Source organism: Sphingomonas jaspsi DSM 18422, assembly GCF_000585415.1.
Classification (GTDB): Bacteria; Pseudomonadota; Alphaproteobacteria; order Sphingomonadales; family Sphingomonadaceae; genus Sphingomicrobium; species Sphingomicrobium jaspsi.
Window position 1 is genome coordinate 234,469 of record NZ_KK073876.1, and the last position, 53,862, is coordinate 288,330.

At 65.9% G+C, this 53,862-nt stretch carries 61 protein-coding genes (2 of these 61 cut by a window edge); 34 read left to right on the forward strand and 27 right to left on the reverse strand.

Annotated elements, in window-relative coordinates:
• Positions 1-782, reverse strand: the start of a protein-coding gene (gene ctaD, locus G570_RS01160; protein ID WP_037498267.1) for a cytochrome c oxidase subunit I. 895 nt of this gene lie to the left of the window's left edge; the window shows 782 of its 1,677 coding nt (coding positions 1-782); it begins with the start codon at positions 780-782; its stop codon lies off the left edge, out of view.
• A gap of 20 nt (positions 783-802) precedes the next feature.
• Positions 803-1,873, reverse strand: a complete 1,071-nt coding sequence (coxB, locus tag G570_RS01165; RefSeq protein WP_037498269.1) for a cytochrome c oxidase subunit II — start codon at positions 1,871-1,873, stop codon at positions 803-805.
• Positions 1,874-2,054: 181 nt separating this feature from the next.
• On the opposite strand from coxB, the gene pyrE reads away from it, so the two are divergent.
• The 5 genes from pyrE to G570_RS01190 are packed head-to-tail and all read left to right on the forward strand — an operon-like array spanning position 2,055 to position 5,784.
• Entirely contained in the window at positions 2,055-2,639 is a 585-nt protein-coding gene (gene pyrE / locus G570_RS01170; protein ID WP_037498271.1) for an orotate phosphoribosyltransferase, read from the forward strand.
• A complete protein-coding gene (locus tag G570_RS01175; protein ID WP_037498274.1) occupies positions 2,636-3,364 on the forward strand; it encodes a pyridoxine 5'-phosphate synthase in 729 nt (242 codons plus the stop codon). Before pyrE ends, G570_RS01175 begins: the two co-directional genes overlap by 4 nt.
• A complete protein-coding gene (gene acpS, locus G570_RS01180; protein WP_037498277.1) occupies positions 3,361-3,768 on the forward strand; it encodes a holo-ACP synthase in 408 nt (135 codons plus the stop codon). The genes G570_RS01175 and acpS overlap by 4 nt, the downstream gene beginning before the upstream one ends.
• The gene (lepB, locus tag G570_RS01185; protein ID WP_037498281.1) at positions 3,769-4,689 is read left to right on the forward strand and encodes a signal peptidase I; all 921 of its coding nucleotides are present in this window, start codon (positions 3,769-3,771) and stop codon (positions 4,687-4,689) included.
• A 3-nt stretch (positions 4,690-4,692) separates the two neighbouring features.
• Positions 4,693-5,784 (forward strand): AI-2E family transporter, encoded by a 1,092-nt coding sequence (locus G570_RS01190; RefSeq protein ID WP_037498284.1) that lies wholly within the window; start codon positions 4,693-4,695, stop codon positions 5,782-5,784.
• Between the two features lie 4 nt (positions 5,785-5,788).
• Here the strand turns inward: G570_RS01190 and G570_RS01195 are convergent, their stop codons facing one another.
• Together G570_RS01195 and rpsU are read right to left on the reverse strand one after the other, a co-directional pair.
• Positions 5,789-6,295, reverse strand: a complete 507-nt coding sequence (locus G570_RS01195; protein ID WP_051503910.1) for an FKBP-type peptidyl-prolyl cis-trans isomerase — start codon at positions 6,293-6,295, stop codon at positions 5,789-5,791.
• A 52-nt stretch (positions 6,296-6,347) separates the two neighbouring features.
• Entirely contained in the window at positions 6,348-6,554 is a 207-nt protein-coding gene (gene rpsU / locus G570_RS01200; protein WP_037498287.1) for a 30S ribosomal protein S21, read from the reverse strand.
• A gap of 317 nt (positions 6,555-6,871) precedes the next feature.
• Between rpsU and G570_RS01205 the strand changes: the two genes are divergently transcribed.
• Entirely contained in the window at positions 6,872-7,528 is a 657-nt protein-coding gene (locus G570_RS01205) for a murein L,D-transpeptidase catalytic domain-containing protein (protein ID WP_084607727.1), read from the forward strand.
• Between the two features lie 86 nt (positions 7,529-7,614).
• Here the strand turns inward: G570_RS01205 and G570_RS01210 are convergent, their stop codons facing one another.
• A complete protein-coding gene (locus G570_RS01210) occupies positions 7,615-8,928 on the reverse strand; it encodes a L,D-transpeptidase family protein (RefSeq protein ID WP_156930270.1) in 1,314 nt (437 codons plus the stop codon).
• Positions 8,929-9,111: 183 nt separating this feature from the next.
• Here G570_RS01210 and G570_RS01215 point away from each other — a divergent pair, with 183 nt between their 5' ends.
• The 3 genes from G570_RS01215 to G570_RS01225 all read left to right on the forward strand — a co-directional run bounded on the left by G570_RS01215 (position 9,112) and on the right by G570_RS01225 (position 10,103).
• Positions 9,112-9,417, forward strand: coding sequence for a PilZ domain-containing protein (locus G570_RS01215; RefSeq protein ID WP_156930271.1), 306 nt, complete (start codon positions 9,112-9,114; stop codon positions 9,415-9,417).
• 4 nt (positions 9,418-9,421) lie between these two features.
• Positions 9,422-9,742 carry a PilZ domain-containing protein gene (locus G570_RS01220; protein WP_156930272.1) on the forward strand — a complete coding sequence of 107 codons (321 nt, stop codon included), beginning with the start codon at positions 9,422-9,424 and terminating at the stop codon, positions 9,740-9,742.
• A gap of 100 nt (positions 9,743-9,842) precedes the next feature.
• Positions 9,843-10,103, forward strand: a complete 261-nt coding sequence (locus G570_RS01225) for a hypothetical protein (RefSeq protein ID WP_037498301.1) — start codon at positions 9,843-9,845, stop codon at positions 10,101-10,103.
• A 1-nt stretch (position 10,104) separates the two neighbouring features.
• On the opposite strand, the gene G570_RS01230 is transcribed toward G570_RS01225, so the two are convergent.
• Positions 10,105-10,998, reverse strand: coding sequence for a peptidylprolyl isomerase (locus G570_RS01230; protein ID WP_037498303.1), 894 nt, complete (start codon positions 10,996-10,998; stop codon positions 10,105-10,107).
• Positions 10,999-11,068: 70 nt separating this feature from the next.
• Between G570_RS01230 and purT the strand changes: the two genes are divergently transcribed.
• Genes purT through G570_RS12975 form a run of 7 tightly spaced genes read left to right on the forward strand, consistent with a single transcriptional unit; the run spans position 11,069 to position 16,400 of the window.
• Entirely contained in the window at positions 11,069-12,241 is a 1,173-nt protein-coding gene (gene purT, locus G570_RS01235) for a formate-dependent phosphoribosylglycinamide formyltransferase (protein WP_245600234.1), read from the forward strand.
• Between the two features lie 32 nt (positions 12,242-12,273).
• Positions 12,274-12,420: a hypothetical protein gene (locus tag G570_RS13535; protein ID WP_156930273.1), complete on the forward strand. Its 147-nt coding sequence runs from the start codon at positions 12,274-12,276 to the stop codon at positions 12,418-12,420.
• 30 nt (positions 12,421-12,450) lie between these two features.
• On the forward strand, positions 12,451-13,458 hold the full coding sequence (gene argC, locus G570_RS01240; RefSeq protein WP_037498308.1) for an N-acetyl-gamma-glutamyl-phosphate reductase: 1,008 nt from the start codon (positions 12,451-12,453) through the stop codon (positions 13,456-13,458).
• On the forward strand, positions 13,455-14,621 hold the full coding sequence (argJ, locus tag G570_RS01245; protein ID WP_037498311.1) for a bifunctional glutamate N-acetyltransferase/amino-acid acetyltransferase ArgJ: 1,167 nt from the start codon (positions 13,455-13,457) through the stop codon (positions 14,619-14,621). Before argC ends, argJ begins: the two co-directional genes overlap by 4 nt.
• On the forward strand, positions 14,618-15,478 hold the full coding sequence (gene argB / locus G570_RS01250) for an acetylglutamate kinase (protein ID WP_037498314.1): 861 nt from the start codon (positions 14,618-14,620) through the stop codon (positions 15,476-15,478). The genes argJ and argB overlap by 4 nt, the downstream gene beginning before the upstream one ends.
• 3 nt (positions 15,479-15,481) lie before the next feature.
• A complete protein-coding gene (locus G570_RS01255; protein ID WP_037498317.1) occupies positions 15,482-15,943 on the forward strand; it encodes an arginine repressor in 462 nt (153 codons plus the stop codon).
• 34 nt (positions 15,944-15,977) lie between these two features.
• Positions 15,978-16,400 (forward strand): hypothetical protein, encoded by a 423-nt coding sequence (locus tag G570_RS12975; protein ID WP_051503912.1) that lies wholly within the window; start codon positions 15,978-15,980, stop codon positions 16,398-16,400.
• A 17-nt stretch (positions 16,401-16,417) separates the two neighbouring features.
• On the opposite strand, the gene G570_RS01265 is transcribed toward G570_RS12975, so the two are convergent.
• The 3 genes from G570_RS01265 to G570_RS01275 form a co-directional block, all read right to left on the reverse strand.
• On the reverse strand, positions 16,418-16,687 hold the full coding sequence (locus tag G570_RS01265) for a hypothetical protein (protein WP_156930274.1): 270 nt from the start codon (positions 16,685-16,687) through the stop codon (positions 16,418-16,420).
• Positions 16,688-16,868: 181 nt separating this feature from the next.
• Positions 16,869-16,994 carry a type B 50S ribosomal protein L36 gene (ykgO, locus tag G570_RS01270; RefSeq protein ID WP_006833921.1) on the reverse strand — a complete coding sequence of 42 codons (126 nt, stop codon included), beginning with the start codon at positions 16,992-16,994 and terminating at the stop codon, positions 16,869-16,871.
• A 90-nt stretch (positions 16,995-17,084) separates the two neighbouring features.
• A complete protein-coding gene (locus G570_RS01275) occupies positions 17,085-18,728 on the reverse strand; it encodes a M20/M25/M40 family metallo-hydrolase (protein WP_037498325.1) in 1,644 nt (547 codons plus the stop codon).
• 178 nt (positions 18,729-18,906) lie between these two features.
• Between G570_RS01275 and G570_RS01280 the strand changes: the two genes are divergently transcribed.
• Together G570_RS01280 and gpmA are read left to right on the forward strand one after the other, a co-directional pair.
• Positions 18,907-20,046 (forward strand): M14 family metallopeptidase, encoded by a 1,140-nt coding sequence (locus G570_RS01280; protein ID WP_037498329.1) that lies wholly within the window; start codon positions 18,907-18,909, stop codon positions 20,044-20,046.
• A 4-nt stretch (positions 20,047-20,050) separates the two neighbouring features.
• Positions 20,051-20,737: a 2,3-diphosphoglycerate-dependent phosphoglycerate mutase gene (gene gpmA / locus G570_RS01285; RefSeq protein WP_037498331.1), complete on the forward strand. Its 687-nt coding sequence runs from the start codon at positions 20,051-20,053 to the stop codon at positions 20,735-20,737.
• Between the two features lie 2 nt (positions 20,738-20,739).
• On the opposite strand, the gene G570_RS01290 is transcribed toward gpmA, so the two are convergent.
• Positions 20,740-21,321, reverse strand: coding sequence for a GGDEF domain-containing protein (locus G570_RS01290; protein WP_051503913.1), 582 nt, complete (start codon positions 21,319-21,321; stop codon positions 20,740-20,742).
• A 135-nt stretch (positions 21,322-21,456) separates the two neighbouring features.
• On the opposite strand from G570_RS01290, the gene purE reads away from it, so the two are divergent.
• Positions 21,457-21,939: a 5-(carboxyamino)imidazole ribonucleotide mutase gene (gene purE / locus G570_RS01295; RefSeq protein WP_037498334.1), complete on the forward strand. Its 483-nt coding sequence runs from the start codon at positions 21,457-21,459 to the stop codon at positions 21,937-21,939.
• Complete coding sequence (locus tag G570_RS01300) at positions 21,939-22,994, forward strand: 5-(carboxyamino)imidazole ribonucleotide synthase (RefSeq protein ID WP_037503319.1); 1,056 nt, start codon at positions 21,939-21,941, stop codon at positions 22,992-22,994. The genes purE and G570_RS01300 overlap by 1 nt, the downstream gene beginning before the upstream one ends.
• 36 nt (positions 22,995-23,030) lie before the next feature.
• On the opposite strand, the gene G570_RS01305 is transcribed toward G570_RS01300, so the two are convergent.
• Positions 23,031-25,883 (reverse strand): M16 family metallopeptidase, encoded by a 2,853-nt coding sequence (locus tag G570_RS01305; protein WP_051503914.1) that lies wholly within the window; start codon positions 25,881-25,883, stop codon positions 23,031-23,033.
• A 137-nt stretch (positions 25,884-26,020) separates the two neighbouring features.
• Entirely contained in the window at positions 26,021-26,812 is a 792-nt protein-coding gene (locus G570_RS01310) for a CsgG/HfaB family protein (protein WP_051503915.1), read from the reverse strand.
• Between the two features lie 266 nt (positions 26,813-27,078).
• On the opposite strand from G570_RS01310, the gene lepA reads away from it, so the two are divergent.
• From lepA to G570_RS01320, 4 genes are all read left to right on the forward strand, one after another.
• Entirely contained in the window at positions 27,079-28,902 is a 1,824-nt protein-coding gene (gene lepA / locus G570_RS01315; protein ID WP_037498339.1) for a translation elongation factor 4, read from the forward strand.
• A 419-nt stretch (positions 28,903-29,321) separates the two neighbouring features.
• On the forward strand, positions 29,322-30,167 hold the full coding sequence (locus G570_RS13540) for a hypothetical protein (protein WP_156930275.1): 846 nt from the start codon (positions 29,322-29,324) through the stop codon (positions 30,165-30,167).
• The gene (locus G570_RS13545) at positions 30,164-30,670 is read left to right on the forward strand and encodes a hypothetical protein (protein WP_156930276.1); all 507 of its coding nucleotides are present in this window, start codon (positions 30,164-30,166) and stop codon (positions 30,668-30,670) included. The genes G570_RS13540 and G570_RS13545 overlap by 4 nt, the downstream gene beginning before the upstream one ends.
• Positions 30,670-31,377, forward strand: a complete 708-nt coding sequence (locus G570_RS01320) for a thermonuclease family protein (RefSeq protein ID WP_084607728.1) — start codon at positions 30,670-30,672, stop codon at positions 31,375-31,377. The genes G570_RS13545 and G570_RS01320 overlap by 1 nt, the downstream gene beginning before the upstream one ends.
• 66 nt (positions 31,378-31,443) lie before the next feature.
• Here G570_RS01320 and G570_RS12980 read toward each other — a convergent pair whose 3' ends face one another.
• The 4 genes from G570_RS12980 to G570_RS13550 are packed head-to-tail and all read right to left on the reverse strand — an operon-like array spanning position 31,444 to position 33,236.
• Positions 31,444-31,785 (reverse strand): hypothetical protein, encoded by a 342-nt coding sequence (locus G570_RS12980; protein WP_051503917.1) that lies wholly within the window; start codon positions 31,783-31,785, stop codon positions 31,444-31,446.
• Positions 31,786-31,787: 2 nt separating this feature from the next.
• Positions 31,788-32,063, reverse strand: a complete 276-nt coding sequence (locus G570_RS01330; protein ID WP_037498344.1) for a hypothetical protein — start codon at positions 32,061-32,063, stop codon at positions 31,788-31,790.
• A gap of 56 nt (positions 32,064-32,119) precedes the next feature.
• Entirely contained in the window at positions 32,120-33,079 is a 960-nt protein-coding gene (locus tag G570_RS01335; protein WP_037498346.1) for a hypothetical protein, read from the reverse strand.
• Complete coding sequence (locus tag G570_RS13550; RefSeq protein WP_156930277.1) at positions 33,039-33,236, reverse strand: hypothetical protein; 198 nt, start codon at positions 33,234-33,236, stop codon at positions 33,039-33,041. The genes G570_RS01335 and G570_RS13550 overlap by 41 nt, the downstream gene beginning before the upstream one ends.
• Positions 33,237-33,300: 64 nt before the next feature.
• Here G570_RS13550 and G570_RS01340 point away from each other — a divergent pair, with 64 nt between their 5' ends.
• Positions 33,301-33,792 carry a YidH family protein gene (locus tag G570_RS01340; RefSeq protein WP_084607418.1) on the forward strand — a complete coding sequence of 164 codons (492 nt, stop codon included), beginning with the start codon at positions 33,301-33,303 and terminating at the stop codon, positions 33,790-33,792.
• A gap of 1 nt (position 33,793) precedes the next feature.
• On the opposite strand, the gene yghU is transcribed toward G570_RS01340, so the two are convergent.
• The 5 genes from yghU to G570_RS01365 all read right to left on the reverse strand — a co-directional run bounded on the left by yghU (position 33,794) and on the right by G570_RS01365 (position 40,099).
• Positions 33,794-34,666 carry a glutathione-dependent disulfide-bond oxidoreductase gene (gene yghU / locus G570_RS01345; protein ID WP_037498349.1) on the reverse strand — a complete coding sequence of 291 codons (873 nt, stop codon included), beginning with the start codon at positions 34,664-34,666 and terminating at the stop codon, positions 33,794-33,796.
• 81 nt (positions 34,667-34,747) lie between these two features.
• Positions 34,748-38,299 carry a DUF4132 domain-containing protein gene (locus G570_RS12985; RefSeq protein ID WP_051503918.1) on the reverse strand — a complete coding sequence of 1,184 codons (3,552 nt, stop codon included), beginning with the start codon at positions 38,297-38,299 and terminating at the stop codon, positions 34,748-34,750.
• Positions 38,300-38,302: 3 nt separating this feature from the next.
• Entirely contained in the window at positions 38,303-38,725 is a 423-nt protein-coding gene (locus G570_RS01355; protein WP_037498350.1) for a hypothetical protein, read from the reverse strand.
• A 58-nt stretch (positions 38,726-38,783) separates the two neighbouring features.
• Entirely contained in the window at positions 38,784-39,146 is a 363-nt protein-coding gene (gene crcB / locus G570_RS01360; RefSeq protein ID WP_037498353.1) for a fluoride efflux transporter CrcB, read from the reverse strand.
• A complete protein-coding gene (locus G570_RS01365) occupies positions 39,146-40,099 on the reverse strand; it encodes a DUF808 domain-containing protein (RefSeq protein WP_051503919.1) in 954 nt (317 codons plus the stop codon). Before G570_RS01365 ends, crcB begins: the two co-directional genes overlap by 1 nt.
• Before the next feature lie 97 nt (positions 40,100-40,196).
• Between G570_RS01365 and serS the strand changes: the two genes are divergently transcribed.
• The 3 genes from serS to G570_RS01380 are packed head-to-tail and all read left to right on the forward strand — an operon-like array spanning position 40,197 to position 42,917.
• Positions 40,197-41,459 (forward strand): serine--tRNA ligase, encoded by a 1,263-nt coding sequence (serS, locus tag G570_RS01370; protein WP_037498355.1) that lies wholly within the window; start codon positions 40,197-40,199, stop codon positions 41,457-41,459.
• On the forward strand, positions 41,456-42,151 hold the full coding sequence (locus G570_RS01375) for an esterase/lipase family protein (protein ID WP_051503920.1): 696 nt from the start codon (positions 41,456-41,458) through the stop codon (positions 42,149-42,151). Before serS ends, G570_RS01375 begins: the two co-directional genes overlap by 4 nt.
• Positions 42,152-42,155: 4 nt before the next feature.
• Positions 42,156-42,917: an alpha/beta hydrolase family protein gene (locus G570_RS01380; protein WP_051503921.1), complete on the forward strand. Its 762-nt coding sequence runs from the start codon at positions 42,156-42,158 to the stop codon at positions 42,915-42,917.
• Here G570_RS01380 and G570_RS01385 read toward each other — a convergent pair.
• Positions 42,879-43,667 carry a class I mannose-6-phosphate isomerase gene (locus G570_RS01385; RefSeq protein WP_051503922.1) on the reverse strand — a complete coding sequence of 263 codons (789 nt, stop codon included), beginning with the start codon at positions 43,665-43,667 and terminating at the stop codon, positions 42,879-42,881. The two genes, G570_RS01380 and G570_RS01385, sit on opposite strands and share 39 nt — an antisense overlap.
• Positions 43,668-43,696: 29 nt before the next feature.
• Entirely contained in the window at positions 43,697-44,869 is a 1,173-nt protein-coding gene (locus G570_RS01390) for a BaiN/RdsA family NAD(P)/FAD-dependent oxidoreductase (RefSeq protein ID WP_037498360.1), read from the reverse strand.
• Positions 44,870-44,933: 64 nt separating this feature from the next.
• On the opposite strand from G570_RS01390, the gene G570_RS01395 reads away from it, so the two are divergent.
• Genes G570_RS01395 through G570_RS01415 form a run of 5 tightly spaced genes read left to right on the forward strand, consistent with a single transcriptional unit; the run spans position 44,934 to position 49,648 of the window.
• The gene (locus G570_RS01395) at positions 44,934-45,689 is read left to right on the forward strand and encodes an inositol monophosphatase family protein (protein ID WP_037498362.1); all 756 of its coding nucleotides are present in this window, start codon (positions 44,934-44,936) and stop codon (positions 45,687-45,689) included.
• A 33-nt stretch (positions 45,690-45,722) separates the two neighbouring features.
• Positions 45,723-46,916, forward strand: coding sequence for a 3-deoxy-7-phosphoheptulonate synthase (locus tag G570_RS01400; protein ID WP_051503923.1), 1,194 nt, complete (start codon positions 45,723-45,725; stop codon positions 46,914-46,916).
• The gene (gene aroA, locus G570_RS01405; protein ID WP_037498365.1) at positions 46,913-48,208 is read left to right on the forward strand and encodes a 3-phosphoshikimate 1-carboxyvinyltransferase; all 1,296 of its coding nucleotides are present in this window, start codon (positions 46,913-46,915) and stop codon (positions 48,206-48,208) included. The genes G570_RS01400 and aroA overlap by 4 nt, the downstream gene beginning before the upstream one ends.
• Positions 48,205-49,197, forward strand: coding sequence for a chorismate synthase (locus G570_RS01410; protein WP_037498367.1), 993 nt, complete (start codon positions 48,205-48,207; stop codon positions 49,195-49,197). The genes aroA and G570_RS01410 overlap by 4 nt, the downstream gene beginning before the upstream one ends.
• 1 nt (position 49,198) lies before the next feature.
• On the forward strand, positions 49,199-49,648 hold the full coding sequence (locus tag G570_RS01415) for a DUF2059 domain-containing protein (RefSeq protein ID WP_037498369.1): 450 nt from the start codon (positions 49,199-49,201) through the stop codon (positions 49,646-49,648).
• On the opposite strand, the gene G570_RS01420 is transcribed toward G570_RS01415, so the two are convergent.
• Genes G570_RS01420 through hppD form a run of 4 tightly spaced genes read right to left on the reverse strand, consistent with a single transcriptional unit; the run spans position 49,645 to position 53,599 of the window.
• Positions 49,645-50,832 carry a cation:proton antiporter gene (locus G570_RS01420; RefSeq protein WP_037498372.1) on the reverse strand — a complete coding sequence of 396 codons (1,188 nt, stop codon included), beginning with the start codon at positions 50,830-50,832 and terminating at the stop codon, positions 49,645-49,647. The two genes, G570_RS01415 and G570_RS01420, sit on opposite strands and share 4 nt — an antisense overlap.
• A gap of 27 nt (positions 50,833-50,859) precedes the next feature.
• Positions 50,860-51,300: a 1,2-phenylacetyl-CoA epoxidase subunit PaaD gene (gene paaD / locus G570_RS01425; protein ID WP_037498374.1), complete on the reverse strand. Its 441-nt coding sequence runs from the start codon at positions 51,298-51,300 to the stop codon at positions 50,860-50,862.
• Positions 51,300-52,502: a 3-oxoadipyl-CoA thiolase gene (pcaF, locus tag G570_RS01430; protein WP_037498377.1), complete on the reverse strand. Its 1,203-nt coding sequence runs from the start codon at positions 52,500-52,502 to the stop codon at positions 51,300-51,302. The genes paaD and pcaF overlap by 1 nt, the downstream gene beginning before the upstream one ends.
• On the reverse strand, positions 52,499-53,599 hold the full coding sequence (gene hppD / locus G570_RS01435; protein WP_037503340.1) for a 4-hydroxyphenylpyruvate dioxygenase: 1,101 nt from the start codon (positions 53,597-53,599) through the stop codon (positions 52,499-52,501). Before hppD ends, pcaF begins: the two co-directional genes overlap by 4 nt.
• Positions 53,600-53,680: 81 nt before the next feature.
• Between hppD and G570_RS01440 the strand changes: the two genes are divergently transcribed.
• Positions 53,681-53,862, forward strand: the 5' portion of a protein-coding gene (locus G570_RS01440) for a 4a-hydroxytetrahydrobiopterin dehydratase (RefSeq protein WP_051503924.1). Its footprint extends 73 nt past the window's final position; the window shows 182 of its 255 coding nt (coding positions 1-182); its start codon is at positions 53,681-53,683; its stop codon lies off the right edge, out of view.

Consider the following 53,862-nt stretch of genomic DNA (forward strand, 5'->3'; position numbering starts at 1 on the left):
CCGAAGTTGCGGTCGGTCAGCAGCATGGTGATCGCACCGGCGAGAACCGGCAGCGCGAGCAGCAGCAGGAAGGCGGTGATCAGCACCGACCACACGAACAGCGGCATCTTGTGCAGGGTCATGCCCGGCGCGCGCATGTTGAAGATGGTGGTGATGAAATTGATCGCACCCAGGATCGAGCTGGCACCCGCGAGGTGGAGCGAGAAGATCGCCATGTCGACCGACGGACCGGCCGAACCGGTGGTCGACAGCGGGGCGTAGACCGTCCAGCCGGTACCCGCGCCATGCCCGGTGCCGCCGCTGACGAAGGTCGAGCCCAAAAGCAGCAGGAAGGCCGGGATCAGCAGCCAGAACGAGATGTTGTTCATACGCGGGAAGGCCATGTCCGGCGCGCCGATCATGATTGGCACGAACCAGTTGCCGAAGCCGCCGATCATCGCCGGCATGACCATGAAGAAGACCATGATCAGGCCGTGCGCGGTGATGAGGACGTTCCAGCGATGGAGCGCCTCGTCCATCGATCCGACCGAGCCGAGCAGCGGCCAGGCCTGGTTGAGATACTGGATGCCCGGGTGCATCAGTTCGGCACGCATGATGCCCGAGATGCCGCCACCGATGATGCCCGCGACAATCGCGAAGATCAGGTAAAGGGTGCCGATGTCCTTGTGGTTGGTCGACATGAACCAGCGGGCGAAGAAGCCCGGCTTGTGGTCCGCGTCATGATGCGCGTCATGCGCGTCGTGAGCCTTCAGCGGAAGCGCGTCGGCGGGAATGGTGCTCATATCTCTCTCGTTTCCGCGTCTTAGTTGGTGGCCGGCGCCGCGGCGTTGGTCGCCGGGGCTTCGGTGGTGGCCGCAGCCGGCGTCGCCGCCGGGGTGGCGGCAGGCGCTGCGGCCTCAGCCGCTGGCGCCGGGGCCGCGCCCTTCGGGCTGCCGCCCTTGTTGGCGAGCCAGGCGTTGAACTTGGCTTCCGGAACGACTTCGACCGCGATCGGCATATAGCCGTGGCGCGCGCCGCACAGTTCGCTGCACTGACCGAAATAGACGCCCGGACGGTCGACCTTGACCCAGGTTTCGTTGATGCGGCCCGGGTTGGCGTCCATCTTAGTCCAGAAGGCCGGGACAGCGAACGAGTGGATGACGTCGTTCGAGGTGACGAGGAACTTCACCACCTTGCCGGCCGGGATGACGATGCGTTCGTCGACCGCCAGCAGCGGCGGGCCGTCGGCGTCGGTGCGATAGCGTTCGCCCGGCTTCACGTCGGCCTTTTCCTTCAACAGGTTCGACACGATTTCGAAGCCGCCGTTATCCGGATACTGGTAGGTCCAGTACCACTGGTTGCCGATCACCTTGACGGTGAGGTCGGCGGGCGGCGGGCTATACTGCTTGCTGATCAGGCGGATCGAGGGAACCGCGATCACCACCAGGATCAGCACCGGGACCAGCGTCCAGATGACTTCGATCAGCGTGTTGTGACTGGTCTTCGACGGGGTCGGGTTGGCGCCGCGGCGGAAGCGGATGATGGTGTAAGCCAGCAGCAGCAGGACGAACACGCTGATGACGATGTTCATCGTCAGCAGCATGTGGTTGTGGAAGTCCTTGGCACCCTGGCCGACGTCGGTCACCTGGTCCTGGATGCCCATCCGGCCGTCGGGGACGCCGATGCCGGGGGTCGGCGCGGCGAAGTCGATCGCCGGGGCGGCCGGGGCCTTGGCGGCGTCGGTCGCCGGTGCGGCGGTGGTGGCAGCCGCGGGCGCCGCAGCCTCTGGCGCGCTCGCCGTCGCCGGCGTCGCGGCGGCCGGAGCCTGGGCCAGCGCAGCCGACGGCATCATCGCCGCGGCGGCCAAGGCGATTACCCATCCCTTCAGTTTCATCGTCACCCCGATTGATTCGTTATATGGGATTGGGCCCGCCGCGACGGGCAGGCCACAATTGGGCGGCCTTATAGGCGGGACATTCCAGTCCCTCAAGGCTTGGAACGCCACGAATTTCGGGGGCGGTTGCGAGGGTCGGCCGGCACGCCTATCTGGAGCCCGTCGCACAGGGAGGAAATGCGTGACCGACGACGAGATTCTGGCGGAATTCCGCGCTGCGGACGCACTTCTTGAAGGGCATTTCATCCTGTCGTCGGGGCTTCGCAGCCCGCGCTACCTGCAATGTGCGCGGGTCCTGATGGACGGCGCGCGGGCCGAGCGGCTGGCGCGAGCGCTGGCCGCCAAGCTGCCGACCGAGCTCAGCGAGTCCATCGACGTCGTCGTGTCGCCGGCGATGGGCGGGGTCATCATCGGCCATGAGATGGGCCGCGCGCTGGGCAAGCCGGCGATGTTCCTGGAACGGCCCGACGGCGTGTTCCATTTCCGCCGCGGCTTCGCGCTGGAAAAGGGCCAGAAGGTGCTGATGGTCGAAGATGTCGTCACCACCGGCCTGTCGAGCCGCGAAGCGATTCTGGCGGTCGAGGAAGCGGGCGGCGTGGTGATCGGCGAAGCCTCGCTGGTCGACCGTTCGTCCGGCAAGGCCGACCTTGGCGTGCCGTTCACCCCGCTGATCCGCATCGACGTCCCGACCTACGACGCCAACGACCTGCCCGAAGAATTGGCCGCGATCCCGGCGGTGAAGCCCGGGAGCCGCGCGGCGGCGTGAGCGGGAAGCTGCGCCTGGGGGTCAACATCGACCATGTCGCGACCATCCGCAACGCGCGCGGCGGGCCGCACCCCGACCCGCTGCGCGCGGCCCATATGGCCGAAGCGGGGGGCGCCGACGGCATCACCGCCCACCTGCGTGAGGACCGGCGCCATATTACCGACGAGGACATCGCCCGCCTGAAAGGCGAGATTGCGCTGCCGCTCAACCTTGAAATGGCGGCGACCGAGGAGATGCTGGGCATTGCCCTGCGCCATCGCCCGCACGCCGCCTGCATCGTCCCCGAAAAGCGCGAGGAGCGGACGACCGAGGGCGGGCTCGACGCGGCCGGGCTGTTCGACCATCTGCAGCCGATGGTTGCGCGCCTGACCGACGCGGGCATCCGCGTCAGCCTGTTCATCGAACCGAGCGAACGGCAGGTCGACGCCGCCTTGCGCCTCAAGGCGCCCGTGGTCGAATTCCACACCGGGCGCTACGCCCATGTCGGAGGGGACGAGCGGGCAGTGGAGTATAAGCGGATCGCCGATGCGGCCGCGCTGGCCGTCCAGGGTGGGATCGAACCCCATGCAGGCCACGGCCTGACCTACGACAACGTCCAGCCGATCGCCGCCATCCCGCAGCTGGCCGAGCTCAACATCGGCCATTTCCTGATCGGCGAGGCGATTTACGTCGGCCTAGACGCCAGCATCCGCCGCATGCGGCAGTTGATGGACGACGCACGTTGATCGTCGGCCTCGGCTCCGACCTGTGCAATATCGAGCGGATCCAGCAATCGCTCGACCGCTTCGGCGAGCGCTTCCTGCAGCGCGTCTTCACCGACGTCGAACAGGCCAAGGCGGCGCGGCGGCCCTTCACGCGCGCCGGCACGCTGGCCAAGCGCTTCGCGGCGAAGGAGGCGTTTTCGAAAGCGGTCGGCACCGGCTTCAAGCGCGGCGTGTTCATGAAGGACATTGGCGTGGTCAATGCGCCGTCGGGCGCGCCCACGCTGAGGCTGACCGGCGGTGCCAAGGCGCGGCTTGACGAACTGACCCCCGACGGCCACGCCATCGAGGTGCATCTGACGATGACCGACGACCATCCCTGGGCGCAGGCCTTCGTCATCCTTTACGCTCGCAAGATGGAGCCCTGATTGTCCGATCCCGTCGAGCCGGTCGCGTCCGAGACCGCCGCCCCGCAAGCCGCGACGCCCGCGGAAACGCCAAAGGAAACGAAGGGCCAGATGATCTGGCGCGAAGCCAAGGGCATGTTCTGGGTGCTGGTCGCGGTGCTGCTGTTCCACAGCTTCATCGCCAAGCCCTTCTACATCCCGTCGGAATCGATGATGCCGCGGCTGTTGACCGGCGACCGGCTGGTGGTGACCAAATATCCCTACGGCTGGTCCTATGTATCGCCGACCATCCCCAATCCGGCCGCGATCGTCCGTTCGCTAATCCTGCGGCAGGGACCGGAGCCGTGGGGCATCACCCTGCCCTTCATGAAGGGGCGCGTGCTGGGCAAGCTGCCCGAACGCGGCGACATCGTCGTGGTGACGCCGCCGGGCAAGAATGAGGATTATATCAAGCGCGTCATCGGCCTGCCCGGCGACACGATCGAGCTTCGTAATGGCAGGTTATTCATCAACGGCCAGGCGGTGAAGGCCGAGGTCCGCCCACCGCTGGACATTCCGGTCGACGCCAATGCGCCGTGCGGCGAGAATGATTTCTGGAATCGGCGCGAGGAAACCGCCGCTGGCACGGTCTGCCGCCTGCCGATCGTGCGCGAAACGCTGCCCAACGGCGTCACCTATGACACCATCGACGACGGCAACAGCGAAGGCGACACCTTCGGCCCAATCAAGGTCCCGGCCGACCATCTGTTCCTGATGGGGGACAATCGCGACCATAGCGCCGACAGCCGTTACGAACTGTCGCAGCAGGGACTGGGCGGACCGGTGCCGTTCGAAAATATCGGCGGGCGCGCCGAATTCATCACCTTCAGCCTCGACGGGTCGGGGATTTTCGGCTTCCGTAGCGGCCGGTCGGGCGACAGCCTGAGAGGCCAGAAGGAGTAAGCGATGAGCGAGACCGTGCCGCCCCCCACCCCGGTCGAGCGGCCCGGTCCCGCCGACCTGTCGAGCGGCGTGGTGCGCGACGAGGCGCGCCGGGCCGCAGTGTGGATCGGCATGGCATTGCTGGTGGTGGGCGCGATCGTCCTGGCCCAGCCGATCATGCTGATCATCGGCGGCATGGTGTTCGCCATCATCCTCGACGGCGGGACGCGCCTGCTGGGCCGGGTGCTGCCGATCGGGCGTGGTTGGCGGCTGGCGATCGTCACGCTGGCGGGCTTCGGGTTCATCGGCTGGGTCTTCTATTTCGCCGGGACGACGCTGGCCGAACAGGCGGGCGCGCTGCGCGACGTCGTCACCGCCCAGGCCAACAAATTGTTCGCGACGATCAACGAGGCAGGCATCCTGCCCGAAGGCGGCCTGTCGAACATGAGCGGCCAGTTGATGGGCGGCGTCGGGCGCCTGACCAGCGCCGTCAGCACCGCGGTCGGCGCGCTGTCGTCGATCGTCATGGTGCTGGTGATCGGCATCTTCGTGGCGATCGAACCGCGCATGTACGACCGCGGCTTCGCCTGGATGCTGCCGATGGCGAGGCGTCAGGGCTTCTACGACATCAGCGACCATGTCGGCTTCGTCCTGCGCCGCCTGATGTTCGGGCGGATCGTCGGGATGGTGGTCGAAGGCGTCGGCACCTGGCTGATGCTGTTATGGGGTGGCGTGCCGATGGCGGCGCTCCTCGGCCTACTCACCGGCCTGCTGGCCTTCGTCCCCAACATCGGCGCGATCGTGTCGGGACTGCTGATGGTCGCGGTCGGCTTTTCGGCCGGGACCGACACCGGACTGTGGGCGATCGCCACCTATTTCATCGTCCAGACGATCGACGGCTACCTGATCGTGCCTTACGTCGCGAAGAAGACCGTCGACCTGGCCCCGGCGCTGGTGCTGGCGGCGCAGCTGATCTTTGGCGCGCTGTTCGGGATCATGGGACTGCTGCTGGCCGATCCCATCGTGGCGACGATCAAGACGACGCTGGAAGACCTCGCCAAAAGAAAGGGCGCGGCCCCGACAGCGGAACCGCGCCCCAAAAAATCGAAGGCCTGATCGCTTATTGACCCGGCGCTGGAGGCGCCCCGTCGGTCGGCTGGCCGAGACCCGCCTGAAGCGCTGCGTTGCGCGCGACCTCGAGGACGTGGACGTCGAAATAGAGGTCTTCGTTCTTGCCGATCGGGCTGCCCGGCGGCGGCGAATCGCCGTACGCCAGACGGCCCGGGATCACGATCTTGTAGCGGCCGCCCTTCTGCATCTGCAGCAGCGCCTGCTTGAATCCCGGCACGACCTGCGCGACCAACAGCGGCGCAGGACCGCGTCCGTCGGTGGTGTCGAACACCGTACCGTCCTTGGTCTTGCCGGTATATTCGATGATCACGCCATCGAGCTCGGCGACCTTGTCGCCGGTCCCGGCCTGGACGGTTTCGACATCGACACCGGCCATCTGGCCCGCGCCCATTGCGGCGACGCCGTAGGCGAGCCCGATCAGCGCGGCGACGGCGAGCCACAGCTTGACGAGCGAACCCTTGGCGATCGGACGGATCGGAACCTGGGAAACCGACATGTTACGCTCCCTAACGCGGGAAAACGGGAAGGATCAGCGGTGAAGGCAGGCCTTAACGGCCGCCTTCGCGCTCCACCCGCTTGCGCTCGAGCTTGCGAGCGCGGCGAATCGCGGCGGCGCGTTCACGCGCACGCTTTTCCGAGGGCTTCTCGTAGTGACGGCGAAGCTTCATCTCGCGATAGACGCCTTCACGCTGCAGCTTCTTCTTGAGCGCCCGCAGCGCCTGGTCGACATTGTTGTCGCGAACGATGATCTGCATAAAAGCCGTCGAACTCCCTTCAAAATCGCCCGAAATCGACCGGGCAGCCCGCTTATCGACGCCGATTCGTTTCGGCCGCCCGACACTCGGACAATGAACATTGTCGCCCGTGCCCCATGGCACGTGCGGAGGCGGCCCATTAGCAGCGACCTTGTCCCATTTCAAGGCGTTGCGGGCAGCGGCCGACCACGACGAACCGTGGTCTGTGCGCGGTGACGGGCCGGAACCGACTAATCCTGGTTATCGGCGGTTAACCTGTTGAGGGCTATAAGGCTTTTCGAAACCGGAGGGTGTGGATGTCGTTGAATCGCAGGGAAATGTTGCGTCTTGGCGCGGCGGGTGCCGGCGGCCTGCTGCTGTCGTCGACGGTGGCGGCGCAGGTGTTGCCGACCTCGATCCTTAGCCCCTCGCCGCTGCCCGTTCCGCCGCAACCGGCGACGATCGCCGCGCCGAGTGCGCCGGGCGGTATCAACCCGCTGCTGTTCTCCAAGGCCAAGGCGGCGCTCGATTCGCGTCCGGCGATCACCCAGCGTGACTTCATCGGCGTGGTCGATTTCGCCGCCAGCTCGGCCGACCCGCGCTTCCATGTCGTGCACCTGCCGAGCGGCAGCGTCGAAAGCTTCCGCGTCGCCCATGGCAGCGGGTCCGATCCGGCGCACACCGGCTTCCTCGACCATTTTTCGAACATGCCGGGGTCGGAGGCCTCGTCGAACGGCGCCTACACGACCGCCGACCTTTATGAAGGCAAATACGGACTGTCGATGAAGGTCGACGGGCTGGACTGGACCAACAACAATGCGATGGCCCGCGCCATCGTCATCCACAATGCCTGGTACGCCGAACCCGAAGTCGTCGAGCAATATGGGAAGCTGGGCCGCAGCCAGGGCTGCTTCGCCTTCAGCCGCAAGGACCAGTGGGCGGTGATGCACCGCCTCAGCAGCGGCCACATGATTTACGCGGACAAGGTTGCATAAGCGGTCATCCACGGAACGGTCGTGGAAGCGAATTCGCTTTTGCTTATAAGAAAAGGGCGACCCGCGAGCCGCCCTTCTTTTTTGCCTTACTTCGCCGCGACCTTCTTGGGCGGTGCCTTGGGCGCGGCCGGGACCTCGCCGTCGGAATCGAGCAGCGCCGCGATCACCTTGCCGTCGCGCTTGTAGACGTCTTCATAGTCGACGATGCCGCCGTCGTTGGTGGCGGCGACGCTGAAATAGACGATGTAGACCGGCAGCGGCTTCACGAAATTGGCCTGCTTGGTCTGCTTCGAGGCGAGTTGTTCCTGGATCTTTTCCGGCGTCCACGGACCATTGTCGTCGCCCAGCAGCATGGTCGCCAGCGTCAGCACGTCCTTGGTGCGGATGCAGCCGTGGCTGGCGGCGCGCACCGAACTGTTGAAGCGGCTTTTGGCGTTGGTGTCGTGAAGATAGATGTTGTGCGGATTGTACATCACGAACTTCAACTGGCCGAGCGCGTTGGTCGGTCCCGGCGGCTGGCGCCAGCGCTGGATCTTGCCGTCCTTGCCCTTGACCGCGACGAAGCCGGCCTTGCCCGCGACTTCGCCCGAGATCGACGGCGGCACTTCCCACCAGGGATTGAGGATCACGCCGACCGCGGTCGCATTGAGCTGCGGCGTCGGCGTCCTGATCGCCCCGGCGACGGCGCGCGTCTTCCACCGCGTGGCGCCGTTTTCGACCAGCGTCGCATAATAGCTGGGCACGTTGACGATGATGTAGCGGTCGCCAAGGTCGCGCGGCAGCCAGCGCCAGCGATCCATGTTGAGCCGGATGCGGTTGACCTTGGCGCGCTCGGCCGCGTCGCCGGCCGACGCCTTGGCCAGCGCATCCTTGAGCGCGGCATATTGCGGATGGGTCGGCAGCAGGCCGTCGAGCGCGTCCTTCAGCTTGTTCTGCGACAGCGCCCAATCGAGCAGCTGGCGCTGGCGGACCTTGTCGAGATCCTTGTCTTCGACATGCCAGTCGATCCGCGCGTCGCCGCGGACATGGCCCAGCGCGAGGTCGGACGACAGGCGATTGAAGCGGTCGGTCGCGGCCGCCGACAGCGCGACCGGATCGCCCGCGGCAAGCGCCTTGAGCAGCCCGTCGCTGTCGTAATCGGCGGGGCTAAGGCCTTCCTTCCCGACGCCGGAGATATAGGACAGCAGGGCGCGAACCTGGTCGACCTGCCAGATCGGCGGCGGCGCTTCCGGCACGGGCGCGGGAGGCGTCGTCGGCTGGGCGTCCTTTGCCGCCGCGTCAGGCAGCGGCGCGATCGGGTCGGCCTTGGGCGCGGGCGCATTCTGCGCCATCGCCGCGGTTAGCGGAATCATGCCCAAGCCCAGCAGCATCGCCTTCGATTTCCAAGTGGACCTCAGCACTTTTCGCTTCCCCTTCAATCCGTTACTGTCTGCCGCCAGGAAAGTGGCAGGCGCATCCTAATGCATCAAGGCTTACATGGGATGAACCGGTCGCACTAGGGGGTGGGCGCGAGGAATGGCCAACCAATCCTTAAGGCTTTGACGTCATGATGTTCGGCGCAACATCGGGTGGAGGATGTGACGATGGCCGGTAAATTCCAGCTCGACGGAAGCATGATTCCGCGGACGGTCCGGCGCATGTTCGACCAGCGCAGCGAACCCCGCCAGCCGATCGAACAGGGCACCGCCGTCCTCACCGCACGCCGGGCTGACCACGTCGTTCCCCTGGTCAACCTGTCGCCCAATGGCGCGATGATCCGCTGCACCGCGCCGCTGAACATCGGAGAAAGCATTTCGCTACAGATGCTTGACCGCGACGTCATTCAAGGTCAGGTGCGCTGGATCAGGGACGGCAGGGTCGGGATCGGCTTTGCAAGACCGCTGGAATAAGTCGGTGGAGCATGATTTTCGGATGATCAGGGCGCGGATTTCGGAAGCGAAAAGCGCAGAGGAGCGGCGGCGGGCCACCCGGTTCGACGTCAGCATCGACGCGCGCGTCCGCGAGCTTGGCAGCGAAGGGTTCGAAGCGCGGCTGATCAACATTAGCGAAACCGGCTTCATGGCCGAAGCCGACGGCGAGTTCGAGGTGGGTAGCCGCGTGTGGCTGATCCTCCCCGGGCGCGAGCGGGCCAATGCGCTGGTGCGCTGGATTGCCGGCCGCAAGATCGGTGCAGAGTTCGCGGAACCGATCAGCCTCGACGGACTAACCGCCTAATTTTCCAGTCCAATTGCGGAACAGTTTTGGCGCGATGATTTCGCGCCGTGGAACCTAGCGTTCGTTTCGGTGTTCAATCCATCCGAAAGGAACGATCGAAATGGCCACTGTCCCGACGCTCGGCGAGCTCAATATGCGCCATGACCCTGCGAACCGCGGTTACCATGCGGTGTACCGCGAACATCAGGTCAACCATTGCCCCGGCTGCGGCCGTACGCACTGGATCATCGGCCGCGTATCGGCGGAATGCGCCTTCTGCGCCACCGCGCTGCCGCTGGCGGAAGCCAGCATGCGCCATCACAATGCGCCGATCGTGATCCAGCACCGCAACCGCGACACCCAGCCGGCCTGGGCCGCCTGACCTATTTGGCCGGTGCGGGCACCGCCCGTACCGGCACCCCCACATTGCAGACATCCACCCCGCCGGCAGGACGTATGTAAAATGCGTCGTGCCGGTTGGCGCGCAGGTGCACATATTCGGCAAAGCTGTCGCCCGCGAGATATTCGAAGCGCGGCTGAGCGTCGGGCGAAAGGTCGCTGACCAGCTTCGCCGACTTGATCGGCACGTCGGATGAGCGGTCCTTGTAGAAGCCCAGCGCCTCCGTGCCGCGCGGCAGTGCCGTCATCGCCTCGAACCCGCTGATCACCCGACCGACCACCGCGATGTTGCGGTCGAGATGGCGCGGCGCATGGCCGATGACGGCATAAAGTTCGCCGCCCGTCCCGGTGTCGGGACTGAGATCGCGCCCTACCCCGACCATGCCGTAGCAATGGGTCAGGTTGGCGGATTCATCCTTAAGGTCGTAAGCCATCGGCCATCCGCCCGAAAATCCGACCGCGGGTGCGTAGGCGTCCGGAAAGCCGAGCGGCACCACCGTTAGGCCCTTCAGGCTGCGCGAATATTCGGCCGGCGGCTTGGCAACGACGCCCGCCGGCAGCGGCTTGTCGCTTTCGTTATTGCCCCATTGGACGACATAATTGTCCTGCACGCGATAGATTTTCGCGCCGTCCCACCAGCCGGCGCGGGCCAGCGCCTTGATGTTGGCGACATGCACCGGGGCGAATTGGGTTGCGAGCTGCAGCACGACCTTGCGGCCGTCGGCAAGCTCGATCTGCAGCAGGTCGCCCGCCGGGATCGCGACCCAGTCCTTGGCGGGGGCGCCGGCGACGACGTCGTTGGGGGTTTTGAGCGCTGGGGGATCGGCAGCCATGGCGGCGGCGGACACGGCGGCAAGCAGGGCGACGATGATACGCATGGATTTCCCCCTTCGGATTCGCTGGCGATGATTGCCGCCTCCCAATCGCGGCGCAACCCCGCTAGGAAGCATGGCCATGTATCTTGCCACCATCATGCTGCTCGGCTCGGGCGAACTGGGCCGCGAATTCGCCATTGCCGCCAAGCGGCTCGGTTGCCGGGTCATCGCCTGCGACCGTTATGACGACGCGCCGGCGATGCAGGTCGCCGACGCGCGCGAGGTGTTCCCGATGCTCGACGGCGCGGCGCTGCGCGCGGCGGTGGAAAAGCATCGCCCCGACCATATCGTGCCGGAAATCGAGGCGATCGACACCGCCATGCTGGGCGAGCTGGAAACCGAAGGCTGGCACGTCGTGCCGTCGGCCAAGGCGGTACAGCTGACCATGAACCGCGACGGCATCCGCGACTTCGCGGCCAAGGAGCTGGGGCTGACGACCTCGCGCTATATCTTCGCCGAAACGCGCGAGGAGGCGATGAACGCCGGGGTCGGCCTGCCGGCGGTGGTCAAGCCGGTGATGAGCAGCAGCGGCAAGGGGCAGAGCGTCGCCAGCACCGTCGAGGAACTGGGCACGGCGTTCGATTATGCGGTCGCCAACATGCGCGGCGACCGGCCGCGGGTGATCGTCGAGGAGTTCATCCGCTTCGACTATGAGATCACGCTACTGACGGTGGCCACGAAGGACGGCGTGCTGTTCTGCCCGCCGATCGGCCACCGGCAGGAGGGCGGCGATTATCGCGAAAGCTGGCAGCCCGCGCCGATGGGCGACGCGGTGCTGGCATCCGCGCAGGAGCAAGCGGCGAAGGTCGTCACCGCGCTGGGCGGATATGGCCTGTTCGGCGTCGAATTCTTCATCGCCGGCGACCGCGCGATCTTTTCCGAGCTGAGCCCGCGTCCGCACGACACCGGCATGGTGACGCTGATAGGCCAGTTTCCCAACGAGTTCGAGCTCCATCTCCGCGCGATCCTGGGCCTGCCGATCCCGGCGATCGAGCTGGCGGGTCCGGCGGCGTCGGCGGTGATCCTGGCTACCCAAGAAAGCCATGATTTCGCCTTCGAAGGCGTGGCGGAGGCGCTGGCGGGGGGCGAGGCGGACCATCCTGTCGACCTGCGCCTGTTCGCCAAGCCCAACACGCTGAAAAACCGGCGCATGGGCGTGGCACTGGCGCGTGGACGCGATGCCGAGGATGCGAAGGGGCGCGCCGTGGCAGCCGCGTCGAAGGTCCGGATCGCCTATCGCGATTGAACCATTCGCACGTTCATCGGTTTTCCCACCCGATGAACAAGTGGAACCGCAAACCCGACATTGCGACGCTGCGTTCCATGGCTCGGCAGGCCAGGGACCCGATCGTCGCACGCGCGCTCCGCGACCTGGCCGACGAATATGAGCGGCTTGAACGCGATCCTGATGTGGCTGTTGCATAAATATGCAATACGGCGCATAGCCCGCGCCCCATGATTCGTGTCTCGATCCTTGGAGCCTCCGGCTATGTCGGCGGCGAGCTGATGCGCCTGATCGCCGCCCACCCCGATATGGAGGTGGCGGTACCGTTCGGCGCGTCCAATGCCGGGCAGCCGGTGGAGGCTGTGCATCCGCACCTGTCGCTGGCCTATCCGGGGCTGCGCTTCGCCGAATGGGATGCGACCGCGCTGGCCAGCAGCGACCTTGTCATGGCCGCGCTTCCGCACGGAGAGACCCAGCGGCTGGCCGACGACCTGCTGGCCGACGGAATTCCCTTCGTCGACCTGGGTGCCGACTTCCGCCTCGACAGCGCCGACGAATTCGAAGCCTGGTACGGCGAACCGCACCAGCGGCCCGATTTGCTGGACAGCTTCACTTACGGCCTGCCCGAATTTTACCGCGAACAGATAAGGTCGTCGTCGCGCGTGGCAGCCCCGGGCTGTTACCCGACCGCCGCCAACCTGGCGCTAAAGCCGCTGGTCGATGCCGGGGCGATCGATCCCAAGGGCATCGTCGTCGATGCGGCGTCCGGGGTAAGCGGCGCAGGCCGCAAGGCGAGCGACGCGACCCATTATTGCGGGGTCGAGGGCAGTTTTCGCGCCTATGGACTGACACGCCATCGTCACACCGCCGAAATGCAGATGGTGTCTGGCGCCGAAGTGCTGTTCACCCCGCACCTCATGGCCACCAGCCGCGGCATCCTGGCGACCTGTTATGCCAGGGCGGCGGCGGCGTGCGACCCGCTGGCGATCCTTCGCGACGCCTATTCGGGCGAGCGCTTCGTCCATGTCGGTGAGCGGCCGCCCGAGACCAAATGGGCTACCGGCAGCAACGCCGCCTTCCTGTCGGCGCGCTACGACGAGCGCACGGGCATGGTCGTCGCGCTGGCCGCGATCGACAATCTCGGCAAGGGCGCGGCGGGGCAGATGATCCAGTGCGCCAATTTGATGCTCGGCCTCGACGAAGGCGCGGGCCTGTCCACCTTGGGAGTATATCCGTGAGCGTTACCCTCGCCGAAGGCTTCGTCGCCGCCGGAATTGCCGCCAACATCAAGACCGGCGGTCGCCGCGACGTCAGCCTGCTGGCGACCGACGACGGCAAGCCGGTGCCGACCGCCGCGGTCTTCACCCAGAACAAGTTCCGTGCGCCCCCGGTCGAGGCCAGCCTCGAGCGGCTGAACGTGTCGGGCGGAATGGCAGCAGGCGTGGTCGTCAACAGCGGCAACGCCAATGCCGGGACCGGCGCCAAGGGGCGCGAGGATGCCGAAACCATGTGTGCCGAGGCCGCAAAGGCGGTCGGCTGCGACCCCCGCGACATGCTGGTCTGTTCGACCGGGCTGATCGGGTTTCGCCTGCCGATGCGGCGCATATTGGGCGCGATCCCGACGCTGGGCGAGACGCTTAGCGTCGACGGTCACCGCGATGCGGCAAAAGGCATCCTCACCACCGACACGCGGCCCAAGGAGGCGGCGATCCAGCGCGACGGCTATGCGATCGGCGGCATGGCCAAGGGCTGTGGCATGCTGGCGCCCAACATGGCGACCATGCTCGCGTTCCTCACCACCGACGCCGCGCTATCGCCGGCCGAGCTGAAGCCGATCCTGCAGCGCGCGACGGACGCCACCTTCAATGAGCTGATCACCGACGGTGCGACCTCGACCAACGACACGGTCATGCTGTTCGCCAGCGGCCGCAAGGGTCGCCCCGCCGACCTCGCGGCGTTCGAGGACGATGTCCGGCAGGTGTGCGAGGAATTGATGCTGATGATGGCGCGCGATGCCGAAGGGATGACCAAGCTGGTCGTCGTCCGGGTGATCGGCGCGGCCAGCGATGCCGAGGCGCGGCTGGTCGCGCGGTCGATCGGCAACAACAACCTCATCAAGTGCAGCTGGTACGGTGCAGACCCCTATTGGGGCCGCCTGCTCGCCGAAGCAGGTTCGTGCGGCGCCGAGTTCGAGACGCTGAAATCCTCCGTCAGCTATGGCGGAATCAAGGTCGCGGAAGCGGGCGTGGAGATTGCGCATGATGCCGACGCGGTGCGGGCGCACATGCAGGGCGCGGAGATCGACATATTGATCGACCTCGGCATCGGTGGCGGCAAAGGCCGCGCGGTGTCGGTCGACCTTGGCCCGGGCTACATCAAAGAGAATGCGGCGACCTCATGACGCTGACCCCCAACGACACTGCGCGGCTGCTGATCGAGGCGCTGCCCTATATCCGCCGCTTCACCGGCAAAGTGGTGGTGGTGAAGGTCGGCGGCCTGCCGATGACCGACCCGGACCGCATGCGCAGCCTGGCCAAGGATGTGCTGCTGCTCCATTCGGTCGGCATCCGCCCCGTGCTGGTCCATGGCGGCGGGCCCCAGATCGACCAGGAAATGGCGAAGGCCGGCATCGAGGTGAAGCGGGTCGACGGCCTGCGCGTCACCGACGCGGCCTCGCTCGACATCGTACGCATGGTGCTGGTCGGCAAGACCAACCGCGAACTGGTCGCGGCGGTCAATGCGCTGGAGCCGGTCGCGGTCGGCGTGGCGGGCGAAGACGGGCGGCTGCTGGAGACCGAGCCGGTCGACCCGCGGCTCGGCTTCGTCGGCAAGGTCACTAAGGTGCGGACGGGCATCCTCAACGCATTGCTGGAAGACGGGCTGGTCCCGATCGTGTCGACGGTCGGCGCCGATCCCAGCGGCCAGCCCTACAACATCAACGCCGACGATGCCGCGCGCGCGATTGCGGTGGCGATGAAAGCCGAAAAGATCATCTACCTGACCGGCGCGCCCGGGTTGCTCGAGGACCCGGCAGACGACGAGACGCTGATCGCCCGGCTAACCCCCTTCGACGCGCGCCAGCGGATTGCGGCAGGCGGTGTCGGCGGCGGCATGATCCCCAAGCTGGCGGCCTGCGCCGAGGCGGTCGACGGCGGCGTCGCCAGCGCGCACATGATCGACGGGCGGATCGAACATGCCATGCTGGTCGAACTGTTCACCGATGCGGGCATCGGCACGATGATCAGCAAGGAGAGCTGAGCGATGGCGGGCAAGTCCCAGCGCCAGCGAATGATCGCCGACTGGCTTCGTTCGCACAAGGTCGGCAGCCAGGAAGAAGTGGTCGCCCGCCTGTCGCTGGCCGGGATCGCAGCGACCCAAGCCACCGTCAGTCGCGATCTGCTGGAACTTGGCGCGGTCAAGCTGAAGCGCGAAGGCACGATCCGCTACGTCATGCCCGACCAGGTCGAGCCCGGCCATGCCGCCGCCAAGCTCGACCGCCTGCTCAACGAATGGGTCGATGCGATCATTCCGGCCGGCCACCTGCTGGTGCTCAAGACGCCGCCCGGCTCCGCCAACCTTGTCGCCAATGCGCTGGATTCGGCCGCCTTGCCCGAGATCGCCGGAACGTTGGCGGGCGACGACACGATCTTCGTGGCCCTTGCGGACGGCGCCAAACCCGCCGATGTTGCAGCCATATTGCAGAGCCGCCGCGCGGGCCCCTGATACCGCCGGCGGACGTGCCGGAGAGGATATGACGATGAAGAGCCTGGTCCCGACCATCCTGTGCGCCGCGCTGCTGGCCGCCTGTGGCAAGACCGACGATAATGAGGCTGCCAACCGCGAAGAGGCGATCATCGTGCGCAGCGAGGGACAAAAGGCGCTGTTCGACCTCAACGACCTCAATCGCGCGATCGCGCTGAAGCGCGCGATCACCGACCAGGGACTGACCTGCAAGCAGATCACCGCCAGCGGCTTCGTCGGCCGCTACAAGAATATGGATGTCTGGACCGCGACCTGTTCCGACAAGCGCCAGTGGTCGCTGTTCATTTCGGCCAATGAAAATGTGCAGGTGCGGCTGTGCGACGACAATGTGAAGTTGGGGCTTCCCGCCTGCGTGGTTCAACCCGGAACCGAGGGCGGCTCCGGGCTGGATGAGGTCAATATCGTCAACGCGGAATAGGAATCAGGGGCGACCGGTCAGTCGCACTTCCTCGTTTCCTTATATTCGCCCGACGCGGACTTTTCCTTGATCGTCACGCACGAGCCCTGGCGGATTTCCTCGCGCCAGCTGCCGTCGGCGTTGACCTTGCGCTGGCCCTTGGGCACGCGCTTGCCGTCGACGATTTCGTAGTTCCAGTCCTTCGGCGTCTGCTGCGTATTGGCCGCCTGGGCATAGGCCGCCGACGCCGTCGTGGCGACGAGCGCAAGGCCGGCAACCGTCAGAATCAACTTCAACATACGGGACATGATGTCCTCCTTTGCCGCGCTTGTATCGCGAATCAGCTTAACGGACGCTGACATCGGCTCGTCGCAGCGGTTCATCCTGCAGCCCAAACGCGAAAACCCCCGCCCGGGGTCCGGACGGGGGTTTTGAACTCGCGGACGAGTGAAGCCCTGCCGGGCGCGTACGCCTAAGGTCCCCCGGACCTTAGCCTTGACGCGCCTTAAAGCGGCGGTTCGTCTTGTTGATGACGTAGGTCCGGCCGCGACGGCGAATCACCCGGCAATCGCGATGACGCGACTTCAGCGACTTCAGGGAATTGCGAATCTTCATGGCCGAAAACGCCTGCCTTCGTGTTTAAATTGTTGGAGGTTTCTGGAAAACCGGCGGTCCCCCTATGGCGGGATGCCGCCGAAGTCAAGCTTAGTGCGCCATTTCCGCCGGTGCGCGCGGCCCCTTCGGGTCGAACAGGTCGCCGAAGTAATTGCCCTTGATCCACATCGGCCGCTGCGGTGCATCGGCAAGCTGGCGGACGATGCGATAGTTGAGCTGGGCATAGCGCGCAGCCGCGTCCCACAGGATCGGCTGCGACACATCGTCCTTCACGCTGTGGTACCGATTCGCGAAGAAGTCGTCCCACTTGGCCTTGCCGCCATTGCCGTATCCGGTGAACAGCAGCACCGCCGGCACGCCGCGACGGACGAACTGGTAGTGGTCCGAACGAGTGAAGATCGACTGTTCGGGCATGGGATCGGGCGACACGCTCATGCCCATTTCCGCCGCCGCCTTGGCGATTGCGTCGCGGACCGTCGAGTGGCCACCGCCGAAGGCGACGACGTCGTTGAACGGATAGAGCGGCACCGGCATGTCGAGGTCGACGCCGCCGACAATGCTCTTGATCGGGACGGTCGGATGGGCGGCGAAATAGTCGGCGCCGAGCAGTCCCTTTTCCTCGCCGGTGTGGACGACGAACAGGATCGAGCGTTTCGGCGCCTCGCCGCTGTCGACGAACTGGCGCGCCGCCTCGATCAGCGTCGCGACGCCGGCGGCGTTGTCGAGCGCGCCGTTGTAGATATTGTCTTCGCCCGGCTTGGCATCCTTCTTGATGCCGAGATGGTCGAGATGGCCCATCATCGCGACATATTCGCCCTTCAGCGCCGGGTCGGTGCCGGGCAGCATCGCCACCACTTCCGGGCTCTTGAAATCGGTCCAGGTGCTTTCGCTCTGGATCGCAACGGTCGGCTTCAGCGCAAAGCCCCTGACCCGCTTGTTGCCGAGGCCCGCCACCTTGCGCACCTGCGACAGCGACTGGGCCGCGCCGACGAACAGCCGTTCGGCCATGCCCGCCGAGGGCATCAGCCGGACGCGCAGGCCCTGCGGCTCCGACCCCGACTGGCCGTTGGCGTCGACCCAGTCGACCAACGGCGCCGCGGCGAAGCGTTCGGGGCTGATCGGCCGCTTGGGATCGGGCGGGCGGACACCGAGTTCGATGATCCCGATCGCGCCGTGCTGCGCCGCGATGACGTCCTTGGTCGCGCGCAGATGCGCGGCGATGTCATTGTCGACCTTGTCCGGGGCGCCGGCCAGCACGACGACGATCTTCCCGCGCACGTCGAGCCCGGCATAATCGTCGATGCCCAGCGCCTTGTCGTCGATGCCATAGCCCACGAAGACCAGCCCGGCGCGGAAATCGCGCATGCGTTCGGTAAGGCTGGGGCGGGCAATCATTTCGGACGGGGGCAGCACGGTGTCGCCGCTACCCTCGCCAAGGGTCAGGACGGTCTTGCCGGGAACCAGCGTCGCGCGGCGGAACGGCACCCATTGATACCAGCCGCCCTGCTCGCCCGCCGGCTTGAGGCCCAGCGCGAGGAACTGGTTGGCGACGTAAGAGGCGGCGATTTCATGGCCGCGGCTGCCGGTGTCGCGCCCTTCGAGCAGATCGTCGGCCAGGAAGCGGACGTGGCTTTCGACCCGGTTGGCCGACGCTTGGTCCGCGCCCGGCGCGGCGAGCCCCGCCCCAGACAGCAACAGCGAAACGCCCGCAAGGGCGACGATCATCTTGCGCATCAATCTCTCCGCATCCCTGCGCCGTTAACCGGCGCTTTGGATTTGCTGGCTAACGGAGCCTCGCCGCTTGCGCCAGCATCTGTCGCCGCCGTTCGTCGAATGGCGCGGATTGCCGATCCGGGCGGCGGGCTCTATCAGGGCCGCCGATTAACCATTTCCAGCCAGTACAGGGGCATCAATGACCATCACGATTTCGAGCGCGTTCGACGCCGGCAACATCAAGGTCGTCGGCCAGGACGGGGACAGGATCGACCTCGAAATCGTCAAGGACCACATGAGCGACTTCCATCAGTGGTTCTACTTCCGCCTGGCCGGTGCCGGCGGGCGCGAGGTCACGCTGCGCTTCACCAACTGCGGCAGCGCCGCCTATCCCGACGGCTGGCCCGACTACAAGGCCTGCTATTCGATCGACCGCGAGGATTGGACCCGCGTCCACGACACCAGCTACGCCGACGGCGTGATGACGGTGAAGCTGGTCCCGGAAACCGACTGCGTCTGGATCGCGTACTTCCCGCCCTATTCGATGGAGCGGCACCACGACCTCATCTCGACCGTCGCGGCGCTGCCGGGCGTCGAATATCGCAGCCTGGGCAAGAGCCATGACGGGCGCGACATCGACTGCCTAACGCTGGGCGACGGCGACCTTACCGTCTGGCTCTACGCCCGCCAGCATCCGGGCGAATCGATGGCCGAATGGTGGATGGAAGGCGCGCTGGAAAAGCTGACCGACCCCGACGATCCCGTCGCCCGCGTCCTGCGCCGCGACTGCACCTTCCATGTCGTTCCGAACATGAACCCGGACGGCAGCTTCCGCGGCCACCTGCGCACCAATGCGGTCGGCATCAACCTCAACCGCGAATGGCATGAGCCGAGCGCGGAAAAGAGCCCGGAAGTGCTGTGCGTCCGCAACGCGATGGACCAGGATCCGCCGGTGTTCGCGATGGACGTCCATGGCGACGAAGCCATCCCCGCCAACTTCCTCGCCGGCTTCGAAGGCATCCCCTCGATCACCGACGAACAGGTCGGCCTGTTCAAGCTGTTCGGCGACACGCTGGAGCGCATCTCGCCCGACTTCCAGCAGCAGAAGGGCTATGAAATCGCCGCGCCGGGCCAGGCCAATATGTCGATGTCGACGACCCAGCTGGCCGAGCGCTACGGCACGGTGTCGATGACGCTGGAAATGCCGTTCAAGGACAATTTCGACCTTCCGGACGAGCTGTACGGCTGGTCGACCGAGCGGTCGAAATATCTCGCCGGTCATTGCCTCGATTCGCTCTACGCGATCCTGCCCGAGCTGAAGAAGCGCAAGGCCAAGTAAGCCGATGCCGACCCTCGTCCTTCTCCGCCACGGCCAGTCGCAGTGGAACCTCGAAAACCGCTTCACCGGATGGTGGGACGTCAGCCTGACCGACCAGGGGATCGAGGAAGCACGCAGCGCCGGACGGATGCTGGCCGACAAGGGCTATGACTTCGACCGCTGCTTCACCTCGGTCCAGACGCGGGCGATCAAGACGCTCAACCTGCTGCTCGAGGAAATGGGACGGCTGTGGCTGCCGGTGACAAAGGACTGGCGCCTCAACGAGCGTCATTATGGAGGCCTGACCGGCCTCAACAAGCAGGAAATGATCGACAAGGTCGGGGCCGAGCAGGTCAAGATCTGGCGCCGCAGCTTCGACGTGCCGCCGCCGCCGCTCGACGCCGACAGCCCGTTCCAGCTGGCGGGCGATCGCCGCTACGAAGGCATCGCCATCCCGAATACGGAAAGCCTCAAGGACACCATCGCGCGCGTCCTGCCCTATTTTGAGGCGGAGATCGCGCCGGCGCTGAAGGCCGGCGAGCGGGTCATCGTCGCGGCGCACGGCAATTCGCTGCGTGCGCTGGAAAAGCATCTGTCGAATATCGCCGACGCGGACATCGTCAGCCTGGAAATCCCGACAGGCCAGCCGATCGTGTACGAGTTGAACGACGATCTGGCGGTGAAAGACCGCTACTACCTCAGCGAACGCTGAGCTCAGGCGACATATTTGCGGCGGTACATTGCCGCATCGGCGCGGGCGATGACGGTCTCGACCGTGTCGTCAGATTCGACCGCGGTCAGCCCGATTGCCACCGACAGCGGCATCGGCGCCCCGTCGAACAGGAATTCGTCGCCCGCAATATCGTCGACCAGCCGCTCGGCCGTCTCCAGCGCCTCGGCCTGGTTGGCATGGTCGAGCAGGACGCAGAATTCGTCGCCGCCGATCCGGGCCACGCAATCGGTATCGCGGGTCCCGGCCCGCAGCCGCTCGGCGACATGGACCAGCGCGGCATCGCCGCCGGCATGGCCGAAGACGTCGTTGAGGCACTTCAACCCGTTGAGGTCGACGAACAGGACGGCCGCCGGCGTCCCGTGACGGCGACGTCGGGCGATGGATTCGCCCAGCGCCCGCGCCAGCCCGCGGCGGTTGGCGAGCGGCACCAGCGTGTCTTCATGCGCCAGCCGGTCGAGATCGCACACGCGCGCCTTGAGCTGCGCCACTTCCTGCTTGAGGCGCGCAATCTCTTCGAGCAGGTCGGCCGCAGCGCGGCTTTCATGGGCGACGTCGTGCATCATCAATTCCGCTGTTGCACGAGTATATAGCCGATCTTGTCTGTTGGCTGAATTGCGCTTTCGTGACTGTCCCGGATTGCGCCAGTCGCCCGCCCCCTTTAAGCCGCCAGCTTGCAAGGGCGACAACAGGGATCAGGCATGGGCGATCCGACGATCGGGATCATCATGGGAAGCACGTCGGACTGGGAGACGATGCGCCATGCTTCCGAAACGCTCGATGCGCTCGGAATCCCGCACGAAAGCAAGGTCGTGTCGGCCCACCGCACGCCCAAGCGCCTCTATGATTATGCGCAAGCCGCCAAGGGCCGCGGTTTGAAGGTGATCATCGCCGGCGCGGGCGGCGCGGCGCACCTGCCGGGCATGGCCGCGTCGATGACCGAGCTGCCGGTGCTGGGCGTTCCGGTCGAATCCAAGGCGCTGAAAGGCATGGATAGCCTGCTGTCGATCGTCCAGATGCCCGCCGGCATCCCGGTCGGCACGCTAGCCATCGGCAAGGCCGGCGCGATCAACGCCGCGCTGCTGGCGGCGGCGATGCTGGCGACGACCGACGACGCGCTGGCCGTGCGGCTGGCGGACTGGCGGTCGCGGCAGACGGAATCGGTGCCAGAACAGCCCGAATGATGCTTGCCCCCGGATCGACCATCGGCATCGTCGGCGGCGGCCAGCTCGGTCGCATGATGGCGTTGGCGGCGGCGCGGCTGGGCTATCGCTGCCACATCTACGATCCGCATGAAGAACCCTGCGCCGCCGAAGTCAGCGCCGACTTCACGCGCGGCGACTATGGCGATGCCGAGGCATTGAAGCGCTTTGCCGAGGCCTGCGACGTCGTCACCTACGAATTTGAAAATCTCGACGCGCGTCCGCTGGCGGGGCTTGGCGACAAGCTTCGCCCGGGCACGGCCAGCCTCGAAATCGCGCAGGACCGCGCGGCGGAAAAGCGCTTCATCGAGGGCTGCGGCGCGCGCGTCGCACCGTGGCGGCAGATCGACAGCCTCGACGATGTGCGGGCGGCCTTTGCCGAATTGGGCGGCCCGATCCTGCTCAAGACCCGCCGCTACGGCTACGACGGCAAGGGTCAGGCCTGGGTCCGTTCGGCAGAAGACGCAGAAGCGGCGTGGAACGCCATCGGCGAGCAACCGGCCGTGGCCGAAAAGGGCATGCGCTTTGCCGCCGAATTCTCGATCGTCATCGCCCGCGGGCTGGATGGAGAGACCCGCGCCTTTCCCGTGCCGCGCAACGACCATCGCGACGGCATCCTGCGCCGATCGACCGTGCCCGCCGGACCCGACATCGAGCCGCTGATCGCCGAAGCGACCGACTTCGCCCGCTCGATCGTGACCGGGTTAAACCATGTCGGGGTGCTGACGGTGGAATTCTTCGCCTGCGGGGCGAGTGCGGTCGTCAACGAATTCGCACCGCGCGTCCACAACAGCGGCCACTGGACCATCGAAGGCGCGAAGACGTCGCAGTTCGAACAGCATTTGCGCTGCATCCTGGGACTGCCGCTCGGCGACGTGTCGCTGGTGTCGGCAGGGGCGACGATGGACAACCTCATCGGATCCGACGTCGATGCCTGGGCCGACTATGTCGCGGAGGCCGGCGCCTACCTCCATCTCTACGGCAAGGGCGAGGCCCGCCCCGGCCGCAAGATGGGCCATGTCACCCGCCTGAAATAAGGGCGGCGCAGGCGAAGGCCCGCACCGCCCCTTGGTTTACTTCGCTTCGACCGTTTCGACCGGCAGGCCGAGCTTGGCGAGCTGCGGCTTCACCTTGGCGGCGTCGCCGACGACGACCCACACGAAGCCGCCCGGCGTCACCGCCTTGCGGAACGCGCCGTCGGCGCTGGCGCGGGTCAAGGCGCGATACTTGCCGTCGAGCTGTTCGTAATAATCGTCCGGACGGCCATAGAGGTCGTTGCTCATCATCGCCGAAAGCACCGCGCCCGACGTTTCGAACCGGCCCGGCAAGGCGAGGACGTTATTGGTGATGGCGCGCGAGATTTCTTCCTGCGTCGCGCCCTTGGCGCCGAGGAAGGCCCTGAGCTGGCTGTCGAGCGCCTTGATCGATTCGCCGGTACGATCGGCCTGGACCGGCGCGTTGACGGTGAACGATGTGGCGTTGAGGTTGTAGCCGAAGCCGGCGCGCACCCCGTAAGACCAACCCTTGGTTTCGCGCAGGTCCATGTTGATGCGCGACAGGAAGTTGCCGCCGAACACTTCGTTGCCTGCATTCACCGGCACGACGTCGCCGCGCGGGTCGACCGGGGCCAGCTGGCCGCCGAGGATGACCGACTGGGGCGATCCCGGACGGTCGATCAGCACGATGCGCGACCGGGCGGGACGGGCCGGCGGCGCCACGAACGTCTTGGCGCCCTTCGGCACGGACGGCGCGGCCCATTGACCGAAATGGCGCTCCAGCTGCGGCATCAACGCCGCCAGCGGCAGGTCCGACACCACATAGATCTTGGCATTGTCGGGGCGCAGCCACGCCTGCTGGAAGCCGACCAGATCGTCGCGGCTGATCGCCTTCACCGCCGCTTCGTCGCCGCCGTTGGTGGTGGCGTAGGGGTGATCGGCGCCGAACAGCAGCGGCGGCAGGGCGCGCGCGGCGATCGAATTGGGTTCCTTCTTCGCCTGTGCAATGGCGGTCAGCGTCTGGGTGCGAACCCGTTCGACCTCGGCCGGGGCGAAATCGGGCCGCTGGACGACGTCGGCCAGCAGCGACAGCGACGGATCGAGATTGGCGCTCAAGGCCCCCATGGTGACGACGCTGCGGTCGGCACTTCCGTTTGCCGCCAGCTGCAGCCCGAGCCGCTCGCCTTCCTCGGCGATCTGCTGGGGCGTGCGCCCCGCCGCACCCTCGTCGAGCAGGCTGAGCGTCAGGTTCTGCAGGCCGCGCTTGGTCGGCGCGTCGGCCGCGTAGCCGGCGTCGAACGACAGGGCGAGCTGGGTCAGCGGGACGGCGGCACGCTGGGCATAATCGACCGCAATCCCGTTCGACAGGCGCACATGCTGCACCGTCGGAAAATCGAGCGGCGGCGTGTCGGATACCGACGGGATCGGGCGCACCGTCTTCTTGCTCGGGATATCGACGCTGGCCGTTTTCGCCCCCTTGGCTTCGGTGTAGGGCGGGCGTTCGCCGGGTTCGAGCGTGACCTTGAACGCCGGGCGACCGAGCCATTGCTGCATTACCGAGCGGATCTGGGCCGGGGTGGCGGCAGCATAGCGGTCGAGCGATTTTTTATAGAAATCGCTGTCGCCGACGAACACTTCGCCTTCGGCCAGCGCAACCGCTTTGCCGCCGAAGCCGCCGACCTGTTCGAGCCCGCGGATACGGCCGGCGACGTCGCTGGTCGCGGCGCGCTGCACCTCTTCTTCGGTCGGCCCGTTGGCGAGGTAGTCGGCGAGGATTTCGTCCAGTCGCTTGTCGACCAGCGCCGGATCGACCCCCGGCTTCACGGTCGCGTCGATCTCCAGCAGGCTGACGCGCTGGAACGGCTGGACGTTGGCGCTGACCGAAACGGCCAGTTTTTCCTCGCGCACCAGGATGCGGTCGAGGCGCGAGCTGGCAAGCCCGCCGAGGATCGAGGTGCCGAGGTCGATCGCCGGCAGCTGGTCGGACTGCAGCCCGGGCACGGCCCAGTGGCGCTGCAGCTGGACGGCGGCGACACGGTCTTTCATGACGATCGACTTCGACGCCGCCAGCGTCGGCACATCGGCCGCCGCCGGGGTATTGACCGGACCGCGCTTGATGGCACCGAAATATTTTTCGACCAGCGGGCGGGCCTCCGCGGCGTTGATGTCGCCGGCCAGCACCAGGACCGCATTATTCGGGCCATATTTGTCGATGAACCACTGCTTCACGTCGCGCAGCGTCGCGCTGTCGAGGTCGGCCATCGAACCGATGGTGTCGTGCTGGTAGGGGTGGCCGTCCGGGAACAGGTTGGCCAGCACTTCATAGCTGACGAGGCCGCCGGGCGCATTGTCGCCCTGCCGCTTTTCGTTCTGCACCACCCCTATCTGGTTGCTGAGCTTGGTCTGGTCGATCGCGCCGAGCAGGTAGCCCATGCGGTCGCTTTCCATGTACAGCGCGCGCTCGAGCGCGCCGGTCGGGACATTTTCGAAATAGTTGGTGCGGTCGAACCAGGTGGTGCCGTTATAGCCGGTGGCACCGATCTTCTGAAGATATTCGAAATAGTCGCCGGGCAGGTTTTCGCTGCCGTTGAACATCAGATGTTCGAACAGGTGCGCGAAGCCGGTCTTGCCCTTGGGCTCGTCCTTCGACCCGACATTGTACCAGACGCTGACGGCGACGATCGGCGCCTTGCGGTCTTCGTGGACGAGGACGGTGAGGCCGTTGTCCAGCGTGAAGCGCTGGTGCGGGATGGACACCTGGTCGACCAGCGCGCTGACCGGCGCTGCGGCCGGGACCGGCGGGACGGCGGGCGCTTCGGCCGGGATCGGCGGCGGTGCGATCGCTGTATCGACCGGCGGGTTGGCCGCGCAGGCCGCGATCAGCGACGCGCTGGCAAGAAGGATCGGAAGGCGGCGCACGGATAAGCTCATGTTTTCATTCCCCTAAGACCGGCGCGGACCTTAGGGTTCAGTCGGGATTATGCAAATCTGGTCGACCAACGACCGGTGGCAATCGACGAACGGCACGGCGGGGGGTGCCGCCGTGCCGTCGCGGGCCTTCTGCAGGCCTATTGGGCAGGCGGCGCCGCCGCCGATGCATTGGCCGGCAGGCCGCCAAGCTGGGTCACCAGCTTTTTATAGGCATCAAGATAGGCGAGCACGATGATCTGGCCGATTTCGGTGTTCTGGTAGCCCGTCGCGCCAATGCCGCCGACGCCACCGCCCCAAAAGGCGCCGCCGCCACCGGCCCAGCTAAGGTCGCGCTTGCGGAAATAGCCTTCGACCAGCGCTTCTTCCTCGGTCGTGCGGGCATTGACGATCGACAGGGTGACGTTGGCCTCGCCCTTCTTGACATTGATGCCGCCGGCGATGCCGCCGATGACGCGTCCGGCACCGCCAAACAGGCCGCCGATCGCGCCGCCCAGCCCCGCACCGACGCCGCCACCGCCCGAATTGGCGTTGGAACTGACGATATTGGGTTCAAGGAAATAGTCGGCGGCCTTGACCTGACCTTTCCCGATGTTGGACCCACCCTGCAGTTCGCCCTGGTCGGCCAGTGCGCGCTCCATCGCGCGGCTCTGCATCGACCGACCGCGATTGACCAAGCCGAAGCAGCCCGACTTTTGCACGAAGACGCGGAGAATGGCCTCGGGGCTGCCGAGGTTCAGTTCGCGCCACCATTGATTGTCCGGCTCGACGATGGCGATGGTACCCAGCCTGCGCGTGCAAACGGGGATCTCCGCGGTGCCGCGCGTCTGGTCTTGGCGTGCAGAGCTTTCGTCAGGCTTCTTCGCCACAGCCGGGTTTCCGGTCGCCAAAAGCGTCGTTCCGATTGCAGCAAGCATCACGGTCTTAAGCATGGAAAATCGCGCCTCCCAAATGATGGCGGAGACCATCTGGCTCGCGCCCGCACATCGGCGCGATGAGTCCAATTTCAACGCAAGCCCCCGACGGTCTTTCGACCGCATCGCGTTTATAACACGCGTTAACTTTGGATTAAACCCATAGTCCACTAACCGCCCTTCTGGGTGCAACGACCAATTCAAATCGGGCTGGTTGCTGACAGAGGGGGTTGGGTCTGCTAGCGGGCCTCAAACCTGCATTATCGAGCATAAAGACCAAAGCCTTGACAGACCTTTCGAAGATCCGGAATTTCAGCATCATCGCCCATATCGACCATGGCAAGTCGACGCTGGCGGACCGGCTGATCCAGCGCACCGGCGGCCTGACCGACCGCGAGATGACGCGCGGGCAGATGCTGGACAATATGGAGATTGAGCAGGAACGCGGGATCACCATCAAGGCGCAGACCGTGCGGCTGAAGTGGAAGGCCTCGGACGGCGAGACCTATACGCTGAACCTGATGGACACGCCGGGCCACGTCGACTTCGCCTATGAAGTCAGCCGGAGCCTCGCCGCGTGCGAAGGCGCGCTGCTGGTGGTCGACGCGGCGCAGGGCGTGGAAGCGCAAACGCTGGCCAACGTCTACCAATCGATCGAGCACGACCATGAGATCGTGCCGGTCATCAACAAGATCGACCTGCCCGCGGCCGAACCCGAAAAGGTGCGCCACGAGATCGAGGACATCATCGGCATCGACGCGTCGGAAGCGGTGCTGGCGTCGGCGAAGTCGGGCATCGGCATCGACGAAGTGCTGCAGGCGGTGGTCGACAAAATCCCCCACCCCAAGGGGGACCGCACCGCGCCGCTGAAAGCCATGCTGGTCGACAGCTGGTACGACCCGTACCTGGGCGTCGTCATTCTGGTCCGCGTGATGGACGGGGTGCTGAAGAAGGGCCAGCAGATCAAGTTCATGGCGACCGGCACCCAGCATCTGGTCGACCGCGTCGGCTGCTTCACGCCGAAGATCGAGCAGCTGGCCGAGCTCGGCCCGGGCGAAATCGGCTTCATCACCGCGCAGATCAAGGAAGTCAGCCAGACCGCGGTCGGCGACACCATCACCGACGTCAAGAAACCCGCCGACGCGCCGTTGCCGGGCTTCAAGGAAGTCCAGCCGGTGGTGTTCTGCGGCCTGTTCCCGACCGACGCGGCGGAATATGAAAAGCTGCGCGAAAGCCTTTACAAGCTGCGGCTCAATGACGCCTCGTTCAGCTTCGAGGTGGAAACCAGCGCGGCGCTGGGCTTCGGCTTCCGCTGCGGCTTCCTTGGCCTGTTACACCTGGAAATCATCCAGGAGCGGCTGATCCGCGAATATGACCTCGACCTCATCACCACCGCGCCGTCGGTGGTGTACCGGATGCACCTGTCGCATTCGAAGAATGAGGAGGCCAAGACGATCGAGCTGCACAACCCGGCCGACATGCCCGACCCCAACCGGATCGAGAGCATCGAGGAGCCGTGGATCATGGCGACGATCTACACCCCCGACGAATATCTGGGCGGCATTTTGAAGCTGTGCCAGGACCGCCGCGGCATCCAGAAAGAGCTGACCTATGTCGGCGGCCGCGCGCAGGTGAAATATGAGCTGCCGCTCAACGAAGTGGTGTTCGATTTCTACGACCGGCTGAAGAGCATTTCGAAGGGCTATGCCAGCTTCGATTATGAGCAGATCGGGTACCGCGAGGGCGACCTCGTCAAGATGAGCATCCTGGTCAATGAAGAGCCGGTCGACGCGCTGAGCATGATCGTCCACCGCGGCACCGCCGAAGCCCGCGGCCGCGGCATGTGCGAGCGGCTGAAAGACCTCATCCCCCGCCACCTCTTCAAAATCCCGATCCAGGCCGCCATCGGCGGCAAGGTCATCGCCCGCGAAACCATCAGCGCGATGCGCAAGGACGTGACGGCGAAGTGCTACGGCGGCGACGCGACCCGGAAACGCAAGCTGCTCGAGAAGCAGAAGAAGGGTAAGGCTAAGATGAGGGAGTATGGGTCTGTGTCCATCCCCCAGGAAGCCTTCATTGCTGCTTTGAGGATGGGAGACGAGAGCTAGCTGCTGGAAAAGCAGAATGGCGCCTGCAGGTCAGTCCGGGGGACTGACCGAAGCCGACATGGGCAAAGCGAAGATGCGGGAGTATGGCTCTGTGAGCATTCCGCAGGAGGCCTTTATCACAGCGCTGCGGATGGGTAATGAAGGCTGAGCCGCCGAGCGTAAAAGAGCGGTTTCGCTAGAAACCGGGAAGTAGCACAAAAAGACGGCGAAGCCCGGCCGAAGGGTAGGCAATGCCTAACCCGTTCGACTTAACGACCCTACTTCGTAAATTTCTTCTTTCCCAAAATATTCGAATCTCGAACCGTCCAATTTGGACGTGGACCGGTCTATCGGTGAAAGGCCCTCCCGCCATATTTCTGACTATTGCCCTGTAGCCGTCTGGCTGCCAACTACTGCGCTGCTCGGATGAAGGAGGGGGTATGGTATTCATCCATGTGCTGCGTGTGAAATGTGAACCGCTTGAGCAATCCGACTTTCTAGCGAAACAGCTGGATTCGGTAGAAGTCATCTCGCAAGCAATAAAGGCAAAGCCGACGGCGGATGTCGGGCGAGGCTCGGAATGGCACCTCGGAAACATTCAGGAGATAGAAAAAGAAGACGCAGTTGGCTTTGCGATGGGTCGTACGGCGATGGTCACTTCTCCTCGGTTCGATGAGACGACCCATGATTTCCTTGAAGAAGAAACCAAGCGAGCTCCGTTTACCTTAGGCATTTTCGATCAGAGACATCAGGCATGCGGCATCATCCGGAAACCGGGTGTGTCGCAAAATGCCACTGAGATTGCGGCGAAGCTCCAGACCCTTTTGAATGCCACTCGTTTTCCACGCGAATCCAACGCAAAAATCATTGTTGATCCAGTTCGCGACCCCACATCTTTCATTGAAGCCTTACAGACGGCAAGCGCAGTTACTCGCTTTAGTTTTTATGCCAGTCGCCCCAACCCACACGACGTTAATCGGTTGATACAGCGTCCGGCGGAGGAATTTACACAAGCAGCAGGGGGCGAGCGGACCAAGGTGGAAGTGGAGGGAGAGGACTTGGACCGGCAGGTCTTAACTGACCTTTCGCAGGCTGTGGCTGCGGTTGGTGAAACAGCCACAGCAAACGTCAGACCGGAACCCTGTGCTCGCACGAAACGTATTCATCTCGCTGGCAACCCTGTCAGCGAACCGGTCGCAATCGATGATGCTCGTGGATTGCTGTTTCGAATGCTCGAGGCGACGCGTGAAGCGTACGATCGAGTTAGAAATGCTAGATTGGGATGAGCGTGCTGCCATTTTGGAAGTGGCTTTTTAGGGGAGGAGATAATTCCCCGGCAGGCGTTCGCAATATCGTCAATCCAAGTCTATTATTCCATGCTGTAGTCGGCTTGATTGCTACAACAAGCATTAATGCTGACCCATACGAGTTCGCAGGAAAAGCACTCTTTCCTGCGGCTTCGATTTTGGTCGGCCTATCTTTGGCATGGACAACTCGGGCTTCAACTGCTCTTCAAAATAGAGAGCTGAGAGAAAAACTAATAACCGATTTTCGACCTGCCGAGGATTACGTGTATGGTTACCAATTAGCTATTCTATCGATTATTTGCATGGTAATTTATGTATGCATTATGTCTGCCGGCGGGTTGAATATTAGGATATTCAACAATCATTGGGATGGAAAATTATCCGGTTTTTGGATGTATTTTATAATTAGTATATCGCTTCGCGAATGTTGGGGAGTGGTAAACTTCACAAACATGCTGACTCTGTTGGATTACAGACGTTGATGTGGAAAATATTTTCAGGCATCGCGACATGCCTGCTTTCGCAACTCGTCGCCCTGACGTCCGCCACCGCCGCCCCCATCTACGGCATAGCCCGCGCCATGGACGGCGACTCCCTGCACGTCGGCGACACAGAAATTCGCCTGTTCGGCATCGACGCGCCCGAATGGGATCAGACTTGCAAAAAGGGTGGCGCGGAATGGGCTTGTGGCCAGGAGGCCGCCAAGCAGCTTTCTGATTTGGTGACGGGCCGAGATGTGCGTTGCGACCCGATGGGGAGGGACCAGCATCAGCGCACCCTTGCGCAATGTTCGGTCGGCACGGTGGACGTTAATCGGACGATGGTGCAGCGGGGCTATGCCATCGCCTTTCGTCGCTACTCGACAGACTATGTCAGCGCCGAGGAGACAGCCAAGGCCAGCAAGCGTGGCATTTGGGCAGGGAACTTTGAAAACCCGCAGCAGTATCGGGGTGAGACGCGCCCGGTTGAACGGGTTGTCCGTAATCGACCGACCGCTCCCGTCCGATCAAAGCCACAGGCTTCAGGGTGGACCGGAGGTTGTTCAATCAAGGGCAATCATAGCCGCCGGGGGGAATTGATCTACCATCTGCCCGGCATGCCCTATTACAACGAAACGAGGGCCGAGCAGATGTTTTGCACGGAGGCCGAGGCCAGAGCTGCCGGCTATCGTCGGTCAAGAGCACAGTAAGCGTTCAACGGGGGAATTGTGGGCAAGGGACACTATTATGGAGGCGGGACGCTGATTGGCCCGACGTCAAAGATTGGTCGTGCGCCGGTAAGGGGTGGTTCGGGTGCAAAGGCTGCCGCTGAGGCTAGGCGGCAAGCCAAAAAGAAAGCTGAAGCGGCGAAGCGGAAGCAAATTAAAGCCACAGAACGCTTGATTCCTAAGCTCGCAAAACTGTGGCGAGAGGAGCAAGGCAAGGCCCACTTTCAGCAACTTCTCCGCGAGCGAAAGATGATAGCAGAGAAGCGGGCCTTGCGACGCGAGCGGCGTAGTCCAGATACGTTCGAATCCGCTCTGGCTGTGGCCCTGCGCGACGCCGGACTTCTGCCTGATCCCGATGGCGGAGAACCTTAAGCCTGCGTTTTCGGCCAAGTTCAATCCTCCCGCTTCACCCCCCATGGCAGCTTTTCATAGCCGCCCCACACATATTCCCCGCTCTGCGACCTCGGGCCGGTCGGGCGTTCCGGGTAGGGCGGGATCATGGTGCGGTGGGCTTCGGGGCTGTTGAGACCGTACGTCCTCACCCCCGGCGCGCGGAGGCCGGCGGCGACCAGGGCTTGGGCTATCATCTCCTCCGCGCTGATGCGGGGGTCGCCGTGGCGCGGGCCCTTTGTGGCGCGATCGACCTTGGGCGGGGTTTCTTTCTTCATGTTGGGTCCTTTCGTCACTTGCGTTCGCTCTCACGATGCTGGCGCATCGTTGACCCTCACTTCGTGACGTCAGTCGGGTTCGGCCTTGCCGACCCGCTGGCCGGCATTCGCCGTCTATTCGCGCTGGGTCGTGATCGCGGGCGATCACTCGCCTGCGCTTTGCGGCTTTGCAGGATCGACGGGCGCATTTCGGGGGCGAGGAGCGGGAGGTACCAGCTGCCGTCCTTGTGCTGCAGCCAGCCGTTCTGGCGATACAGATCGGCATAGTCGGCGACGACCTTCTTCTCCTCTGGCGTCAGGTCGGCGGCTTTCTTGCCGAAGGCGCCGACGAGGTCGCGGTAGGGCTGCATCGCGTCGGGGCCGCCGGTGACTTCGGGCAGGAAGCCGGCGGCGGCGGTGACCACCATGTCGGGCTTGCCGAGGTTGGGCATGCCCTGTTCGATGAAGCGCAGGGCCATGATTTCTTCTTCGTCGATGTCGCCGGGCTGGGGGTCGCCGCGTTCGGCGCGTTTCCAATCGGGCTTGCCGACCAGCACCTCCCACGCGCGGCGCTTCTTCGCGTCGCCGGCGATGTGGAGCAGGAACAGGCGGCGGGCCTTGGTCAGGCGCAGGCGGATGCGGGCGGTGGCTTCGCGCACCTCTTCCTCCTCGTCGCAGCTGACGATCGGGCCGGCGGGGCGGACGGCGATGTCCATTGCGGCGAGGCGCCGTTCCTCCTCCCGCGCAAGGTTAGCGAGGCCGGTGGAGAAGTGGACCAGTTCGCGTTCGCGCGAGATTTCGATGGCGGCGTCCCAGGCAGCGGCGAAGGACTGGCCGCCGCGCGCGGTGCGCAGCTGTTCGGCACCGAAGGCATGCTTGCCGATGGCGCGGGCGGCGCGCGAGGGGCTGCCGGTGACGGCGAGGGCGGCGATGCGTTCAAGCGGAGCCAGTCCGGGGGACTGGCGAGCAATGGACGCGCTGTCATTGGCTGCTCGGTCATTCCCCCGGAATGACCTGCGCCACCAATTCCCATCCATTGACGTGGGGGCGGCGCGGGACCGGGGTGAAGGCGAGCAGTTCGCCAAGGTAGGAGAAGTCGCCCTCCCCCATGCGGCCGGGCTCTCGGCACTTGGCGCAGAGCACGGGGAGGGCATCGGGCAGGGCGGGCGGATTGGCGAGGGCGGATTTCTTCATCCGCGAGTGTGGATCAGAAAATCGCCGAGTAGGAAAGTTTTGGAGACAAGGGCGTTGAGGGCGCATGGGCGACGAGGTGACGCAGACGGCCAAGGCGGTCGATAAGACGCAGGCCAAGGTGGCGGCGACGCAGGAGACGGTCGCGGCGTCGACCGTACGGCAAGAAAAGAGCGTCAAGCGGCAGGAAAGCAGCGCGCTTCGGCAGGAAGAAAGCGCCGACCGGCGGACCGAGCTGGCCGCCGACCGTACCGTGCTGGCGGCGGAGCGGACCTATGCGGCGTGGATGCGGACCGGGGTTGCGGCGATGGTGTCGGGCGTTGGCGCGGGCGCGCTGCTGAAAGGGCTGGTGCCGACATGGGTCGCCTTTGCGACGTCGGTGATGCTGGTGCTGTTCGCGCAGTTCAGCTTCATCGCCGCGGTATGGCGCGAGGTCGATACCGGGGTGCCACCGCCCCGGCCCGACGTCCGCAAGCTGCCGGCCTGGATCATGGTCGGCTTTTCGGGGTTCCTGGTGCTGGTCGCCGGGGCGGTGCTGGTCGGGTTGTGGACGCGGTAGGCTAGTCGAGGTCGGCCGCGCTGTGGCGTTCGCGGATCAGGTCGGGGCGGGCGTCGGTCGGGTTCAGGTTGACGCGGCTGCCGCGCTGGACGGCGGGGCGGGCAGATAGCTCCTCGATCCAGCGATTGACGTTCCTGTAGCTCGCGGTGTCGAGGAAGGTCGCGGCGTCGCCATAGGCCTGGCCCAGCGCCACGCCGCCATACCAGGGGAAGATCGCCATGTCGGCGATGCTATAGTCGTCACCCGCCAAGTAGCGGTTGTCGGCGAGGCGGCGGTCGAGCACGTCGTACTGGCGCTTCACCTCCATCGCGTAGCGGTCGATCGGATATTGCATCTTGAACGGGGCGTAGGCGTAGAAATGGCCGAAGCCGCCGCCGAGGAAGGGCGCGCTGCCCATTTGCCAGAAGAGCCACGACAGGGCTTCGGTGCGGGCGGCGGGATCGGTCGGCAGGAAGGCGCCGAACTTTTCCGCGAGGTAGAGAAGGATGGCGCCGCTTTCGAACACGCGCTGCGGCCTTGCAGGGTCGGTGCGGTCGAGGAGCGCGGGGATCTTCGAATTGGGGTTGAGGTCGACGAAGCCGCTGCCGAACTGGTCGCCCTTGCCGATGTCGATGAACCAGGCGTCATAGTCGGCGCCGGCATGGCCCGCGGCGAGCAGCTCTTCGAGCAGGATGGTGACTTTCTTCCCGTTGGGCGTGCCGAGGCTGTAGAGCTGGAGCGGGTGGTCGCCGACCGGCAATTCCTTGTCATGGGTCGCGCCGGCGATCGGGCGATTGATGCTAGCGAACTGGCCGCCCGAAGGCTTGTCCCAGGTCCAGACCTTCGGCGGGGTGTAGTCGGCGGGCTGGTTGGGGAGCGGTTCGGTGTCGGCCATGGGGCGGGTCCTTGTCGTCAATCAGTTTCGTCGGGCAACCGACATAGGAAGCTGCGCCCCGACGACAAGGGTTGCCCGAGCCTAGAGCTGGCGCAGGATCACGGGGTCGCTGATCTTGTCGTCGGCGGCGAGCAGGATCGCCTTCGACAGGATGATCGACAGCGTCCGGTCGCCTTCGAACGGCAGCCATAGCCGGTCCCCGGCGTCGGCCGTCTTGGGCACGATGCAGATATGGCGCTGGCCGCGGAAGCAGGCGCCCGAGCCCATGTGGATGCGATAGTTGTGACGCATGCCCTGGACCGTGAGGTAGGGATCGTCGAAGCCGACCTTGGGCGCGATGGCGAGGCGCGGGATGACGCGTTCGAGCATGGCCCGCCGCCGCTTGCCGGATTCGGCGAGGTCGGCGGTGTTGGTCTGCGTCCAATAGTCCGCGGCCTGCTGGCCCCACTGGTTGGGGTGCGCCGCGTCCCCGCCGCGGTCGAGCCAGTTGGGATCGGCGGCAATCGAGGCGACCGACGTGAGCAGGTCGGCGTGGCGCATGATTTCGGAAAAGACGACCGGCGGCACGTCTTCCAACGGCACCGCGACGTCGCGCTGCGGCCCGCGCGCACTGTCGCGGGCGCCGTCCGGGATCGCGTGGAACTGGACGCGGTCGGTGTTGATGAAGGTGTAGGCGCCGCTTTCGCTGACGTCCGGATCGTCGCCGCCAGCGCCTTCGACCCAATAGTCGGCGACCAGCCCGTGCGCCGGGATCATCAGGTGCCAGGGTTCGTCATTGGGTGCATCGACCCACATGCGGTGGGTCGTGCGCCAGCCGTTCAACCGCGCCAGCGTCATCGCCTGATGCTGTTTCAGGATATGGGCCGCCCAGCGGTTGGAATAGGTGCGGGTCGTGCGTTCGGCGTCGGTCAGCGCATAGACTTCGCGCCATGCCTGGGCGAACGGCTGGACGATTTCGAGCGTTTCGAGCCGGTCGCGCCAGGCGATCACCTCGTCCACCGTAGCATCGATCGGATGCCACAGCCGGATCGTCGCACCGTCGGTCGGCACTGGCATGCCAGTGGCATCGCGCAGCCCCTCGCCCGCTTCGTCGGGCATCGCACTGCGACGACTGCCGTCGGCCATTTCGACCGACCAGATCAGGCGGCGGACCAGCGTACGCATCAGCGGATGATCGAGATAGCGTTCGCGCCATTCGCCGTCGGACCACGACCGGTCGTCGAGATAGATGCGCTGGAGACGAACGACCTGCGTACCGAGATCGGATTCGATTTCCTTGGCCGCGTCGCGAACCGATTTGAGCGCCGCCTTCTCGGCCTTCATCGCCGTCGACGGTGCCTTCAGCGGCTTGCCGTTGTCGCCGAACCAGTCGATCGCGACGCTGCGCGCGCCATCGACGCGGAGCACCGCCGTGCCACCGCCGAGCGCGGTTTCGCACGTGCCGTCAGGCGACAGGTCGTGGGTCGGAACGGTCATCTCGTCGAGCGCGCCGCGGCTGATGCCGGCGGCGGCGGCGGCTTCGTTGAGCTTCTCGTCGATCTTGGCGCGGATCTTGGGATATTTGGTCCGCGCAAGGATCCGCGCGAGGTAGGGCACGCCCGCCCCGCCGGGCATCGCGGCGAGCGTCCACAGGCAAGCGTTGCCGAGCTTTTCGGCGCGGATGCCGTGCCCGGCCTGCGTGACATAGCAGCGCTTCAGGGCATAGTCGGCGAGGCGCGGCCCAAGGATTGCGGGGTCGAGGTCGGCCGACGTGTACAGCAGTGCCCGCAGATATTGTTCGCCGCCGCCATAGCCGGCCAGCGGGCTGGGCGTATTCGACAATTCGGTCAGCATCGCGAGGCGCTGTTCATTCGAAATGCCGGCCAGCGCCGCCTTGGCGTCTGCCAGCCATTTCGCCGGCGGCGCGCTTTTGGTCGCGATCTGCGCGGCAAGCTTGCCAAGCGCCCGGGCCTGTTCGGGATGGGCCGCCACGAAGGGGGCGAAAACGCGGAACCGCGCATCGAAGTCCTTGCCCACTTCGGCCGTCCGCGCGAGCGCGGTGGCACGCCGCGACGGGTCCACGTCACCTTCCAGCGTCAGGCCGGACCGTTCGGCCAGCGCAATGATCGCCGAAATCTGTGCCCGGCGATCGTCCGACGACGTCGCTTCGATGCCGTCCGACAATGCCGCCAGCCTGGCGAGGAAATCGCGATGCGGCTGGTCGTACAGGCGCGCATCGAACAGATTGTCGAAGTGCACGGCCAGTTCCGACCCGCAGCGATAGCGATCGATCGCGAACTTGGGCAGCGCGATCGGCGGCAGGCCCGGCAGCACGCTTTGTCCGGTGGTCGTCGGCGCCACGCCCTTGCGACCGAAGCCCGTCGTGGGGACGGACGGTCGCATGGCTGCGGGCGCGGCGGTCGGCGCGGAGGCAGGAAGTTCGCGCAGCAGGTCCTGGATGTCCGGAAGCCATTCCTTGAAGCTGCTGTGCAACTGCACATTGCCGTTGAAGGCGCGCAGGGCGGCGACGGTCTTGCCCTGCGGATGGGCACGCGCGACGCCGAGGATCATCTTCAGGATCGACTTGTGGTTGATGGAGTAGAAGTTGGGAATGAGGTCGACGAAGCGGGCGACGGTCGCATCAGGATCTGCCAATTCCAGCTTGCGCGTCGCTAGCACGCCGAGCAGCAGGCCAAACGCGGACAGATGCTTCCTGTACTGGGTTTTGACGGCATATTTGTCGCTTTTCCGTTCAAGCTCTTCCCAATTCTGCACGCCGTAGCGCGGCAGGTTGCCGATAATGTCCAGCGCCTTGGTGAAGGTAGCGCCGCGTCCGGCGGGGTCGAGGTCGCACAGCGCCCGGAATTGCGGACGTTTGGCCGCATCGTTGAGATTGTTGAGCCAGGAGAAATTTCCGTCGAGGACGGTGCCGATGGCGGCCCCCAGCGGCTCGCCAGCGTCGGCGAGGATTCGCTGGCGAACGGCGTCGAGCCGGTCGGTCGCGTTCAGCCTGCGACGCAGCGCCGGGATGTCGTCGGCAGTCAGGCCAGTGACCGGGAGCAGCTGCGTGGCGAGGTCGTAGTGGCAGTCCTTCACCCAATCCATGTCGGTGAAGATGGTGTCGAACATGCCCAGCAGCGCGCGGCGGACGGCGGGCGAACGGCTGCGGCCAGCCGCGGCGGCGATCGGGGTCAGCCAGAGGCCCTGGCCATAGCGCGTTTCAAGCTTGCCCTGGAGGACGAGCACCGCGCAGGCTTGTAGCAGGAGCGGCAGTTGGTCGTCGGCGATGGGAAGGTTCGGGCCATGGCGGGCGACGCTGGCCGCATGGCCTGCCTCCATCGCGGCGTCGAACACATTCTGTAGCGCGCGAGTGCTGTGGTCGTTCAACCGGCGGTTGAGCTGGTTCATGAGCACCGCCCGGGCGACGAGCGCCAGCGACAGCGGCAACGGGTCGCCGGCGAAAACCCGGTCGAACATGGCCTGATTTTCGTCACGCCAGCCGGCGGGATAGGCCTCAGCGCCACGATAGCGGTCTTCGAACAAGGCGCGGAGCGGCGGGCTGGGCACGGCCAGCACATCGTCGAGCCGCGCTTCGCCCGACTCGCGCGGGGTTTCGTTGCCGCCGAAGACGGAGCGAACCAGACGACCGAACATGGCTCAGCCCCCCTGCAGCGGGGTCAGGAGAAGGAAGGTGGCTTCGCCCGTGCGATCCAGCTCGATCACCTCATCGAGCCGTTCGGCCTGGCGGTCGCCGAGCAGGAGATAATAGCGGGCGGTGGTGAAGCCTTCCTCGGCATCGGCCACCAGCCGGTCGAGGACGCCTGGTTGCGACGCGCGGCGCGGCATCAAGGAGCCGAAGCCGAAGGAAGGGCGCTCGCCATTGAGCGCGGTCTCGATCGCGCCGGGCTTAACCAGCCCCCCGAGCGCGAAGCGATCTTGGTCGCGGGCCCGTTCGATTTCGAGTTCGACCCGCGCGCGGATCAGGTCCCGGACCGTGATCCTCGCCTTGTCGAACGTGACCGGACCGACCGGTTCGACCTGGCCCAGCCGATCGTCGGCCAGCTGCATCGTCAACGCCATACAACACCCCCGTTTCGGCGAGGTGATAGTCGGTCAGTCTTGCAATTTGGTCAACGCATTAGCGCGAGAGCATCAACCCGAGCGAGATGGCGACGAGACTGAGCGCGACGCTGCCGAGCACGTAGCAGGCGGCGGTCATGGTCTCGCCGCGCTGCCAGAGGGTAAGCGCATCGAGGCTGAAGGCGGAAAAGGTGGTGAACCCGCCGAGGACGCCGGTGACCAGGAACAGCCGTGCGGGCTGGCCGGTGCCGTGCGCGGCGAACAGGCCGGCACAAAGCCCGATGAGGAAGCTGCCGATGACGTTGACGCCGATCGTGCCGACCGGGAAACCGGGGCCGAACCAGGCCAGGGTTGCGCGATTGACGCCATGGCGCAGACTGGCCCCCAGCCCGCCGCCGAGGAAAACCAGCAGCCAGTGCATCAGGCGTCGACCACCAGATTTTCGGGGTGGGTGGTGAACTGGCGGACGACGATCACGATGACGATGCCGATCAGGAGACCGACGATCGACGCGGCGATCGCACTGGCCAGCCACCCGACCAGCCCGCCCAAGGGGCCGAAGCCCGCGGCGATGCTGTCGGCGGCGTCATGGACGGTGTGGGGCAGCGTTTCGAGACCCAGTTCTTCCATCCCGTGGAGCAGGATGCCGCCGCCGACCCACAGCATGGCGAGCACCCCGACGGTCGACAGGAATTTGAGCAGCTTGGGCACGAAATGGAGCAGCCCGCGTCCGAAGGCGGCCATCGCGCCCTGCCGCTTCTGGCAGATGTGAAGGCCGATATCGTCAAGTTTCACGATCAGCGCGACGGTGCCGTAGACGCCGATGGTGATGCCGATCGCGACCACGGCGAGCGCCGCGGCTTCAAGGGCGAGCGAATAGCCTTCGATACTGGCCAGCGCGATCGCCATGATTTCCGCCGACAGGATGAAGTCCGTGCGAACGGCGCCCGCGACCTGGCGCTTTTCCAGTTCCTCGGGCGTGTCGGCTTCGGCCAGTTCGGCCTCTTCATGATGGTCGTTCGACAGCACTTCGATGATCTTTTCGGTCGCTTCGAAGGCAAGGTAGGCGCCGCCGATCATCAGGATCGGCGTGATGGCCCATGGCGCGAAGGCGGTAAGCAGCAGCGCTGCCGGCAGCAGGAACAGCAATTTGTTGCGCAGCGAGCCGAGCGTGATCTTCCAAATGATCGGCAGTTCGCGGTCGGGGGTCAGGCCATGGACGTAGCGCGGCGTCACCGCCGTATCGTCGATCACCACGCCCGCCGCCTTCGACCCCGCCTTGGCGGTCGCGGCGGCGATATCGTCGAGGCTGGCCGACGCCGCCTTGGCGATCATCGCGACATCGTCGAGCAGTGCAATCAGTCCGGATGGCATGAATTTCCCCTTGTTCGCCCCCCAATGCGTTAGGGCAGGCCCGGGTTCCTGCCAACAGTCTTGCCTAAGGCGCGCGATTGACGCAGGGCTTTTGGCCATGCTGTCCATGGATTTCATCAAGTCGAACCGCGCCGATGTCGAGCGCGCCATCCGCGACAAGGGCGTGAGCGTCGATCTCGACGCGCTGCTGGCGCTCGATAGCGAAAGCCGCGCGCTCAAGACCCAGATCGACACGCTGCGCGCCAGCCGCAACGCCATCAGCGCCAAGTTCAAGGACGCCTCGCCCGCGGAAAAGGCTGCGCTGGGCACTGAGGCCAAGGCTGCGGGCGCGAAAGCGGGCGAACTGGAAGGCGAGCTGGAAACCAAGTCGGCGGCCATCCGCGAGATCATGCTGAAGATGCCGGGCGTGCCGTGGGACGGCGCGCCGGTCGGGCCGGACGAAACCTTCAACACGGTCATTCGCACCGAAGGCGACGTGCCGCAGTTCGACTTCGAACCGCTCGACCATGTCGCGCTGATCGAAAAGAACGACTGGGCGGATCTGAGCCGCATCGTGCAGGTGTCGGGCAGCCGCACCTATTGCCTGAAGGGTCGGCTCGCGATCCTCGAGATGAAGCTGATGGCCTATGCGATGGACAAGATCGCGGCGGCCGGTTTCACCGCCATCACCGTTCCCGCCATCGCACGCGAGCAGGCCTTCCTGAACCAAGGCCAGTTCCCGGGCCATGTCGAGGAAACCTATGCCCTGCCCAACGACGACGCCTACCTGGCCGGCACGGCAGAGGTCGCGCTGACCAGCCTCCATTCGGGCGAGATCGTCGAATGGTCGAAGATGCCGATCACCTATGCCGGCTATTCGCCCTGCTTCCGCCGCGAAGCGGGGAGCGCGGGCAAGGACGTGCGCGGGCTGCTGCGTGTCCACCAGTTCCTGAAGGTCGAGCAATGGGTGATGTGCGAGGCCGACGAGGCAGTCAGCGCCGAGTGGCACGCCAAGCTGCTGGGGCTGGCCGAGAGCCTGCTGCAGGACCTCGAAATCCCCTACCAGGTGATCGAGACATCGACCGGTGACATGGGGCTGGGCAAATATCGCATGAACGATATCGAAAGCTGGGTGCCGTCGCTGAACAAATATCGCGAGACGCACAGCTGTTCGACGTTGCACGACTGGCAGGCGCGTCGCGCCAACCTTCGTTACCGCGACGCCGAGGGCAAGGTGCGCTTCGCCCACACGCTCAACAACACCGCGCTGGCGAGCCCCCGCATCCTCGTCCCGCTGCTGGAGAATCACCAGACCGCGGATGGGCGGGTGCGCCTGCCCAAGGCGATGCGCGAGCTGATGGGCGGGGACGAATATCTGTGAGCCTGTCGGCCGCTCCGCCGCGGCTGGGCCTTTTCCTCGGCGAATTGCTGCACGTGCCCAACGTGGTGCGGCATTCCTTCGCGAGCATTGCGCCCGAGGGTGAACCGGGCGCGGCGCCGGCAATAGTTATCCCCGGTTTCATGGCGACCGACCCGCTGACCCGCCCCTTGCGGCAGGGGATGGGCGAAGCGGGATGGCGCACCCATGGCTGGGGCCTGGGCTTCAACCGCGGCGCGCGCGCCGGGCTGATCGAGGAGATCGGCGAGCGGATCGACGCGGTGCGCGACGGCCGTCCGATCCTGCTGGTGGGCTGGAGCCTGGGCGGATTGTTCGCGCGCGAAACCGCCCGCAGCTTTCCCGACAGGGTCAGCCATGTCGTGACGCTGGGATCGCCGTTCGGCGGCAGCGACCGCCGTGCCAACAATGCCTGGCGGTTGTACGAAGCGGTGGCCGGGCACAGCGTCGACGCGCCGCCGATCGAGCATTTCGCCGACAAGCCGCCGGTGCCGACGCTGGCGATATGGTCGCGGCGGGACGGGATAGTCGCCGAGCGCGCGGCAAGCGGGATCGCGGGCGAATGCGACCGGTCGGTTGAGGTCGACGCGGCGCATATGGCGATGGCGACCCAGCGCCGCGCCGTCGACCGGATCATTCCCATCATTGAAAATTTCGTCCGCGCCGCCGATCATTGAGTCCATGCCCGTTGGCCACGACTTCGACCCCGACGACCGCGCACCGTCGACCCGCCTGCGCCTGCAGGAAATGCTGTGGCACCTGCCGCGCTTCCTGGCCGGGCTGGGTCCATTGGGCCCGCGCGGGCCGGAAGGAGGGCCGCCGGCGCTGGTCGTCCCGGGTTTCCTGGCCACCGACCGCACGACGATGGACCTGCGCCGCGCGCTCGCCCGCGAGGGGTGGCGGGTCTATCCGTGGGAGATGGGCTGGAACACCGGCGCCAAGGAAGACACGCTGGTCCGCCTGAAACACCGTCTCGACGCGGTCCACGACCATCGCAAGGTGCTGCTGGTCGGGTGGAGTCTGGGCGGACTGTTCGCGCGCGAACTGGCGCGGGCCCACCCCGAGATGGTGCGGGCGGTGGTGACGCTAGGCTCCCCCTTTTCGGGCGATCTCAAGAGCAACACCAATGTCCGCGCGGTGTATGAATGGGTGGCCGGCCACCCGGTCGACCAGCCCCCCTTCCCGCGCATCACCGACAAGCCGCCGGTGCCGACGCTGGCGTTGTGGTCGAAGCGCGACGGCATCGTATCGGTGCGATCGGCGCGCGGCCTGGACGGCGAGCGCGACAAGGCGGTCGAAATCGACACCACCCATATGGGCTTCGTCGTCAGTCGCGCGGCCCTGTCGCGGATCGGGCGCGAGATCCGGCTGTTCCTGTCCGAACAGGAAGGTGCGCCGCCGCAGCTAGGCGGGCACGCTCCAGGCCAGGACGAAGCGGCCTGAAGACGACAGAGCCGCAGCTTCTTCGGCGCTGACCAGCGCGCATTCGCCTTCAGCCAGATCGCCGATCGGCGCGTCGATCGGCAGCAGCTGGATGTCGCGGGCATGCGAAGGGATCGGCGGCGCCGCGCCCACGCACCACGCCACGCCGAAATGGTCGCCGTCGATCAGGACCCGACTGGCATCGCCGAGCGGGCCATCAAGCGGATGGATGTGCGGCTTCGCATCGCAGGCATCGCCCGCCTCTTCATGATGCAGGTCGCGCGGGCGGCCGTAATCGTAAATCCGGCAGGTCAGGTCGATCGCCTGCTGGACTTCCAGCACGGTAAGGCCCGCCCCCAGTGCATGGACGGTCCGCGCCGGATTGACGATGAAATCGCCAGTCCGGGGACGACGCCAGTCGATGAGGTCGACGATGGTGCCGTCGTTGGCTGCTGCCAGCAATTCGTCGGTCGGGACCGGCCGGACCGTGCCGATGCCAAGTTCGGCATCGGGTTCGGCATGGAGGATCAGCCACGCTTCTTCCTTGCCGCAGCGATGGCCGTGCGCGCGCGCCGTATTATCGTCGGGGTGGACCTGGATCGACAGCCGTTCCGACGTGAACAGATATTTGGCCATGACGTCGAGCGGCCGGCCGGGCGGGGCCTCGAACCACAGCTCGCCGATCTTGCGCCGGGGGTCCACGCCATATTTCGGGTCGATGCCGGTGCGGCCCCAGGGTTTGTCGACGATACGCGTCGGAAGCTTTTGCATGCCACCGTCCATGGCACAGCCGCGACGACTTAGACAGCTTCTCCAGCGGCAAATCCGCTGGCCCAAGCCCATTGGAAATTATAGCCGCCGAGCCATCCGGTAACATCGACCGCTTCGCCGATGACGAACAGGCCTGGGACTTTCTTCGCTTCCATCGTCTTCGACGACAGTTCGGCGGTCGAAATCCCGCCGACGGTCACTTCGGCCTTGGCATAGCCTTCGCTGCCCGACGGGGTGAAGGTCCAGCGCTTCAGCCGCTCGCCCGCGGTTCGCAGCGCCTTGTCGCCGTGCGCTCCGAGCGGGCCGCCCAGTCCTAATAAGTCGGCCAGCGCATCGGCGAGGCGGGCGGGGAGCTGCAGGCCCAGCCATTTGGCGGCGGGGACACGCGGGTCGGCGCGCTTCGCCTCGACCAGCAGGTCGGCCGTCTCCCCCGGAAGCAGGTCGGTCACGACCGTTTCGCCGTTGCGCCAGTAGCTGCTGGCCTGGAGGATGGCGGGGCCGCTGAGCCCCTTGTGGGTGAACAAAGCGGCCTCGCGAAACGGCGGGCCGCGTGTCGCGCTGGCGACGACCTCGGTCGATACGCCGGACAGTTCGCGGAACAGCGCGTCCTCTCCTTTCAGAGTGAGCGGCACCAGCGCCGGGCGGGGTTCGACCAGCTTCAGTCCCCAGGCCTTGGCCAGTTCATAGGCAAAGCCGGTCGCGCCCATCTTGGGGATCGACGGGCCGCCGGTGGCGAGGGCGAAATGCGGGGCCTGTGCCCGCCGATTGCCGCAGGCGATGCGAAAGCCGTCCCCATCACGGCTGACGTCGGCGGGATGGCCGAGCCACAAATCGACCCCAGCGTCGGCGCATTCGGACCAGAGCATGTCGACGATCTGCTGGGCGGAGCCGTCGCAGAACAATTGCCCCAACGTCTTTTCGTGGAAGGCGATGCCGTGGCGGGTCACCAGGTCGATGAAGTCATGCTGGGTGTAGCGGGCAAGCGCCGACTTCATGAAATGGGGATTGGCGCTGATGTAGCGATCGGGCGCGCAATGGAGGTTGGTGAAATTGCAGCGACCGCCACCGGAAATGAGGATTTTCTTGCCCGGCCGGTCGGCATGATCGACCAGCAGCACGCGCCGACCGCGCCGGCCGGCGACCCGCGCGGCCATCAGGCCGGCGGCGCCTGCGCCAAGGATGATCACGTCATATCGCTGCATGGTCCGCCCTGCCCAAGCGATGCGGAGGCTTGCGGTCAAGAGGCGGGGCTGCTTTGGACGTCATATGGATCGCGCCTTTTTCGCCACGCTTTCGGATGTCGCTCGCGCTGCGATCGCGGCCGAGCTTGAGCGCGGCCTTGTCGCCGACAACAAGCTGGAGCATGGGTTCGACCCGGTCACCGAAGCCGACCGCGCCGCCGAACGGGCGCTGCGCGGCGCGATCGAGGCCGCATTTCCCGACCATGGCATCTGGGGCGAGGAATATGGCTGGACCCGCGAGGGCGCGGCAACGGTGTGGAGCCTGGACCCGGTCGACGGGACACGCGCGCTGGTGTGCGGACTGCCAAGCTGGGCGGTGCTGGTGGGCCTGCTGGAAGGCGACCGGCATATCGGCGGGATGATCGACCTGCCGGCACTGAACGAAACGCTGGTCGGTATCGACGGCGAGACGCGGCGCAACGGCGAACGGGTCCGCAGCAGCGGATGCACGGCGCTGGCGGATGCAAGGCTGTCGACCACCGATCCGCACCTGTTCGCCGGCCCCGAATGGGACGCGTTCGAACGGGTTCGTTCGGCAAGCCGCGTCACCCGCTTCGGCCTCGACGCCATGGCCTATGCCCGGGTCGCGACCGGCGACATCGACCTGGTGGTCGAAAACAGCCTGAAGCGCCACGATTATGACGCGCTGATCGCGGTGGTGCGCGGTGCGGGCGGCCATGTCGGCGACTGGCAGGGCGGCAGCGACTTCGCGCCGGGCAGGATCGTCGCGGCTGCCAGCCGATCGCTCTACGACCAGGCGGTCGAGGTGCTGAATGGCTGACTCGGGCGCCGAACGGGTCTAGGGCATCTGGCGATGAGCGCGACGCTGGTATCGAACGACGGCTGGTTCCCGGCAAGCTGGCGAACGCGCGAGGCGCGGCAAATGCCGGCCTACGCCGACGGCGATGCCCTTCGTGCGGTCGAGGCGCGGCTGGCGGCGGCGGCCCCGGTCGTCGCGTTCGACGATTGCCAGCAATTGCGCGACGCCATGGCCGGGCTGGCCGCGGGTCGCGGCTTCCTGTTGCAGGGCGGCGATTGCGCCGAAAGCTTCGACGATCCGGTTGCGCAGCAGGTCGCCGGCATCGTCGGATTGTTCGATGCGATGGGCGAGCGGCTGGGGCCGGTCGTCGACGGGCCGCTGGTCCAGGTCGCGCGTATCGCGGGGCAGTTCGCCAAGCCGCGAAGTGCGCCGGTCGAGCAGCACGGCGGCGATACGCTGCCCGCCTATCGCGGCGACATCATCAACGGCATCGCCTTCGACGCGCTAGCCCGTATCCCCGACCCGCTGCGGATGGTCCGCGCGCACATGCAGTCGGTCGGCACCGCCGCCAGCCTTGCCGCCGCCACCGCCAGCGGCGATCCCATCCGCACGAGCCATGAGGCGCTGCTGCTGCCCTACGAAGAGGCACTGACCCGCCGCGACCCGCACGGGCGCTGGTGGGCGACGTCGGGGCATATGTTGTGGCTGGGCGACCGGACTCGCCAGCTGGGCGGTGCCCATGTCGAATATCTGCGGGGCATCGAAAATGTCGTCGGGGTGAAGGTCGGCCCTACGATGACCGCCGACGCGCTGCTGGCACTGGCCGATCGGCTCGACCCGGCCAATCGGCCCGGCAAGCTGGTGCTAATCGGGCGGTTCGGGGTGAAGGCGATCGAAGAGGCGCTGGCGCCGCTGATGCGCGCGATGCGCGCGGCGGGGCGCAAGGTGGTGTGGACGAGCGACCCGATGCACGGCAACACGGCGATAGCCGGGACGCGCAAGGTGCGGCGGCTGTCCGATATCCTGGGCGAGATCGACCGTTTCTTCGCGATCGCCCGGGCGGAGGACGTCCACCCGGGAGGTATCCATCTGGAGATGAGCGCATTGGACGTGACGGAATGTATCGGCGGCCGCGGCCCGGCGTCGGTCGAGGAACTGGACAAGAATTGGCTGACCGCGTGCGATCCGCGACTGAACGCGCAGCAGGCGGTCGACCTTGCCGGCCATGTCGCGGAGCTGCTGTCGTGAGCCTGACGTCAAAGCGCGGCGATCCGCTGTGCGGAACTGTGTCGGTTCCCGGCGACAAAAGCTGTTCGCACCGCGCCCTCATCTTCGGCGCGATGGCGGCGGGCGAGACGCAGATCAGCGGACTGCTGGAGAGCGAAGACGTGCTGGCGACGGCGCGCGCGGTCGCGGCATTCGGCGCGACGGTCGAGCGGACGGGTCCGGGCGAATGGCGCGTGGTCGGCGGGCCTTGGCAATCGCCGGCCGGGCCGGTCGATTGCGGCAATAGCGGTACGGCGGTCCGCCTGCTGATGGGCGCGGTTGCGGGCATGGACGGCGTCACCGCCACCTTCACCGGCGACGAGAGCCTGTCGAAGCGGCCGATGCGGCGGGTGACCGGGCTGCTGGAACGGATGGGCGCGAAGATCGAGGGCGGCGATACCCTGCCGATCACCATCCATGGCACGCGGCTGGGCGGCATCGACCATCGCAACGTGCCCGCATCAGCGCAGGTCAAATCGGCGCTGCTGCTGGCCGGGCTGGAGTCGGGTGCCGCGGTGCGCATCACCGAACCGGTGCCGAGCCGCGATCATAGCGAAATCATGCTGTCGCGCTTCGGCTGCCCCGTCAGCGTCGACGATACCGAAGCCGGCTGGGTGACGACGCTGGGCGAACATCGGGCGCTGAGCGGCTGCAAGATCGCGGTCGGCAGCGACCCCTCCTCCGCCGCCTTCCCGCTGGTCGCCGCCGCGATCGTTGCCGGATCGGACGTCACCGCGACCGGCGTGCTGGTCAATCCGCTGCGCACCGGTGTCTATGAGACGCTGGAGCGGATGGGGGCCGAGATGGAGCTGTCGAACGAACGGCTGCAGTCGGGCGAAATCGTCGCCGACATCCGGGTTCGCGCGTCGGCGCTGCGGCCCTGCCACGTGACGGCCGAGCAGGTCCCCGCGATGATCGACGAAATCCCGATCCTGGCGGTCGCCTGCGCCTATGCCGAGGGCGAAAGCGTGATCGAGGGGCTGGCCGAACTGCGGGTCAAGGAAAGCGACCGGCTGGGCGCGGTGGTGGCAGGGCTGACGGCGTGCGGCGTGGCCGCGCTGGCTGACGGCGATGCGCTGCGCATCTTCGGTCGCGGATCGGTGCGCGGCGGCGCCAATGTCACCACCCACGGCGATCACCGTATCGCCATGGCCTTCCTGACGCTGGGCCTTGCCAGCGAACAGCCGGTGAGCGTCGACGAGCCGGAGATGATCGCGACCAGCTTTCCGGGCTATGTCGAGTTGATGCAAGGATTGGGAGCGGACATCGCATGAGCGTCAACAGCTTCGGCCATCTGCTGCGCCTGACCACCTGGGGCGAGAGCCACGGGCCCGCCATCGGCTGCGTCCTCGACGGTTGCCCGCCGGGCATCGACCTCGACGAGGCGCGGGTGCAGCGCTACCTCGACCTGCGCCGACCGGGGACGTCGAAGAACGTCTCGCCACGGCAGGAGCCGGACCAGGTTCGCATCCTGTCCGGCGTCTATGAGGGCCGCACGACCGGTACGCCGATCGGGATGATGATCGAGAATGTCGACCAGCGATCGAAAGATTATCCCAAGGACGCGGCTTATCGCCCCGGCCATGCCGACTATGCCTACGACCGCAAATATGGCCTGCGCGATCCGCGCGGGGGCGGTCGATCGTCGGCACGCGAGACCGCCATGCGCGTGGCGGGCGGCGCGGTGGCGCGGCTGGTCATCCCCGAAGTGACGATCGAGGCGCGCGTGGTCGAGGTCGGCGGCGAGGCCGACGCGGCGCGCTGGGAAGCGATGCTCGACGCCGCACGGACCGAGGGCGACAGTCTGGGCGCGATGATCGAATGCACGGCGACCGGCGTTCCGGCCGGATGGGGCGCGCCCATCTATGCCAAGCTCGACGCTGACCTGGCCGCGGCCTGCATGGGCATCAACGCGGTCAAGGGCGTCGAGATCGGCGACGGGTTCGACGCAGCGCGGCTGAAGGGCAGCGAAAATGCCGATGCGATGCGCAGCGGCGGCACGTTCGAGGCCAACCACGCCGGAGGCATCGCGGGCGGGATTTCGACGGGTCAGCCGATCGTCGTGCGCGTTGCGTTCAAGCCGACCAGTTCGATCCGCAAGCCGGTGGCGTCGATCAATGCGGCGGGCGAAGAGGTCGATGCGGTGACCCACGGTCGCCACGACCCGTGCGTGGGCTTGCGCGGTGCCCCGGTGGTCGAAGCGATGATGGCGCTGGTGCTGGCCGATCATAAGTTGCTGCACCGCGGCCAATGTGGAGGGTGAGATGTTGCTAGCAGCCTTGATGATGGTCGCCGCCGCCGAACCGAGCGCGGAAGCGCTGTCGCTGGGCCGCGAGCTTTCGGAGCGCGGGACGCTGGCGACGCTGCTGACGGTCGCCGAGGCCAAGGACAAGGCAGAGATGGCAGCCAAGAATCCAGGCATGTCCGACGCCGACAAGGCCGCGCTGGAGGCTGCGGTGACCGGCAGCTACGCCGCCGAGCGCGAACGGCTGTTCGCCGCCGACGCGCGGTCGTTCGCGACGAACCTGTCGATCGAGGATTTGCGCGCGCTGGTGGCCTTCGCCCGGACGCCCGCCGCCCAGCACCTGCAGTCGGCCATGCCGTCGATCATCGCGTCGACCATTTCGCAGGTCGGCCAGATCGACCTCGCCGGGGCTGCGCGCGACAGCTATTGCAAGGGACGCGAAACGCAGCCGCTTTGCGCGGATCGCTAGGTCGCCCGCTTCGCCAGCATCGGCCGGACCATCGGGATGGTCAGCATGGTGCTCATCACCGCCATCAGCAGCAGCGCGGTGAACGCCGTCGGGGTGATGATCTGCCGGTCCAGAAGGACGTTGGCGAAGATGATCATGATCAGCGCCTTGGTCTGAAGCAGCCAGCCGATCAGGCCGGCATCGCCCCTGGGCCATTTGAGGATGCGGCCCGCGATGCCGACCCCCGCCAGCTTGCCCGCGACCGATGCGAGCAGCAGCAGCAGCGCCGCGCCGATGACCATGGTGCCGCCCATGTCCCATCGGGTGCGAAGCCCTGTCGACAGGAAGAAGACCGGCATGACGGCGAGCAGGATATGGTCGCGGAACAGGTCCATCTTCTTTTGATCGAACCAGCGGCTGTCGATCACCGCCCCGGCGAGGAATGCGCCGACCATGAAGTGCAGCCCCGACCAGTCGGCGGAGAGGCCGACGAAGGCCAGCCAGATCAGCGACAGCGGCCAGCGGTCCCGCTCTTCCACGCGCTTGAACAGCTTGCGCATGGCCCAGGCGGCGAGCGTGAAGACGACCAGGAACAGGCCCTGCCGTCCCAGCCGTTCGACATCGAGCAGGATCAGCGCGAGCACACCCCAGATGGCGATATCGTCGAGGCTGGCGTAGCGCAGGATGCGCTGGCCAAGCTTGCTGCGCAGGATCGCCAGCTTGTCCATGAACAGGACGAGGATGGGAAGCGCGGTGACCGCGCAGCTCATCCCGAAGCCGAGCAGGACTTGCCAGTCCTTGCCCTTCGGCCCCTCCCAGCCGTTCCATTGCATCAGGAAGGCGGCGGCAGCGCAGCCGAACAGCAGCGGGGTGAACAGCGCCAATGCGGCCGTCGTGCCGGTTTCGACCCTGTTTTTCCAGGCGTCGTGGAGGTCGAGTTCGACGCCTGCCACAAACACGAACATCATCACCGCCCACCAGGCGATGCCGTTCAGCGCGGTGATGACGTCGGCCGTGAAGACGGTCTTGTACAGGTCGGGATAGACCGCGCCCAAGACGCCCGGGCCGAGCAGGATCCCGCCGACGATCTGCACCACCACCAGCGGCGCATAATTGTCGGTCCTGAGCAGGCGCCAGACCAGCCATGGCACGGTGAAGATCACCAGCATGGCGATGAGGAAGAGTTCGGTGGTGGTGAAATGCATTGTCGGCCCCCGCAGCGTTCGTGCTGCTCAATGACACTTGAAGCGGTCGAACGGCTCAAGGCAAGTGCGGCAGCGCCACTGCGCCTTGCACGGGGTCGAGCCGAAGCGGCTGACCTCCTCGGTCGCCATCGATCCGCAGCGCGGGCATTCGACGTCCCGGGACGGGTCGGGCGGGGCGATGCCATATGCTTTGAGTTTTGCCTTGCCCTCTTCGCTGATCATGTCGGTCGACCAGGGCGGGGTCAGCACGGTGCGAACCGCGACATCGCGATAGCCGGCGGCGTCCAATGCGGCGCGCACTTCCTGTTCGATGAACACCGTCGCCGGGCAGCCCGAATAGGTCGGCGTGATGGTCACTTGGGTTGCCGCGATATCGCGGACGATGCCGAGATCGATCACCGACACGACCGGAATTTCCGGGTCGGGAACGGCGGCCAGCACCGCCCGGATGGCGGCGACATCGTGCATCAGACGCGTTCGATCACCATGGCGATGCCCTGCCCGACGCCGATGCACATGGTGCACAGCGCGAGGCGGCCGCCGGAGCGCTGCAGCTCTTCGGTCGCGGTCAGCGCGAGGCGCGTGCCAGACATGCCGAGCGGGTGGCCGAGCGCGATGGCGCCGCCGTTGGGGTTCACATGCGCGGCATCGTCGGGAAGGCCGAGCTCGCGCATCACGGCGAGGCCCTGCGCGGCGAAGGCCTCGTTCAATTCGACCACGTCGATGTCGTCGATGTGCAGGCCCAGCCGTTCGAGCAGGCGCGCGGAAGCGGGCGCGGGGCCGATGCCCATGATGCGCGGCGGAACGCCGGCGACGGCGGTGCCGAGCACGCGGGCGCGGGGGGTGAGGCCGAAGCGTTCGACCGCTTCGCCCGATGCGATAATCAGCGCGGCAGCGCCGTCGTTGACGCCGCTGGCGTTGCCTGCGGTGACGGTGCCCCCCGGTTTCACGATGGGTTTCAGCGCGGCGAGTTTTTCGACGCTGGTTTCGCGGGGATGTTCGTCGCGGTCGACAATGATCGGTTCGCCCTTGCGCTGCGGAATGGTGACGGGCACGATTTCGGCGGCGAGACGGCCATTGGCCTGCGCGGCGGCGGCGCGGCGCTGGCTCTCGGCGGCGAAGCGGTCCTGGTCTTCGCGGCTGACATTATAGTCTTCCGCGACATTCTCGGCGGTTTCGGGCATCGAATCGATGCCATATTCGGCCTGCAGCTTCTTGTTGACGAAGCGCCAGCCGATGGTGGTGTCGTAGATGGCGTTGGCGCGGGAAAAGGCGCTGTCGGCCTTGGGCATGACGAACGGCGCGCGGGTCATGCTTTCGACCCCGCCGGCGATAACGAGGTTCGCTTCGCCCGCCTTGATGGCCCGGGCCGCCATGCCGACCGCGTCGAGGCCCGAGCCGCACAGGCGGTTGACGGTGGTGCCGGGCACCGCATCGCCAAGGCTTGCCAGCAGCGCAGCCATCCGCGCGACGTTGCGATTGTCCTCGCCCGCCTGGTTGGCACAGCCCATGATAAGGTCGTCGACCTGGTTCCAGTCGATACCCGGGTTGCGGGCCTTGAGCGCCGCCAGCGGGATGGCCGCCAGGTCGTCGGCGCGAACGTCCTTCAGCGCCCCGCCGAACCGGCCGATCGGCGTGCGGACGGCATCGCAGATGTAAGCGTCGCTCATTCGGCCTCGATCACCCCTCGACGGATCTGGTCGAGCTCGATGCTTTCGAACAGCGCCTTGAAATTGCCCTCGCCGAAGCCTTCGTTGCCCTTGCGCTGGATGATTTCGAAGAAGATCGGGCCGATGACGTTCTGGGTGAAGATCTGCAGCAGCAGGCCCTGGCCTTCGGTCGGCGCACCATCGACGAGGATGCGACGCTTTTCGAGTTCGGCAGTGGGCTCGCCATGGCCCTTCACCCGCTCGTCGACCAGCTCGTAATAAGTGTCGGGCGTATCCTGGAAGGGAATGCCGCGGGCACGGAGCGTGTCGACGGTCGCGTAGATGTCGGTCGAGCCGAGCGCGATGTGCTGGATGCCCTCGCCCTTATATTCGCGCAGGAATTCCTCGATCTGGCTCTTGTCGTCCTGGCTCTCGTTCAAAGGGATGCGGATCTTGCCGCAGGGGCTGGTCATCGCCTTGGAGAAGAGGCCGGTGACCTTTCCTTCGATGTCGAAGTAGCGAATCTCGCGGAAGTTGAAGAGCCTTTCGTAAAACTCCGCCCAAACCGCCATCCGACCGCGATTCAGATTGTGGGTGAGGTGGTCGACATAGGTGAGATTCGACGCATGGGCCGCCATCCGCTGGTCGGCGTCGGGATGGAAGTCGAAGTCGACGTCGTAGATCGAGCCGTGCGCGCCATATTGGTCGACGAAATAGAGGTGCGATCCGCCGATGCCCTCGATCGCCGGAATGTCCATCTCGCCCGTCGCCACGTCGGTCAGCGCGTTGGTCGCGCCAAGATCGAGCGCGCGCTTGTGCGCGGCCCCGGCGTCCTTGACCCGGAACGCCATGGCGCAGGCGCAGGGGCCGTGGTCGACCGCGAACTGGGCGGCGAAGCTGTTCGGTTCGGCGTTGATGATGAAATTGATGTCGCCCTGGCGGTGGAGCGTGACGTTCTTGCGCTTGTGACGCGCGACTCCGGGGAAGCCCATCTTGCCGAACAATTCGCGCAGCAGCTCAGGGTCCGGCGCGGCATATTCGACGAATTCGAAGCCGTCGGTGCCCATCGGATTCTCAAGGCCCAGCGGGCCGAGCTCGACGGAAGGGGCGGTTGCCATGATCATCTCTCCTTGTGAGCGCCCCTCTGCGCCGACGGGGCGATCTTTTCAAGGTTGGGGCGATGCGCCTATGCGGGTGACATGGACATTCCCAATGGCTGGACGCCCAGCGCCGACGGCAAGGCGATCGAAAAGCGGATGACCTTCGCGGATTTCTCCGAAGCCTTCGCCTTCCTCACCCGCGTCGCGATCGAAGCCGAAAAGCGCGATCATCATCCCGAATTCACCAGCGTCTGGAACCGGGTCGATTTCCGGCTGACCAC

Excerpts from the sequence above, each read along its gene's own strand:
- G570_RS01290 (WP_051503913.1), bottom strand. The coding sequence starts at position 21,321 with ATGATGCACGACGTCGCCCATGAAAGCCGCGCTGCGGCCGACCTGCTC.
- ykgO (WP_006833921.1), bottom strand. The coding sequence starts at position 16,994 with ATGAAGATTCGCAATTCCCTGAAGTCGCTGAAGTCGCGTCATCGCGAT.
- G570_RS01400 (WP_051503923.1), top strand. The coding sequence starts at position 45,723 with ATGAGCGCGACGCTGGTATCGAACGACGGCTGGTTCCCGGCAAGCTGG.
- hppD (WP_037503340.1), bottom strand. The coding sequence starts at position 53,599 with ATGGCAACCGCCCCTTCCGTCGAGCTCGGCCCGCTGGGCCTTGAGAAT.
- G570_RS01230 (WP_037498303.1), bottom strand. The coding sequence starts at position 10,998 with ATGCGTATCATCGTCGCCCTGCTTGCCGCCGTGTCCGCCGCCGCCATG.
- G570_RS01255 (WP_037498317.1), top strand. The coding sequence starts at position 15,482 with ATGGCGGGCAAGTCCCAGCGCCAGCGAATGATCGCCGACTGGCTTCGT.
- G570_RS01420 (WP_037498372.1), bottom strand. The coding sequence starts at position 50,832 with ATGCATTTCACCACCACCGAACTCTTCCTCATCGCCATGCTGGTGATC.
- G570_RS13545 (WP_156930276.1), top strand. The coding sequence starts at position 30,164 with ATGAGCGTGCTGCCATTTTGGAAGTGGCTTTTTAGGGGAGGAGATAAT.
- G570_RS12975 (WP_051503912.1), top strand. The coding sequence starts at position 15,978 with ATGAAGAGCCTGGTCCCGACCATCCTGTGCGCCGCGCTGCTGGCCGCC.
- G570_RS13550 (WP_156930277.1), bottom strand. The coding sequence starts at position 33,236 with ATGAAGAAATCCGCCCTCGCCAATCCGCCCGCCCTGCCCGATGCCCTC.
- G570_RS01190 (WP_037498284.1), top strand. The coding sequence starts at position 4,693 with ATGAGCGAGACCGTGCCGCCCCCCACCCCGGTCGAGCGGCCCGGTCCC.
- G570_RS01395 (WP_037498362.1), top strand. The coding sequence starts at position 44,934 with ATGGATCGCGCCTTTTTCGCCACGCTTTCGGATGTCGCTCGCGCTGCG.
- argC (WP_037498308.1), top strand. The coding sequence starts at position 12,451 with ATGATTCGTGTCTCGATCCTTGGAGCCTCCGGCTATGTCGGCGGCGAG.
- G570_RS01265 (WP_156930274.1), bottom strand. The coding sequence starts at position 16,687 with ATGTCCCGTATGTTGAAGTTGATTCTGACGGTTGCCGGCCTTGCGCTC.
- paaD (WP_037498374.1), bottom strand. The coding sequence starts at position 51,300 with ATGCACGATGTCGCCGCCATCCGGGCGGTGCTGGCCGCCGTTCCCGAC.
- G570_RS01385 (WP_051503922.1), bottom strand. The coding sequence starts at position 43,667 with ATGCAAAAGCTTCCGACGCGTATCGTCGACAAACCCTGGGGCCGCACC.
- rpsU (WP_037498287.1), bottom strand. The coding sequence starts at position 6,554 with ATGCAGATCATCGTTCGCGACAACAATGTCGACCAGGCGCTGCGGGCG.
- G570_RS01300 (WP_037503319.1), top strand. The coding sequence starts at position 21,939 with ATGCTTGCCCCCGGATCGACCATCGGCATCGTCGGCGGCGGCCAGCTC.
- purE (WP_037498334.1), top strand. The coding sequence starts at position 21,457 with ATGGGCGATCCGACGATCGGGATCATCATGGGAAGCACGTCGGACTGG.
- G570_RS01340 (WP_084607418.1), top strand. The coding sequence starts at position 33,301 with ATGGGCGACGAGGTGACGCAGACGGCCAAGGCGGTCGATAAGACGCAG.
- G570_RS01390 (WP_037498360.1), bottom strand. The coding sequence starts at position 44,869 with ATGCAGCGATATGACGTGATCATCCTTGGCGCAGGCGCCGCCGGCCTG.
- pcaF (WP_037498377.1), bottom strand. The coding sequence starts at position 52,502 with ATGAGCGACGCTTACATCTGCGATGCCGTCCGCACGCCGATCGGCCGG.
- G570_RS01365 (WP_051503919.1), bottom strand. The coding sequence starts at position 40,099 with ATGCCATCCGGACTGATTGCACTGCTCGACGATGTCGCGATGATCGCC.
- argB (WP_037498314.1), top strand. The coding sequence starts at position 14,618 with ATGACGCTGACCCCCAACGACACTGCGCGGCTGCTGATCGAGGCGCTG.
- G570_RS01195 (WP_051503910.1), bottom strand. The coding sequence starts at position 6,295 with ATGTCGGTTTCCCAGGTTCCGATCCGTCCGATCGCCAAGGGTTCGCTC.
- G570_RS01320 (WP_084607728.1), top strand. The coding sequence starts at position 30,670 with ATGTGGAAAATATTTTCAGGCATCGCGACATGCCTGCTTTCGCAACTC.
- gpmA (WP_037498331.1), top strand. The coding sequence starts at position 20,051 with ATGCCGACCCTCGTCCTTCTCCGCCACGGCCAGTCGCAGTGGAACCTC.
- crcB (WP_037498353.1), bottom strand. The coding sequence starts at position 39,146 with ATGCACTGGCTGCTGGTTTTCCTCGGCGGCGGGCTGGGGGCCAGTCTG.
- G570_RS01305 (WP_051503914.1), bottom strand. The coding sequence starts at position 25,883 with ATGAGCTTATCCGTGCGCCGCCTTCCGATCCTTCTTGCCAGCGCGTCG.
- G570_RS13535 (WP_156930273.1), top strand. The coding sequence starts at position 12,274 with ATGAACAAGTGGAACCGCAAACCCGACATTGCGACGCTGCGTTCCATG.
- G570_RS01335 (WP_037498346.1), bottom strand. The coding sequence starts at position 33,079 with ATGGATGGGAATTGGTGGCGCAGGTCATTCCGGGGGAATGACCGAGCA.
- G570_RS01275 (WP_037498325.1), bottom strand. The coding sequence starts at position 18,728 with ATGCGCAAGATGATCGTCGCCCTTGCGGGCGTTTCGCTGTTGCTGTCT.
- G570_RS01330 (WP_037498344.1), bottom strand. The coding sequence starts at position 32,063 with ATGAAGAAAGAAACCCCGCCCAAGGTCGATCGCGCCACAAAGGGCCCG.
- G570_RS12985 (WP_051503918.1), bottom strand. The coding sequence starts at position 38,299 with ATGTTCGGTCGTCTGGTTCGCTCCGTCTTCGGCGGCAACGAAACCCCG.
- yghU (WP_037498349.1), bottom strand. The coding sequence starts at position 34,666 with ATGGCCGACACCGAACCGCTCCCCAACCAGCCCGCCGACTACACCCCG.
- G570_RS01225 (WP_037498301.1), top strand. The coding sequence starts at position 9,843 with ATGGCCACTGTCCCGACGCTCGGCGAGCTCAATATGCGCCATGACCCT.
- G570_RS01205 (WP_084607727.1), top strand. The coding sequence starts at position 6,872 with ATGTTGCGTCTTGGCGCGGCGGGTGCCGGCGGCCTGCTGCTGTCGTCG.
- G570_RS01280 (WP_037498329.1), top strand. The coding sequence starts at position 18,907 with ATGACCATCACGATTTCGAGCGCGTTCGACGCCGGCAACATCAAGGTC.
- purT (WP_245600234.1), top strand. The coding sequence starts at position 11,069 with ATGGCCATGTATCTTGCCACCATCATGCTGCTCGGCTCGGGCGAACTG.
- G570_RS01355 (WP_037498350.1), bottom strand. The coding sequence starts at position 38,725 with ATGGCGTTGACGATGCAGCTGGCCGACGATCGGCTGGGCCAGGTCGAA.
- G570_RS01380 (WP_051503921.1), top strand. The coding sequence starts at position 42,156 with ATGCCCGTTGGCCACGACTTCGACCCCGACGACCGCGCACCGTCGACC.
- coxB (WP_037498269.1), bottom strand. The coding sequence starts at position 1,873 with ATGAAACTGAAGGGATGGGTAATCGCCTTGGCCGCCGCGGCGATGATG.
- G570_RS01410 (WP_037498367.1), top strand. The coding sequence starts at position 48,205 with ATGAGCGTCAACAGCTTCGGCCATCTGCTGCGCCTGACCACCTGGGGC.
- G570_RS13540 (WP_156930275.1), top strand. The coding sequence starts at position 29,322 with ATGGTATTCATCCATGTGCTGCGTGTGAAATGTGAACCGCTTGAGCAA.
- serS (WP_037498355.1), top strand. The coding sequence starts at position 40,197 with ATGCTGTCCATGGATTTCATCAAGTCGAACCGCGCCGATGTCGAGCGC.
- G570_RS01310 (WP_051503915.1), bottom strand. The coding sequence starts at position 26,812 with ATGCTTAAGACCGTGATGCTTGCTGCAATCGGAACGACGCTTTTGGCG.
- G570_RS01215 (WP_156930271.1), top strand. The coding sequence starts at position 9,112 with ATGGCCGGTAAATTCCAGCTCGACGGAAGCATGATTCCGCGGACGGTC.
- G570_RS01415 (WP_037498369.1), top strand. The coding sequence starts at position 49,199 with ATGTTGCTAGCAGCCTTGATGATGGTCGCCGCCGCCGAACCGAGCGCG.